Raw genomic sequence first — 47,232 nt, forward strand, 5'->3', positions numbered from 1 at the left:
CGCCCAGCCCGCCCGCGCGCCAGGGCGTAAGTTGCCAGCTCTGCCCGCCTTCCCCGACGATGATGCTGCGTGCAGCTTTGCCATCCTCCGAAGCCGCCAGCGCGACGTTCACCGGCGTCCCGTCCAGCAGGAACCAGCCATCCCGGCGCGGCGACGCATTCAGACGGAAACCAGCCATCGGCCCCGGCGCTGCGACCTTTGACGCCGCGGCCTCAAGCACGGCATCGGAAGGCAAGGCAGGCGGCAACAGCGCCTCACCCTCCCGCCCGATCAACCCCGTATCCAGCCGGGCCTGCACGAAATCGGGGTGGCGCAAAGCCTTCACCAGAAAACCAGCGTTGGTCTTGAGCGGCCAGATCACGGTCTGGTCCAGCGTCTCCGCCAGACCCAGCCGCGCCGTGTCGCGATCCGGCCCCCAGGCGATCAGCTTGGCGATCATCGGGTCGTAGAAGGGCGATATCTCAGCCCCCTCTTCCACGCCCGTATCCGTCCGATAGGATGGCCCGACATCAAAACGGTCGAGCCTGCCGATCGACGGCAGAAAACCCTTAGCAGGGTCCTCGGCATACAGCCGCGCTTCCATCGCCCAACCACTGATCGACAGTTCATCCTGCGCCTTGGGCAAAGGCTCGCCCGACGCCACCCGCAACTGCCATTCAACCAGATCCTGCCCGGTGATTTCCTCCGTCACCGGATGCTCGACCTGCAGGCGCGTGTTCATTTCCATGAACCAGATGCGATCGGCCCGCAGTCCTTCGGACCCATCGGCGATGAACTCGATCGTCCCTGCGCCGATATAATCGACCGCCTTGGCCGCGCGCACGGCCGCCTGGCAAATCGCCTCCCGCGTCTGATCGTCCATGCCCGGCGCGGGCGCTTCCTCGATCACTTTCTGATGCCGCCGCTGAAGCGAGCAGTCGCGTTCGAACAGGTGGACGACATTCCCGTACCTGTCGCCGAACACTTGCACCTCAATATGGCGCGGGTTCGTGACCCATTTTTCCAGCAGCACCTGATCATTGCCGAACGAAGACGCCGCCTCGCGCTGGCAGGACAGTAGCGCGTCGGCGAACTCCGCCGCGCTATCGACCTTGCGCATTCCCTTGCCGCCACCGCCAGCGACCGCCTTGATCAGCACGGGATAGCCAATCGCGGCCGCCTCGGCTTTCAGTCTGTCGGGACTCTGATCCTCCCCCAGATAGCCGGGCGTCGTCGGCACGCCCGCCTCGCTCATCAACTTCTTTGCTGCATCCTTGAGGCCCATGGCCGTGATGCTGGCGGGATTGGGTCCGACCCAGATCAATCCGGCGTCTATCACCGCCTGCGCGAACTCGGCATTTTCCGACAGGAAGCCATAGCCCGGATGAACCGCCTCTGCACCCGTCTTCCGTGCCGCTTCGATAATGCGGTCGCCCAGCAGATAGCTTTCGCGCACTGACGACGGCCCAATATGCACGGCCTCGTCAGCAAAGCGGACATGCAGCGCATGGGCGTCCGCATCCGAATAGACCGCAATGGTGCGGATACCCAAGCGCCGCGCAGTGCGGATGATACGGCACGCGATTTCGCCGCGATTGGCGATGAGGAGGGACTGGATCATGGTCACATCCGAAACAGGCCGAAAGACGGGCGCTTGTCGACGGGGGCGTTCAACGTCGCTGCAAAGGCAAGGCCCAGCACATCGCGGGTCTGCGCGGGATCGATCACACCATCATCCCACAGGCGTGCGGTCGCATGATAGGGATTGCCCTCATCCTCATATTTCTGGCGGATCGGCGCCTTGAAGGCTTCCGCCTCCTCCGCCGTCCATTTCCCCGCATCCCGATGCACCGTCGCCAGCACGCTCGCCGCCTGCTCGCCGCCCATCACCGATATTCGACTATTGGGCCAACTGAACAGGAAGCGCGGACCATAAGCTCTGCCGCACATGCCATAATTGCCCGCGCCAAAGCTGCCGCCGATCAGCACGGTGATCTTGGGAACGCTGGCCGTCGCGACCGCTGTCACCAGCTTTGCTCCATTCTTTGCAATACCTTCTGCCTCATATTTACCACCGACCATGAAGCCGGAGATATTCTGCAGGAACAGCAGCGGTGTGCGCCGCTGGCAGGCCAGTTCAATGAAGTGTGCGCCTTTGACCGCGCTCTCGCTGAACAGCACCCCATTATTGGCAAGGATCGCCACCGGCATCCCCCAGATATGTGCGAAGCCGCACACCAGCGTCGTCCCATACAGCGCCTTGAACTCATGAAACTCACTACCATCGACGATCCGGGCGATCACTTCGCGCACATCATAGGGCGCGCGGACATCCTGCGGCACGATGCCATAAAGTTCCTGCGGATCATATTTGGGCGGCACAGGCTCGCGCATATTGATCTCGATCGCCGGTGCTGGCTGAAGCGTCGACACAATGTCCCGCACGATGCTCAGCGCATGCTCGTCATTCTCCGCGACATGATCCACCACGCCGGACTTGCGCCCGTGCAGGTCACCGCCGCCCAGATCCTCGGCGCTGATGACCTCACCCGTCGCCGCCTGCACCAGCGGCGGCCCGGCCAGGAAGATCGTCCCCTGGTTGCGCACGATCACCGTCTCGTCCGACATGGCGGGCACATAAGCCCCGCCAGCGGTGCAACTGCCCATGACACAGGCGATCTGCGGAATGCCGCGCGCGGACATTTGCGCCTGATTGTAGAAGATGCGCCCGAAATGCTCGCGGTCGGGGAATACTTCCGCCTGGTTGGGCAGGTTCGCACCGCCGCTATCGACCAGATAGATGCAGGGAAGCCGGTTTTCGAGCGCGATCTCCTGCGCCCGCAGATGCTTTTTGACGGTAAGGGGGTAATAGGTGCCCCCCTTCACCGTGGCGTCGTTGCAGACGATCATCACCTGCCGCCCTTCGACACGGCCGATGCCCGCTATGATGCCCGCGCCCGGCACCTCGCCATGATACATGCCATTGGCGGTGAGCTGGCCGATCTCCAGAAACGGACTGCCCGCATCCAGCAGCCGCTCGACCCGTTCGCGGGGCAGCAGCTTGCCGCGCCCGACATGCTTCTCCCGCGCCTTGACGGGTCCACCCGCCGCCGCCGTGGCGACCTTCGCCTGCAACTCTTCCACCAACGCACGGTTATGCGCGGCATTGGTGAGAAAAGCGTCCGTCCCCGGCGACAGCTTCGTGTCGAGCGCTGGCCCGCTCATGCGCCGATCAGCTCCCGGCCGATCAGCATGCGGCGAATCTCATTGGTTCCAGCGCCGATGTCCAGCAGCTTGGCGTCCCGCATATAGCGTTCCACCGGCCAGTCCTTGGTATAGCCCGCACCGCCCAACGCCTGCACCGCCTCCAGCGACACCCGCACCGCATTCTCGCTCGCCAGCAATATCGCGCCCGCCGCATCGAACCGCGTCGTTCTGCCCGCATCACACGCCCGCGCCACCGCATAGACATAGGCACGCGCGGAATTGAGCGCGACATACATGTCCGCCACCTTCGCCTGCATCAACTGGAACGCGCCGATCGGCTTGCCGAACTGACGGCGCTCTTGGACATAGGGCAGCACCGTGTCGAGGCACGCCTGCATGATGCCCAGCTGAATGCCCGCCAGCACCGTGCGCTCATAATCCAGACCCGACATCAGTACGCCCGCCCCGCCATTCAGCGGACCCATGACATTCTCTTCCGGGACCTCGCAATCCTCAAACACCAGTTCCGCAGTTGGTGAACCACGCATGCCGACCTTGTCGATCTTCTGCCCGATAGAGAAACCCTTGAAGCCCTTCTCGATCAGGAAGGTCGTTATCCCCTTCGACCCTTCACCGGTCCTGGCATAGACAACCAGCGTATCAGCATAGGGTGCGTTGGTGATCCAGAATTTGGTGCCGTTCAATATGTAGCGGCCGCCTTTCTTCTCCGCCTTCAGCTTCATCGAAATGACATCGGATCCCGCGCCTGCTTCCGACATGGCCAGGCTGCCGACATGCTCGCCAGAAATCAGGTTGGGCAGATAGCGCGCCTTCTGCTCCGCATTGGCCCAGCGGCGAATCTGGTTGACGCACAGGTTCGAATGCGCACCATAGCTCAGCCCGATCGATCCAGAAGCCCGCGCCACTTCCTCCTGCGCGACCACATGCTCCAGATAGCCAAGCCCCAGGCCGCCATCCTCTTGGCCCACCGTAATGCCGTGCAGGCCCAGCGCGCCCATGGCGGGCCACAGTTCCTCGCGCGGAAACCAGTCCTCCGCATCGATCCGCGCGGCAAGCGGCGCGATCTGCTCCATGGCAAAGCGGCGGGTCGTTGCCTGGATCATCTGGGCATTGTCGCCCAGCGCGAAATCGAAGTCGGGCGTCATGGCCTCTCCTGAATATATTTCCGCCCTTCTAACATGTGGCCCGGTCCTCGGAAAATTGACCGCACGCTAATCATATCATAGATACCATCTATGATTGAACGCTACCTCATCCACTATTTTCTGGCAGTGGTAGATCACGGCAACTTCTCTCGCGCGGCGCAGCAATGCGGCGTGTCACAGCCCACCTTGTCCGTTGGCGTAGCCAAGCTGGAAGCGCAGATCGGGCATGTACTTTTCCATCGCACCAATCGCCGGGTGGAACTGACCCCAGCAGGCTCTCGCTTCGCTACCCATGCCCGACGCATAGAGGGGGAATTCGCCCGCGCTCAGCAAGCGATGACGGAAAGCGACAGCAGCAAGCTGATCCGCCTTGGCGTCGTTTCGACATTGCCATCCAGCTGGATCGAACATGCCACGCGCGAAGCCTGCCGCGCGGAGGGTGAAAAGCTGGAAATCGTCGAAGGGCGCATGCGCGAATTGCTACCCCGCCTGGAACGCGGTCGGATTGACGTGATCATCGGCGTTCTGGACCACGATTCGCGCGGACAAGAAGCCTTGTTCGAGGAAGGCTACGCCCTTGCCATGTCCGCCGCCCACCCCCTTGCCCATCGCAAAAGGCTGGAAGCGGAAGAGGTCGCCGGGATGGACATGATCGTCCGCCGTAATTGCGAGGCGCTTCCCGCGGTCAGCCGTTTCTTCACCCAACGCGGCGTCCGCCCATTCTTTGCCGCTCGCACCGTCAACGACGACCGCGCCATTGCCTTCATTCGCGCTGGCCTCGGCATCACCGTCATGCCCCGCTGCTTCGCACAGGCCGGGGTCGCCATGCCCGCGCTATCCGGTTTTGAACAGCGCCGCAAAATCGGCAAGCTGGTCCACCCCGCAACCGCAGCACGCGTAGACGGCAGCGAATCCCTCCACCGCTTTTGCGCCGCCATTCGCGCCATGGCGGCGACATCATGACTCCACGTTTCACCCGATATGCGGCAATCGACTGGTCAGGCGCCAAAGGATCGCGACACAGGGGCATAGCGGTTGCGCTGTGCGAGAACGGCGATGGCGTGCCGCACCTTATCCATCCGCCCGGTGGACGCATCTGGTCACGCACCGGAATCCTCCAATGGATGTTAAAGACCGCCGCCGAAGCGCCCACGCTGTTCGGCTTCGATTTCAGCTTCGCACCCCCGTTCCTGACGCGCGGGTCCTACATGCCCGGCGACGACGTGCCCATGAACGCACCTCCGTTCTGGGCCTATGTCGATAGCATTTGCGACGACGCAGACCTGGGGGCCGCAAGCCTGCTGGAACAAACCCACCGGCGTCACTTCTACTTCGGCAAGGCGGACGGCGTGAAGGCCGACTTCATGCACAATCGTGCCTGTGAAGCGCTTTACAAGGCGGGCGGCGGCGGAAAACCCTCCACCGTCTATGACGCCATCGGCGCTGCTCAAGTCGCAAAGGCCAGCTTTGCGGGCATGCGAATGCTGCATCATGTCCGGCCCCACATCCCCGTCTGGCCCTTCGATCCTCCTGCGCAATCGGAATCGCTGATTGTCGAAATCTACACCAGCATCGCGGCAAGGGCAGCGGGCAGGCCCAAGGGGCGAACGAAAATGCGCGACCTTGCCGCATTGAACGACGCCCTCCTGGCGCTTGGTTCATCCCCGCATGAAGGATCATCGCCGGACGATCATGGCGCGGACGCCTTGGTCACCGCCGCCTGGCTGCGCAACGCTGCTCATAATCCCCTCCTTTGGACACCCCCCGCCCTGACCCATCAGATTGCTGCAACGGAGGGCTGGACGTTCGGCGTCTTCTGATAGTAAAGGCGCTCGCGTCCGTTATGGACATGCCGGCTTAGCACAGTGGTAGTGCAGCGGTTTTGTAAACCGAAGGTCGGGGGTTCAAATCCCTCAGCCGGCACCAGCCTTCTCCAGCCGATTGAAAAGGCTGGAAACCATTGGAAAACAGCCACATTTTACAGGCGACTGTTACAAATGTAACAGGAGGCGCAAGCCATGTGTACGTACTTAGATCAGGTCGGCAGCACCTATTATTTCCGCAGGGTCGTCCCCGTGGAATTGCGCCCGTTCATCCGTACAGCGAGCGGTAAGCCCCGCTCAGAATGGAAAATCTCACTGGGGACGAAGGACCGGGCGGAAGCCAAGCGGCTCATCCCGGATCATGCGAAGGCAACTGAGGCGCTGCTAGACGATGCTCGTAAGGCATTTGCAGAAAGCCAGCCGGAAAACCCGATACAGATTGCCCAGCGACGCAGTGATGCGGCCCGGAAGCGGCGGCTTGAGGAACATGACGAGACCCAGCGGGAAGCACGACAGGCCGAGGATGCCGAGACGGCACGGGCGGATGATGCTCGATTAGAGCGGATCGACGCGCAACAGGCTCATGCTGACCATCTGGCCTATGTTGTGCGAACGGGGAACACTGCCCGGATGGAACCAGAGAAGGCCGTAGCTGTCCGTGCCGTGCGGGAAGCCCAAGAGGATGCCGCGCTTTATGAGGAACGCTGGCGCATCGCGGAATCAAGATTGCGCGCTCTGGGAGCCGCTGGGGACTTACAGGACGCGAAAGCGGCCCTCCCCCTACCCGACATGCCAAAATCCCCTGCCGACTCTCAGCGGACTCCGCAAGCCGCTTCTGCGGCGGTCACTGTGACGGGCCTGTATAAGGAATACGCCACCACCAGACTTTCCCCGGCTGTCGCCAAGGAAGGTACGACGAAAGTTGACCTGTTCGTTGCCTTTCTAGGCCACGACGACGCGGCACGGGTGACGACCGACGATATACACCGCTGGAAAAATCATGTGCGGGATGAGGTTCTACCGGGCGGCAAGCGGCGGTCGGCCCAAACGGTGAACTCCGGGTATCTCTCCCCACTCCGCTCCGCGTTCAAGCATGGCTTAGACGAGCGATTGATCGCTCAAAACCCAACCCGCGATGTGGCCAGAGTTTCGCAGGTGAAGGCCCCTAAGCTGAGGGACAAGGATTTCACACGGGACGAACAGCGGACCATTCTCACCACAGCCAGCAAAATAGATACAAGCGGCGACGGTGGACGGCAGGCTCTAGTCCGCCGCTGGGTACCATGGATTTGCGCCTATACGGGTGCCCGCGTGAACGAAATAACCCAGCTACGCGCTGAGGATGTCCAGCAGATAGATGGGCACTGGGTTATTAAGATCACCCCGGAGGCGGGGCGGGTGAAGACGAACGAGGTTCGCTACGTCCCCGTCCATGAGCATCTGTTGGAGCAAGGATTTCTCACCATCGTGAAGACGCAAAAGGCAGGTCCGATCTTCTACGACCCTGAGCGCGGTAATCCCGAGAGCGAACGCGGCCAGTATAAGAAAGCGGGAGAGCGGCTAGCCCAGTGGGTCCGAAGCCTTGGTGTCACCGATCCCAGCATCAAGCCCAATCATGCTTGGCGGCATACGTTCAAGACCATTGCCAATGAAGTGGGCGTGAGTGAGCGGGCGGCGGATTACATGCAGGGCCATGCCTCCAAGGGCGTTGGTCGCAGCTATGGACGCGCAACCATCAAGGCCCTTGTGGATCAAATGTCGCTAATACCGCGCTTTGAGGCGACCTAGGCGGCTGAGTCCGCCTCGTCTTCCCAAGGTGGGTCAAATAGGTCGTCTTCCTCAGTTGGTAAGGGAACCTCACGCCGGTATCTCACGCGATCGGTCCCTTGCCCGTGAATCGTCTCCAGGTGCAGCGCAGGAACTCGGGCGCTGATTCGGCCCAACTCATCCTCGTCACCAAAGAAGCCAACGATTCTGTAGCTTTCGTTCCATTCGACCGCGAATGACCATAACAATTCAGATGGATGCTTCTTGATCGCCAGCCTAAAGTAACCATCAGCGGTCACGGCGTGAACACGACCATCCCAATTTCCTGTCTCGGTCATGAAGAAACGGAGTTGAGCGTTGCCCCAGTCTGCCCGCCTAACTGGCGGAAGCGGCATAAAGCTCCCCCTCCAAAAGCGCCCGTTAATCTCTCCATCTTGGATGGTAATCCAATAGAAAAAGGCCATGACCTGCATGCGAGCAAGTTCTATGATTCTAGCCTCATCAACCTGAGGAGACGAAGTAAGGTTGAATTTAAGCTCAACCCCAGCAAAGGGCCGCATTGTAATCGTAAGGTTTTCTTGACTGTTAGCGACCGGCTTACCGCTCCGACGGCTGATGCTATTGAGTGCCTTACGCGCCGCCTCGGTATGTAGCCGAACGTCATCCCGCGCATGAGCGCCGCTAACATCGGGGTGCATTGAGATAGCGGAAATGTCGTCCTCTAACGCCGCCTTCCGGCTGTTGCACGGTTCGCAGGCCCATACGATCAAATTCCAATGCTGGTGCAGCGAACCTCGCGGAACGAACCGCCGTCCGATCACATGCTCCTTGGTCCGATTTTGGCGCGTGAGTTGCGTCCCGCAGTAAGGGCAGGTTTCGTTCTGGAGCACGATGGCCCTGTTTGGCGGCGGTCGCATCATCTGGCTGCACATGCATCAGTCCTACCGAACAAGGCCCCCACCATCTATCCCTCAATTCAATGTCTAACGCCCGGACTGCGTACATCCACGCAAAGCCCTCCCTACAGCGTGAGGCCATAGGGGCGGCAGGCGATTAGCCCGTAAACTGTGCGCCCGCCTTTTCCAGCGTGGGGCCGTGGCCGGGTGCGACGGATTGATGGGCAATCGGCTGGAACGAGGTGGACCGCCCAGCCCGTCCCGCCCATTGATCCGATTTCGCGCCGTGCCGAGCGGATGAGTAGCTGATGCCGGTTTGGTCGCGGGCAATCCCCGCAGTAGCAGCCGGGGCCGCAGGGGCCGCAATCCGGCGCGATGAATAGCTGATACCCTGCTGATCCCGGACAATACCGTTCTGCCCGCTGGGGACCGGCTGAGGAGCTTCGGGAGCCGCAGGCGGGCGGAACTGCTGCGGAGCCTCCTGCGGTGCTGGCGTGACCCCCGGCGCGGGAGACTGGAGCGCAGCAATCTGCTCAGGCATCGGATCATAGCCGAGTGCGGCGGCAATCCCCGTTCCGTTGTCGATTTCCGCCTGGGTGATCTCGCCGTCCTTCAAAGCAAGGGCAACACCATCACGCGCCATCGTCGGGTACAGCGCCTCAATGGCGGTTTCGTCCCCAGTCTCGTTATAGTTGGTCATCGCGGCATCATACTGAGCAAGGGTTGCTTCGTCGCTGTTGCTCACGAGTCGTGCGATCTTGCCAATCGTGCCCTGCAAGTCGGCGGGCAAGGTCGAGACATAGTTGTTGAGAGCGCGGGAATATGCCGTGAGGGGCGGCACACCTGCTGCGATGTCGGCTTCCGCAGCAGCGTGGGCTACATCAGGATCGTAGCCCGCCGCACTGATGCAGGTGAGCACCGCGTCAAAGGTAGTGAGTTGTTTGCCGGTGGCGTTCATTGATTTTCCCGTTTGTTTGAGGTGTCGGTCCCGGTCTGAGGGCCGCTATATTTATTGATGAAGGCTGGGGTGGAGGTGAGGCGGAGATACGCCTGTTTGGCGTCCATCCACGGGCAACCCACCCTCTCCCAGTCCGCAAGCGTCTCCGCTGCCACTAGTTTGGCTTCGCGTTGGCAATCTGGTGACAGGCCGTCGAGTACGGGAGTTGCACGGCTGGCTTCTTCGCCTTTCCAGCAAGGCCAACCGAGGTGATAACGGTCATGCTCCTGCGCCATGTGAACGGCAGCCAGAGTAACGCGCCGGGGATTGCTCAAGCCAGCGGAAGGTTCGCCCTTCATCAGCCATATGGTGATGGCGCTCCATCGGGCCTCAGCAACGGCGGCATCGCCAAAGTCCCGGCCAAATTCCCGTAGCTCAGCTAGGGTGCGCGGGAATATAGTTGGGGCGGTATTGCGACCGTCCCCGTTGATCGCTGCCATCAGGCTTTGAGGTAGCCGCGACGGAGGCCAGCGAAGTAGCTGCCAAGGGCGGCATCAACATTGCTGGGGGCAAGCGCCATGATGCTGGCCGGGATTTTGTCCGGGTGGCGCTGCGCAATCCAAGCCAACACATTAGGCTCTAGCGCGGTGAACCCCGGACGGGAGACGGGCTGCGGGACCGTTGCGTGTACGTCCATGTCGTAGGCATCGCGGGTGTAGCTGATATGAAACTGGCTGCTGAGAACGCTGGAGGATTTGCTGCCGGGGGTTTCCGTGATGCGTAGATCGCGCAGGCCAGCAAAGCGGGCCTCCTCAGCGGCCTTGGCCTTCTCAGCATCTGCCTTGTCGTGGGCAGCCTTGGCCTTGTCGTGTTCGGCGGTCAGGCGGGTAACGCGGTCTGCCGCGCCCGAGAGACGTTGAAAGAGGGCAAGGTCCGCCTGCGCGTCCGCAAGCTGGATTTCGAGTTCGGCAAGTGAGGTGGTGTCAGTCATTGGATTTCCTTGATTGGATTGGAGGCAGCCATGATTGCGGCTGGGTTTGATAGGTGAGGTTGGCCGGGTGCGCCCGCTCATGGCGGCTGCGGTAGGCGGCAACGAAGTCCCGGTTGGCGGCCCCGGCTTGCGCGTTCTCCTGCGCCCATGAGGGGAGCGGGATGCCAAGGGCATTGAGGGCGCCCCGCAGAACGCCCCGGCGATAAGCCTTGCGGACGATATAGTAGCGGGCGCGGTCCCCTACGCTGCCGTCATCGTCTAGGGTGTCGCAGATGATCTTAAGGACCCGGACGCGGGCGCGATCAGCGCGGAGATAGCGCGCAAGCATGGTGTCCGCCCCGAGTGCATCGGGGTTGAATGGCAGGTCTATCATGTTTCCTTGGAGGTAATGGGAGCCGTAGCCCGTGGTAGGCGGCAACCTCTCGGGAACGCGAACAGCATTGCTGGCTGTCGCGTCCCTTGTTCGTTAATGTTTGTTTCGTCGGGCGGCGCGCTTTCTGGCGCTCGCGTTCACGCGGTTGGAAATTCCCGTTGCCACGTGAGTTACGCCATCCACTACGGCACCGCCCACGGCGGCAGCGGCGGCGACCCCCTCTTCGAGGATGTCAACACGAGGACCGGGCCTAGCATCCCGTGCAGCCACACGCGCCTTGTTATCGGCTATCACCTTGCGGAGAGTTGCGCTGGTTATAGGTGCTTTGGCGGGAACCTTGGCTATCTTCCCAGCGATGTGTTTCTGAGTGGCATCCCACAATTCTTGCCAAGATATGAAGGCCGATGACGGCTGAGCCGCGTCGTCAACCGTGCTCTGGACAAACAGCATGGGCTTCCCGCTGTCGTCCAGCATCCGCTCAACCTGTACTTCATCGCCATACGCGCCGGGACCGTTGACGCCTGCGTACCCGCTCCCGCCATCGTGTATGACCGCCGCCCTGAGCTTCTTGTCCACCAGCCCCATTACCACAGCGTCTGCATCCTCTGTCTTCAAGTGCAGAAGTTCCCGCAGTGGCTTTGTGTTGGGCTTGTTCTGGATCACAAGTGCGCCGTACCGCTCAAGCCGCCCGTTCTTTTCAGCCTGCTCTACCGCCTGTGCCGTAAGGATTTTCCCGGACAAATTGGTATTCTGCGAAGCAATCGCTACTTGGCTACTGAGGACGGCGGCATAGACGCGCTTGGAATGAGCATTAAGCCCGTACCGTTTGGCGAAGATCGGGGTGTTGGTGAAGGCCCACTTCCAAGGCTCCTCGCTGCTGATCGCGGAGTTGATGGAAGCTTCCGCTTCCTTACGCTGAGCCGGGGCAATCGCAGCTTCCGTAAACCGGGCCGGGTTTTTGAAGGCCCGCTGGTATGCGAGGTTCGGCCCAAGGCTGGTTTGCAGGTTGTCGAAGGCCAAGAGCATCGGGTGAGTTGGCCCATAGAAGGCAGCAGCAGCAGCGGGGTTGCCTTTATACATCTGCTTCCATTCTTCGTATGCCATCTTGGTAGCATCGGTATACTGGTCGCCTAAGCTCTGGCGCAGCTTGTGCTGCATGGCGTCGGATACCAGCTTGGGGACGTAGCCACCCACGCGGTAGTTGCGGATGAGCGGGACGAAGTTGCCCGCGTTGTAATCCTTCTGCGACAGTAACTCGTAATCCGCAGACGTACCGATCTTGGACGCGATGGCGACCTTGATGTCTCCGGTGCCGTACATGGCCCCGATCTGCGCCGTGGTCTTGGCTTCCTCAGCTTCCCGCTCAGCGGTCTGGTGCGCTTGCGCGTCCTCCCGGTCTTCGACCTGCCAGCGGCGGCTTTCAGCCCGATCAAAGGCAGCCTTGGTGGCAGCGAGGGTGGATTTGACTGTGCCATCCACTTCTTTCCAGTCGAACATATCAAGGTCGAAACCCGTCTTGCGGCGCACGGTCTGGTTGATCGCTTCCATGGCTTCCGACATTTCCACGGCGGTAGCCCGCCTGAAAGTGCCGCTGGCATCCTTGAAGCCGATGGACTCCATCACCCTGAGTTTCTGCATGGCGGCGACTAGCTCAGGTTCCTGCATGGCTGCCCCGGCTGCCCGGTTCCCGTATTTCGCAATCTGATCTTCGAGCTTTTGCCGGTCATCCTCGTCCAGTACATCGCCGAAACCCCGGCTCATCATCATCTGGACGGCATAGCCATTGCCCTTCTGAGCGGCACCCCTGACGAAATCATAGATCGCGCCCTTGTACGTGGCCTCGTCCATGTCCGCAGGTTTGACGCCTGCTGCGCCGAAATTGTCGGCAAGCTGGGACAAGGCCGAACTCTCCCCATCGGACGGGTCCGTCAGGGACGCAAGGTTCACGGCCCCCGCCTGCAACAGGTCGGATTGGCTGCCGAGGTTCCCCAGCCAGCGCGATTTGGTTTCGGTCTGCTGCCAGACATAGCGGCGCTTGGTATGCGTCTCCACCAGCGGGCCAAGGTTCTCGAACACAGCAGCCTGCGTCGCCTGATCGGTGAAGCGGTCCCCTGTGGTGAGTGCCTCCATTTTGTCAGCCAGGACTTTCGAAAAGTCATCAGGCTTCATCTGCTGGAAGGTGTCCATGTCGGCCATAATCTCGTTGCCGAAATCGGCCACCGCCTTGTTGGCACCGTAGAAGATCGCGCCTGCCTCATAGGAGGTAGGGCCGAAAATCTTGGAGAAGCCGCCGTTGCTGGCCCGGATTTCCTCTCCGGCCTTAGCCCCCATTTGGGCAATTGCGCCCTTGAGATAGCCCTCCTGCTGGCGGCGCTGGATGTGCGGCTCCATGATCGCTCCGAAGAACTCCCCAAGCTCGTCCCCGATAGGGCCGGGGGTGGTGATGTCCCCACCAACCACCCCGCCTTGAGACTCCCCGCCGACAACCCGCGCCCCTGCCGACGCACCAGAGAAGCTGGCACGGGATTGGACAGGGGCAGCGGTAGCAGACGCAAAGGTCTGCCGCCCGCCTTGGCGGGTTTCGTAACCGGCCATCAGTGCTGAGCCTCGCTGTATGTCTTGCAGGTAGCGGCCAGCGCCATCATGATGGAGGTAACAGCGGCCCCGCTCAGGCGGGCAATTTCGTTTACCTGTTGCTCGTTAGGTTTCCCCGATTGGGCCTCATAGGCGAGCGAGAGAGCGCCGAGCGCAGTACGTAGGGATGCAATGTCAGGCCCGCCCATAGTTTGGGGCAGGCGGTTCGAAGTCTTCAATTATTTTCCTTTGATGTTGTGAATATGCGCGGTGCTGCTGGCAGCCGTGCCGTTCCTTATGCTGTTCTTCACGTAGCGTTCTATGCTGCGGATCATGGGCACAGTCAGGCATGGGCAGCCCGCCCCCTTCCATGCCGCCAGCGTTTCCGAAGCTATAGCCGTGGCTTCGCGTTGGACTTCCGGTTTCAGGCCGTGAATTGCGGGCTGCGTAAACGGTATGCCGTCCGCGTTGGGGAAGCCCAGCCGTACCCTGTCCACCTCCCGGATGAACTCCACCACGGAAATGGACAAGCTGGCCGGATTGGGAAGGTCGGTATCCTGCGGCAAGTCCGCAAGCCAGTTTGCGATGGCGCTCCACTGGGCCTCTGCCTTGGCGGCAGCAGCATAGCGTCCGCATGAGGCATCCAAGGTTTCCAGCGAGACGGGCTTGGAGGGTTTGCGGACATACAAAGGGCCGGGTTGCTTCACCGGCTGGAACATGGCCCTTCCACGGTCCCGCGATGGAGCGATGCCCCGCAGCCTACGCAAGGATGCGCCGCCATATAAATCGGTCTTAAAGCTCATGGGAAATCCAACTGTAAGGTTATCGTGGCGTCACCACGTAAGCGCGCCCGCCGCTTGGCGGAGGTGGTCCGGGTGGTATCGGGCGTATATGCTGGTGGTCGTGTGGACGTTGCTATGCCCAAGGAAGCTGGCAATCTCAGCCATCGGTACGCGGGCCTCAGCCATCCACACCGCAGCGGAGTGCCGGAACATGTGGGGATGCACCTTTATGCCGGTACGATCAGCGGCGGCAGCGATGCCCTTCTTGATGTCACGAAGGCGGTCCCCACGGAACTCGACCACGTACTCAGTCGTCGCCCCTGCCTTGGCTTCCCGTAATGCCTCCATGGCGCGGTCGTTGAGTGCGACCAGCGCCCGCTTCTTATGGGATTGGACGCGCCCTGCCGCATTGAGGTTCAACTGGCAGCGGTCGAAGTCCACTTGATCCCACTTGGCTTCCAGAAGGGCGCTCTTGCGGGCACCCGTGGTCACGCCAAGGATTGAGAACAGCTTTACGTGCGGCGATGCGCAGCCAGCTAGGAAATCCCGGAACTCTGCTTTTGTCAGGTGGCCGACATCAGACGGCGGAATACCCGGTACGATGACCTTAGGCGCATTGTCCTTCCCGCACATCCAGTGAAGGGCTGTGCGTATCAGGCTCAATTCGTTGCGCATGGTGTTGATGCTTTTGGCCCGCCATTGCTGATAGGATGCGCTTAGCCCCTCATCGACAACGGCAACGGGGATAGCGGCCCAAAATCCTTGGGCTGCCTTCCACGCTTCTCGTTTCCGCTTCTCGTCCCCCTGCCCGCCAAGGCTATCAAGGTACAGGCCGACGCAGACGCCAACGGTATCAGCAGCGGCCTTGTCCTTGTCCCGGTCGGCATACACCTGTCGGGCCTTGGCCTCTGCTGTTGGCTGATCCTGAGTATCAAGGCTGTACCGCCTGCGGCCCTGCGGTTCCCACCATGTCACACAGTAGGACCATTGCGAGGAGCCATCTGCCCGCTTGCGGGTCAGCCTGCCTAATTTGAAGGGTCGCGACATTCGTATGCCTCCACATCAGCAGCCTTGATGCGCCAAAGTTTCCCGCCCAGCTTGAAGCCCGGCAACTCCCCGCGTTCCAGCAAGCTGTAAACGAAGGTGGTGCTGGTTCCCCAGCGGGCTGCAAGGTCCGCAACCGTGTAGATCGGCGCGCTCATGCTTGGGCTGCCGTGATGCCGAGCTTGCTGCTCAGCATGTCGCAAACATAGTCCAGCACGGCGTCAACGGTGGAGTGTCCCGGCTGCTTACCGTGGCGAAGATCAGCCACCAGTGCCCCATCGTTGCTGACAGCATTCCCGAACACGACAGGACATGTGCCAGTGAGGCGCAGATAGTCCTCAATGACAGTGAGGAAACTTGAATGGTTTAGATCGGTCATGATTGCCCCGCTTGTTAAGTAGGGCTTCCGAGTGCGAGCACTGACGCTTGATGTAAACTGACAAAGTTTCGTTTAAGTACAGATTTGATGTACCTGCGCTGTTTTTGCCACCGATTTCACCGTTATCTATAAGTAACCTACACATTCAACTAGGCTTATACCTTTGTAAGACCATTTACGTACCTTACAAATAAGCCACAAATCTATTGAACTGTTGCCATAAACGCACCCTATACGACTGGCTAAAGCGTAAGGGGGTCCGTGTCGGGATCATGCGTGTAGGTCGTGGATTGCGGCTGGGCTGCCACTAAGGCGGCGACCCGCTCTTTGAATGATGGCTCTGCCTGGGCGTCCACTACCTTGTCGGATTGTGGAGAAACGCTACCGACCTCCAATTCTGACGACTGGAGAATACCCGCGCTCGGTAACAAACCTCCAATTTCGACCGCAGCGAGCGGGTCAAAATCGGGACTATCGGCCTCCGGTAACAAACCTCCTATATCTACGATAGAAGATATATCCGAGAAGTTCCCCTCCCCTGTACAGCCACCCGCAACCAAACCGGCCCGTCTGACAAATTCCTCTAGGGCGTCCAGCCTCAGCCAGACGCGGGAACCGTCCACGGGCACAATTATGCTGTCATGGGCATGATGCTTCATGATGGCGAAGGCTGCGCGCCCGCTGAGAAGCTGATTATCAGTCCGGGTGCCGATGCCGCCGAATGATCGGGAACCCGCCTGAGCCACAGCCTGAGCCGCCTTGGCAGCCCGCCTGACATCCGACATGCTGTTGATCCCTGCCATATCCAGCGGGATGCCACGGGCGGTAAACGCCTCATGGATTTTGGCCTTCGTTCTCTTGCTGATCGGCTTGGAGAAATGATTGGCGGGATTGAACCGTGAAGTGCCAAACCGCTCATTGAGTGCCTGGACATCATCGCCGTTGGTGGAGGCTACCGCTTTCTCATCTGCCAGCCAGCGGACAGCCAAGGTTGCAAGGTAGTCATCGTATCCGGCTGGTTTGGCTTGATATGCCACAGTGGAGGACTTCACCTGAATAGCCTTAGCCTCAGGGTATCTCTCTTTGTAGCGGGTAACGCCGATGCTACCGGATGCTTGGCTGACACCCCATAGTTTCTTGGTATGGTGCCGTACCCTGTCCGCTAAGTGCGGCATGTTCGCTAGTAGCTGGTCGTCGCTAGTCTGATCATCGGTACTGACAGCATGGGAGGGTAAGCCGTCTATATCAGGGAGCATTGACCGGGATACGTGCGGCGGCTTCCTGACTTTTCCTTACGGTCATCTGATGCAGGGTTTCGGGATTGTCCTTACGGAAGTCGTCCATCACCCGCTTGCCGAATGGTCGGCCTGCTGGCCTCCGTTCAAGGTAATCGGGAAAAGGTATGTCGAGTGCTTCAAGCACGAACCTAGCCCCGGCTATTATCCGTCGGTCCGAGTTGGTCAGGTAGTTGGCAATAGCAGGATGTTGAAGCCTGTCAGTATCGATAAGGTTCATGATTGGTATCCGGTTGGTATCAATGTGTGAATAGTCCCGTGGTGAACATATTGAGCAGTGCAACAAATAGATGGGCCTCCCGCTTACGCATATGCGAGCGCACCTCACCTCGGAATGACCCAGCACGGCCACCACTGGCCCGCAGGCAAGCAGCATGGACAAATCGCGGCATGACACGCGGGCTGGCTGGATCAATCGGAAGTGAGACGCACGGGCTGGCCGCTCCAATCAACCTGCCGGGACCGATGGAACCAACATGAGAAAACCGGAGGGACTGGCGCGGCCAAGGTAGTCGGCAGGGATGCAAATCTACCCCTTGTGCGTGATGGTACTAAATAGGGACAGGACCTGCCGCAGCAGCGTCCTCTAACCGGCCCATCACCCGATGAAGGCTGGTGAGGTGCCATTTGCCGCCCGTGGGCGACGGCACACCGCGCTCGTTCATTGTCTCCACGATCTTCCGCATGGACATGCCAGAGGCCCGCATTTCCAAAAGCTCAGGAGCGACCGTGGAGGCCCGCTGGAGGGCATCAGCCTTGTTCTGCCCCGCCAGCACCTTCCCGTGTTTCCCAAGCTCTGTACCGCGCTCCTTTGACGCCTTTAGAGCCGCCTTGGTCCGCTGTGAGATAAGCCCAGCCTCCAACTCTGCAACAGCAGCCATCTGTGTCAGGATGAATTTGCCCATCGGCCCAGCGACCTGCGGCATATCAGCGAAGGCTACGTCCGCGCCGCTTTCGATCAGCGTAAGCAGGAACTTGGTATTGCGCGCCAAGCGGTCCAGCTTCGCCACCACCACAGTTGCCCGCTCCTTCTTCGCTGCGACCAGCGCGGCGGCAAGCTGAGGGCGCTTAGCCAGGGCGTTTGCCCCCTTCCCCGTTTCCACCTCCAGATACTCATGGATGACGGCCATACCGTTTGAGGCGGCGAAGCGACCAACCGCCTCTCGCTGAGCTTCGAGGCCCAAGCCGCTGCGGCCCTGCTTGTCGGTCGATACACGTAGGTAGGCGATGGCCTTGGCATTATTTCGGTCGTTCAAACCCGCCTCCTGTTCACAGTCATACGAACGTATATGTGTGAACAGGTAGCGTTGGCAAGCCAACTTTTAGCGGATTTCTGCGGGTTACAGCCTACCCCCACGGGGGGAAACTCGCTCACACTTGGTCGGAGTTGCCGCCTCGTATAAGCTCATCAAAATTAGGCCGTAAGGGGTGCTGAATTGAAAAGGATACATGTTGCCGGGTGGCTTTTGATCGGAGCATCGGCATTAGGAAGCTGCGCGAGCGCCCCTGACAACGTCTATACGCTGTACCGCAATTCGCCGTTCGACCGGACAATGCGGGTTCATTGGGGCACGTTCGATGCGGCTGAGAGCGGCGGATATAACCTGAACAACTGCCTAATGGCGGCACGAGTTCTAAACGCAAATGTTGATGCCAACGCAGCCAAGGAGCAAAAGGAGCGTGATGCTGCGGCAGGCTTCTGGTGTGAGCCAGGCAGGTACAACGAGAAGGGCAGCGTCCCCTATAGTTTCCCTGCGGCATTTCCCACCGATGTTTAAGATGGGTGATGATAGGGCAAGACCATGCGTAACATTTTAATCTTGGGACTGCTGGGGTGCCTCATATGGGTCGCAACAGCGATTATCAGGCTGGAGCGATTTCATTACGCCTCGCAGGTGGGGAACTGCGGCTGGACCGCGAAGGACGTAAATGAATACGGTCGATTGCAAAGCTGCTTGGAGGCCGAGGGGAGCAACCGCACTTCGCCGCTTTGGGATTTGGCATACGGGCTGGACCTGATCTAGGCCCCTTCCCGTAACCACACCATTTCAGGTCGTAGGGCAGTGCGACACCATCAGGTTAAGCGGCCCAGCCGTTCGTCCCTGTCCCTATTACTGTTGCAGATGGGATGAACCCATCGGGCGTTGGCAAGGCTTGCAGAACCGCCATCTGCCTTTTTCTTGATGTGATCGAGCGTCTTGCCGTTTCGGTGCAACAGCCCGCCACACAAACCACAGCGAGGCACCTGCGGCAGATCAGCAAGGGTTGCCGCACTTTTCACTGAGGCCGGGAAAGCGCCGAGCGCGTCAGCTATGTCGGAACCATCTTCGTCCTCTTGCCCCAAGTAGCTATGCTTCCCCTTTAGCGCGCCCCAAGTTTCTTCTGCGGATGCGCCGCCTGAAAGGGCCTCTAATGTATCGTTTAGAACCAGCAGCATTTTTGTGCGTGTTCTCCCACCACTCCCGAGCCGATGAGTGGCAGGCTTTATCACGGCTGGATGAGCCAACAGTAGCTCTTCAAATTGCCCCCGAACGGCCCTGAACGCATCAATCTTCTGCCTTCGTTCAAGATCGAGCACCCAAGCCATCACATTCAAGAACGCAGCCGACTGAAATGTACCATTAGAAGTATAGAACCAAAGCGCGGGATGCAAACCGAGCGAGCTAGGGTCATTTGAAAGGATAAGCCTCACCGCCTTCAAGGTCCTATTGAGGTAGTTTAGCGTGGATATACCCTCGTTATCTGGAGGAGTAGGTTCGCCACTGACCTTTGCTCTAGTTGAATCTGGCACGGTAAGTCCGTTTGCCAAAGCGACCAAGTCGAAGGCTAAACGAATAGTTTGAACGCCATAACCTTGGCCCGCTAATGGCACCTCAGTGGTCTTAATCGGCATCTCCAGAACCGGCTCATAGAGCAATTTGTATATTTCAGCACCTAACTTGGGCACCTTCTCCTGAGCGGAGGTATCTGTGAAGTGCTGCCAATAGGGGTGGCCGCTTCCACCGCGAGCAAGAACCCGAGTAGCTACCGAAAGAGCAGAACGGGCAGCATTCAATATCCGCACTTCTAGCGGATCGATCACGGTGCCCCCCTGATTAATCCGTATGAACGCCTTCGCAGCCTGCGGCGCAGTTCGCCCATGTATCCACTGAATTTGTAAGGATTTCATTCCAAGGACCGCATGGCTTTTCTTGTAGTCCTCCCAAGGTCCTACAGATTTGCTTACAAGATCAACCGTTCTTTCATGCATAGCCCGTTGATGGGCTGAAATGTTGGAACCGAACATTTCCTGCGAGCGCAGACCCGCTCCAAAGTCGTTTCGGACCCAGCCGACGAGGGCGCTAAGCCGGTGTGAACCATCAACTACGAATATACTGCTCCCATTTTGCCATAATATAATGGCGGGGATGATGTCGGCAGCGCAAAATGTCTCAATCAAATCTACGACCTGATTAGGCGACCAGTTTGCAGTTTCACGTTGAAAATCAGGCTTACGCAGAAGGCTGTATATCAGCCCCGGCTCAAGATCAGTAATCCTAATCTCCATGCTATCTGCTTGTACCCCTGTTGGGTACTCGAACAGATCACCCCGCGGGATCAACGCATCCAGATTTACGACCGTTGTACTTTTTGCCACGTGCTAGCCCCTGCTTCGCGCCGATAGTTGCAGGTTCAATGTGAACCTGCTCAGGCCGCTGCCGATGCTTTCAGCATGTTCTACGTTGGCAGGCAACTCGGGCTGGCAGTCTACCCAAACAGGCGCGGCAGCATTCGCATATTGCCAACTTTCGGTGGGTTCGTCTCCGGCAGAAGCAGTGATGGATTGCACCAACCTCGATCAACGGCGAAAGAGAGGCGCGAAAGGGGAAATATCGTGCCCGCTTGGTTAACAAACGTTCTCGCTGTTCTTGGCACGCTGGGCCTGAGTGTAGCCGCGGTCGTTACCGCCGCCTACGGCTTGTTCCGGCTGTTTAGCGACAAGTGGCTTTCGGCGAAATTCAGCGAACGGCTGGAGGGCTTCAAACATGCGCAGCAACGGCAAATGGAACACCTGCGTCTAGAGATAAACGCTGCCCTGGATCGAACCACGAAGCTGCACCAGTACGAGTTCGAGGCCCTCCCCGAGCTTTGGGCGAAGCTAAACAAAGCGTTTGGTGCAGTAGCGTCATTCTTATCTCCACTACAGCATCATCCAGACCTCAGCAGAATGTCCGCTCCACAGTTAGAGACATTCCTAAAGAACGCTGATCTTGAGGAGTGGCATAAGGATGAACTCAGATCGTCTAGGGACAAGACACGAAATTACATCAAGATTTCTTTCTGGTACACGTTGAACAAGGTGTACACCGATTACAATGACTTCAATAATTATTTCGTCGTCAAGGGTATATTCTTAGAGGACGGCCTAAAACAGCAGATTAGCAAATTGCGTGATATGATGTTCGGCGCTTTAATCGAACGTCAACATGAGGAGGAACACCCCGATCCCCGACCGGGCCGCTTCGCCGAGGGAGAGAAACTCCGCAAGGAGGGCCGTCAGGCGCTAGATGAAATCGGACAGTCCGTGAGGGCAAGGTTATGGGACGCCCGATTGTTGGTCACGACACCAAGCTAGTAGTTGCACCCGTTGTTACATTCGCCTATTACAGCGCAAGACAGTCACTTGTGTAAGTACATGTTTTCCAACGCTTTTGGTGCCGACGAGCTAAATCCCTCAGCCGGCACCATTTCCGATACGAAATCCCCGTACCGTTGGTTTTTCGGCCAAATAGTGACAGACGTGTCGACAGGCAGCGACGAAAACACATTCGCCAGCCGGGAAAGGGCGTTTTCTTGACCGACGAATGTTTGGAGCGGACTGCGCCTGCTCACCTTGCCTCGCCACCGATCAACCGGCGGTGGCTCGCTTCACCCGCTGCCCTGTTCTGCTTGCTCAACGCACTTGCGATGTACCTATATTGGCGCGCTGCCTTCGGCGGCGATGCCAAATGGACCATTACCAATGACGCCCGGCAATTTTTAAGCTGGACCGCGCGCATCGCCGATCCGACCGCGATGCAGGGCAATGTCCTTGCCGACTATTGGCAGCAGACCGCCCCCCTGTTCTACCGGGCATTGCTCTATTTGTCGCATGGGGCGGGGATCGAACCCGTCGCCATGATGAAATCACTCGGCCTCATCGTCCTGCCCGCCAGCGCCTTTTTCGCATGGCGGCTGGCCAGTGCTTTTACCGCCGATCCCTATGGCCGGTTTCTGGGTGCGGCATCCATCATCGCCGCGACCTTGCATATCGACGCGATTTTTTCAGGGACACCACGCGCGATCGGGGTGCCGCTGATCCTGATGACATTGTGGGGCATGGCGTCGGGACGCCGCAGCTTGGCCGTGTCGGGCCTGTTGCTTCAGGCCGTGATCTACCCCGCCCCGGCTATCACCTGCCTTGGCATCTACGCACTCGACAGCTTGCGATGGAGGCCGCCCTTCTCTCTGCAATGGGATTTGCGGCGACTTGCCGGACTGGCGCTGGCGGCGCTCGCCGTCATTGCCGCGGGGCTGATCTTCAAGGAAGGGCTGTCAGGCTGGGGGCCGACGCTGCGCCTCGACGACGCGATGCGCATATACAGCATGATCGACTTCGATGGCCGCAGCACAATCGTGGGCGCAGATGGCAACGTGGCGTGGCTATGCTCCCGCCGCATCGGTTTCCTGCCCGCGATCGTGAATTGCAGGGGAAATGACGATCCCAGATTGCTGCTGAACTTCGCCTTGACCATCGCCCCCATGATGGCTCTCGCCTTCATTCATTGGCGGCGCACGCGGCAGGGCCAATCCGTCCCCGGCGAAGGCGCTGGGCGGTTCTTCCTCTATGCCCTGACAGCCGCTGCGATCTGCTACCTTTTGGCGGCATCCGTCGCCTTCGCCGTTCACCTGCCCTCCCGCTACAGCCAGCCGGTTCTCGCGATCATGGGCAGCCTGGCCTTCGCCTTGTGCCTGACAAAGCTGCTCAGACGCGCTCTTGCAGGATCTCGCCGCCTGCCGGGAGCCATTCTCGGCATCGGCTTGCTCACCGGACTGACCGCCGCGTTCGCCACCCCAAAAACCACCCTGGTATCGCCCCAGCATGATGACCTGATCGAACTGGTGTCAGCGACCCCGCGCGACACGCATGTCGCAGGCGTGGAAGATGATCTGGACTTCGTGCCCGCGTTGACCGGTCGCGCTCTGCTGGCTAGCCCGGAACATGACATTCCCTATCATCGCCGCTATCACCAATTGAACCAGGCCGGTCTGCGCGCATCGATGCAGATGGCCGCGCTGGATCGCAGTCCGGCCTTCCTGCTCGAACTCCGGCGTCACGACATCGACCTGCTGCTATTCGACAGCGCCTTTCTCAGCACGGGCATCCTGCCGCACAAATATCAGCACAGCATGCCGCCTCCACACCGGATCAAACCATCGATCGCCAGGATCGCAGCGATCCGCGCCAGCGGTTGCCGGGTGGTGGAAACCAGCCATTGGGTGGCCATATTCACTGACTGCCTGCGGCAAGGCACCCGCTGACCATTCCTGCCCACGACAACTCTTATCCCCAAAACGCAAAATGGGGGCCGACATTTCTGTCGGTCCCCACTTCCGTCGTGTCTATCGATCCGCTTCCCTTTCAGGATGCGATCATCTGACCCGGCGTGCGATGTTTCGACCTTAAAGGCCTCCACATGCTTGTGGCCTGGCACGTCCGATCCATTGGATCATATTGCCTCAGCCTGTCCTCTTCATCCGATGCCCGACGTTCACTTTCGCGCGTACCCGGCATTTTCTGGTAAAGGACCACCCGGCTCATGTCAGACCTTTGACAACCCAACATTTTCCAGATGATCGGGACGTTTCTTCGATCGCTGATTTCTCTTTGATCTGCAGAACCGGATTTCTCCGTTTCATCGTTCGTTCCGATAAGCCGATGGTCTCACCAAAACCGAGTCGGTCCAAGCGGAATCTGACATATTGGGCGCAGCGCCGCGGTAAATCTGTGGATAGATGTGGATAATTTTTTGCGCCGACTTCCCCCGCCGGTCACATTCAACGGCACATATGCATGAAGTCGCGATCATAGCTGCGCAAATGCGCACCGCCATCCACGTACAGCGTCTGCCCCGTCACATTCCTTGCCTGCGCCAGATAAAGAACAGCGTCTGTAATCTGTTCCGCCGTGGGCAGTCGATGAAGCGGCATCATCGACTCCAGACGTTCTACCTGCCCATCGTCATAATCAGGCGTCGCGATCGTAAGGCCGGGCGCAACACCGTTCACCCGGATTTGCGGCGCCAGCGTCGATGCCGCGAGCCGTGTCAGTCCTGACAAGGCCATCTTCGACAATGTGTAGGACAACTGGTCGCCATGGGGATGGTCGATCCGCTGATCCAACACATTGACGATGCACCGGTCGCCTGCTCCTGCCGGGACGGTCGCAAAGGCCTTCGTCAACAAAGTGGGCGCAGCGCAGTTGACGGCATAGTGACGCATCAGGTCATCAGCGGTCACATCCTCCAACCGATCCTGCCCGAATAACGCTGCGCTGTTCACCAATATGTCGGGCGGGCGACCGAAACGCTCTGACACCCTGACGACCAGTTCCTCGGCGCTTTCCAGATCGGCGAAGTCCGCCGTAAATCCGTCCCATTCCGTGCTATTTTCGTCCAGCGCGATCGCCAGAGCGGAATCCAGACGCGTGTCATGGCTCCCATGAATGGCCAGCGAATAGCCCGCGCGCGCAAAGCCTTCAGCGATGACGCCGCCCAGCCGCCGATGGCCACCCGTGATCAGCGCCAGCCGCTTGTTGGCCAGTGGCAATGATCCCGACGTCACCGGGCGGTCGCGGCCGCCGCTCAGGGGCCGGTAAGGGGGTGTTTCTTCGCTGGTCACGCGCCGATGAGCTTCAACACTTCCTCGCGGCTTTTTTCATCCTCGCGAAACACGCCCAGCATTCGGCTGGTTTTCATGATCACATTAGGGGTGCGCACGCCCCGCCCCGTCATGCAGCCATGGGTCGCCTCAATGACGACAGCCACGCCCTGGGGCTTCAGATGTTCCCATATGCAGTTGGCGACTTCCGACGTCAGCCGCTCCTGCACCTGCAGCCTGTTGGCGAATGCGTGCAGGACACGGGCCAGCTTGGATATGCCGACCACATATTCCCCCGGCAGATAAGCGATGTGCGCGCGCCCGATGATCGGCGCCATATGATGTTCGCAGTGCGACTGGAAAGGAATGTCCTTCAACAGCACGACATCGTCATAACCGCCCACTTCATGGAATATGCGCGAAAGATGATAGGCCGGGTCGTCGCTATAGCCCCGGCAATATTCCCGCCAGGCGCGGGCAACGCGGTCGGGCGTCTCCAGCAACCCTTCACGATCGGGCTGATCGCCAGACCAGCGGATCAATGTCCGAACGGCCTCCGCCACATGGGCCGGAACTGGTTCCTTGATCGCTTCGCCCACGGTTTCCGCGTCGGGATCATATTCCATCAAAGCTGCCACTCCTGTTCTTCGCGCCTGCATATGGCAACTGCATGCTGCGATGGCCACCCCTTTCCAGCGCTGGACACTCTATCAGCCGGATGGCACATCAGCCCCGATCAAGGAAGGCCACGCTTTGCACAAGACAGTCCCTCCATCGCCCTTCCCGGCGGCCAACTAGATGCGCACGGAACAGATCGCCGCCATATTGCTCGCCGCTGGCGCATCTTCCCGCTTCGGGGAGGATGACAAGCTGATGGCCGACCTTCGCGGCAAGCCGGTGATCGCTCATACGCTTGGCACCATTGCCTCGCTTGCATTCGGCCATCTGATCGCCGTCGCTCGCCCGCAGGACCAGGCGCCCGTCGTCCATCGCAAACTTGAACGGCGCGGTTACACGGTCCTTGTCAACGACCGGCCCGAAGACGGCTTGTCGGCCAGCATCATTCTGGCGGTCCAGCATGTCCAGACGCTGCGCAACTGCCGGGGCATATTGATCTGCCTTGCGGACATGCCCCTGGTCCCGCAATCGCACTACAACCGCATATGCCTTGCTGCGAAGGACGCCAGGTCCGTCATCGCCAGCACGGACGGCTTTTCCCCCTCGCCCCCCGCCTTCATCGGGCGCAGCCATTTCCCCGAACTGTTAAGCCTGCGGGGCGATCAGGGCGCGCGGGCACTGCTCAGCCGGGCGGACCAGATCGAAACGCGCGGCCATTACCTCCGCGACATCGACACAGCCGAAGACTTGGCCAGCGTCCCGGTCGGGCGCTAGGCCTTGCTGAATTGCCGCTTGCACTTTACGTAAACGTAAATACATCTGTGCCCCTGCCCAGGTCGGCGGAGAGGAATGGAAGCGATGGAAGCCTTTATCTACGATGCCGTCCGCACACCCCGTGGAAGGGGGAAGCCTGACGGGTCACTGCATGAAATCACCCCCATCCAGCTGGCGACTCAAGTGCTACAAGCCGTGCGCGACCGGACGGAAATAGACACCGGCGACGTCGATGATGTGATCCTGGGCTGTGTCAGCCCCGTTGGCGAACAAGGCGCGGACATCGCACGACTGGCGGCCCTCAACGCCGACTATGCCCAGACCGTCCCCGGCGTCCAGATCAACCGCTTCTGCGCTTCGGGACTAGAGGCGGTGAACATGGCGGCCGCCAAAATCTATTCGGGGGAAGCAGGCCTCGCCATCGGCGGCGGCGTGGAATCCATGAGCCGGGTTCCGATGGCGTCGGACGGCGGTGCATGGGCGATGGACCCCGCCGTCGCGTACAAAACCTACTTCGCTCCGCAAGGGATTGGCGCGGACGTCATCGCCACCAAGTTCGGCATCAGCAGGGATGATGCAGACGCCTATGCGGTGGAAAGCCAGCGGCGCGCCAAGGCGGCATGGGACGAAGGACGTTTCGCCCGCTCGATCATCCCGGTTCGCGATGTCATCGGCCAGGTGGTGCTGGACCATGACGAACATATGCGCCCCGACGCCACCATGCAGTCGCTTGGGGCGCTAAAGCCCAGCTTCACGGCCCTTGGCGAAGACATGCCGGGCTTCGACGCGGTTGCCCTGCTCCGCTATCCTGAGCTTGAGCGGGTGAACCACATCCACCACGCAGGCAACAGTTCCGGCATTGTCGACGGCGCGGCGGCGGTCCTTGTCGGCAACAAGGATATGGGCGAGAAATACGACCTGAAGCCGCGGGCGCGCATCCGGGCGATGGCGTCCATCGGGTCGGAGCCGCTGATCATGCTCACCGGCCCCGAATTTGTGGCGGGCAAGCTGCTGTCCCGCGCTGGCATGAGCAAGAACGACATCGACCTTTGGGAGCTGAACGAAGCCTTCGCCAGCGTGGTGCTGCGCTACATGCAGGCGCTCGACCTCGACCATGACCGGATCAACGTGAACGGGGGCGCGATCGCAATGGGGCACCCGCTGGGTGCGACCGGGGCGATGGTTCTGGGCACCGCGCTGGATGAGCTTGAGCGGTCCGGCAAGGGCACGGCGCTCGTGAACCTGTGCGTCGGCGCGGGCATGGGCACCGGGATCATCATCGAACGTATTTGAATAAAGCCTCCCCTCGCCCGGTCGATGCCGGACGAACGGAAAGGTTGGGAGAGAGTTCATGCAGACCATCGCATTCGACATCGACGCCGACGGCATCGCCACCCTGACCATCGATGTGCCGGGCCAATCGATGAACGTCATCGGCCCCGATTTCCTGACCGACCTCGACGCGTCGATAACGCGCATCGCGGCAGACGAAGCGGTCAAGGGCGCGGTCATCGCCTCTGGCAAGGATAGCGGCTTCATGGCGGGCATGGACCTGAAATATTTCGGATCGATGCTGGCGAGCGAGAGCGGCAAGCGCCCCGCCCCGGCCCAGATTTTCGACAAGGTCTTCGTCCTCAACCAGCTGTTCCGACGCCTGGAAACCTGCGGCAAGCCGGTCGCCTGCGCTATCGAAGGAACCTGCGTCGGGGGCGGGTTCGAACTGGCGCTGGCCTGTCATCACCGGGTGGTCGGCGACAGTCCCAAAACCCAGCTTGGCCTCCCTGAAATCCTCATCGGCCTGTTCCCCGGCGGCGGCGGATCGCAACGCCTGCCGCGCATCGTCGGGGTTCAGGCCGCCCTGCTCTACATGTTGCAGGGAAAGCTGCTCCGCCCCGCGGAAGCGGCGATGATGAAAATCGTGGATGAGGTTGTCCCGCAGGGAAGCGCCCTAGCCGCGGCGAAGCAATGGCTAAAGGCCAACCCGTCCGCCAACGTTCAGCCATGGGACCAGAAAGGCTTCAAAATCCCCGGCGGCGCGGGCGGGTTCAACCCCGCTTTCGTGCAGACCATGGCGGGAGCGCTGCCCATGACCCTGAAACAGACTCAGCGGAACATGAACGCACCCATCGCCCTGCTGTCAGCGGTCTATGAAGGCGCTATCCTGCCCTTCGACCGCGCAATCCAGGTAGAAAGCAAATATTTCGCCAAGGTCGCCGCCGACCCGCAGGCAGCCAACATGATCCGCAGCCTGTTCGTGAACAAGCAAGCGGCGGAGCGCGGCGCCCGCCGCCCCAAGGATCAGCCCAAGGCGCCAACCCAAAAGCTCGCCATGCTGGGCGCGGGCATGATGGGTGCGGGCATCGCGACCGTTGCCGCGCAGGCCGGAATGGAAGTGATGCTGTTCGACCGCGACCTCGGCTACGCGCAAAAGGGCAAGGCGCATGTCGAGGATCAGCTGAAAAAGCGGCTGGGCAAGGGCATGACTCCTGAAAAAATGGAGCAAACCCTCGCCCGCGTGACGCCGACGACCGACTATGCCGCACTCGCCGGGGCCGATTTCGTCATCGAAGCCGTGTTCGAAGATGCCGCGATCAAGGCGGCTGTCACGAAAGAGGTCGAACAGGTGCTTGGCGCGGACGTGATCTTCGGATCGAACACGTCCACTTTGCCGATCACGAAACTGGCCAAGGCGTGGAGCAAACCGGCCAATTTCATCGGCATTCACTTCTTCTCGCCGGTGGAAAAAATGCCGCTGGTCGAAATCATCCTGGGTCAGGAAACGGGGCCAGCCGCCATTGCCAAGGCGCTGGACTTTGTCGCGCAAATCAAAAAAACGCCCATCGTCGTCAATGACTCGCGCGGCTTCTACACCTCGCGCTGTTTCAGCACCTATGTGCAGGAAGGCGTCGAAATGGTGGCCGAAGGCATCAATCCAGCCCTTATCGAAAATGCCGGACGGCAACTGGGCATGCCCGTGGGTCCGTTGGCGGTCGGCGATGAAGTGTCGATCGAACTTGGTCACAAGATCATGGTCGCCGCGCAAAAGGAACTGGGCGACGCCTATGTCGCGCAACCTTCCGACGCAGTGATGGCGCGGATGGTGGAATTGGGTCGATTGGGCCGTAAAAATGGCAAGGGCTGGTACGACTATCCCGAAGGCGGAAAGAAGCATCTGTGGACGGGGCTGGATGACATGTTCCCGCGCGCACCCATCCAGCCCGATGTGGAGGAAGTGAAGGAGCGGCTGCTTTACCGCCAGTTGGTTGAATGCGCCCGTTGCTATCAGGAAGGCGTGCTGGAAACGCCGGAAGATGGGGACATAGGGGCAATCTTCGGCTGGGGCTTTGCACCTTGGACCGGCGGGCCGTTCAGTCATATGGACACCGTCGGCATCGGCCATGTCGTGGCGGTTCTGGATCGGTTGCAGGATCGGCATGGCGACCGTTTCGCGCCCACCGAACAGTTGCAGGACATGGCGGCCAGCGGCATGTCCTTTTACAATCCAGATTCATCCCGCGCTGCGGCATGAATGGGCTGTCAATCATGGCGCTCGTCGGTTAGTCGGTCCGTCCAACATTTCATGGGGACGGCTTTGACGCGCTTTCTCATGGGGACATATGCCCCTGCCATCGCAGCAGCATAGGGGCTAAGACAGGGCGAGACATTTATGAACGGAAAACCGACGGTTCTTGTCACTGGCGGCGCCGGTTACATCGGCAGCCACGCGGTTCTGGCATTGCGCGACGCGGGCTATGGCGTGGTGGTGGTCGACAATCTGGTAACGGGCTTTCGCTGGGCCGTTCCCGACGACGTTGCCTTTGTCGAAGGGGACATTGCCGACCAGCCGTTGATGCAGCGCACCCTGCGTGACCATGGGGTCCAGGCCGTCATGCACTTCGCTGGATCGGTCGTCGTACCGGAATCCGTGGAAAACCCGCTCAAATATTATCACAACAACAGCGCCAAGACGCGCGACCTTATCGAAAGCGTCGTGGCGGTGGGCGTTCCCCATTTCATCTTTTCCTCCACCGCCGCGACCTACGGCATCCCGGAAGAAAGCCCGGTCAAGGAAACGACGCCGCAACGGCCGATCAATCCCTACGGCATGTCGAAACTGATGACCGAATATATGCTGCGGGACGTGGCGGCGGCGCATTCGATGAATTTTTGCGCGCTTCGCTATTTCAACGTCGCAGGGGCTGATCCCGATAGCCGATCCGGGCAATCGACTGCGGGCGCGACCCATCTGATCAAGGTCGCTGTCGAAGCGGCCTTGGGCAAGCGTGAAGCCGTTTCGGTTTTCGGCACGGATTTCGACACACCCGACGGCACCGGCGTGCGGGACTATATCCATGTCACCGATCTGGCGGCAGCGCATGTGCTGGCGCTTGACGCGCTGATGGCCGCACCGGACAAAAATTACCTGCTGAACTGCGGATATGGCCGGGGGTTTTCCGTCCTTGAAGTGCTGGACGCCGTCGACCGGGTGACGAACCTGAAGATCGATCGGCGGATGGAAGGGCGGCGCGCAGGCGACCCGGATGCCCTGATTTCGGACAATCGCGCCATCATGGCCGAATTCCCTTGGCAACCGCGCTACGCCGATCTCGACCAGATCGTGACCCACGCACTGGCATGGGAACGCAAGCTGAGCGAAATTCGCAGCGAATGAGCGAGGAGTCGGTCCGCGCCTTCTTCTCCGCTAACGCCCCCGATGTGGTGATCATCGACCAGGGCGCCAGCACCGCCACCGTCGCGGAAGCCGCCGATGCGCTTGGCGTCGTTCCTGGACGCATTGCCAAGACCTTGTCGCTGCGCATCGGCGATCAGGTCGCCTTGGTCGTCGCGCGGGGTGACGCCCGGCTGAACAATAGCAAGGCAAAGGCCGCCTTGGGCGCAAGGCCGCGCATGCTGGGGCGGGGAGAGGTGGAGGCGCTGACCGGCCATCCCGTTGGCGGCGTCTGCCCGTTTGGCCTCGTCACGCCCCTCCCCATCTATTGCGATGTTTCCCTTCGCGATTTCGACACTGTATTTCCTGCCGCCGGATCGCGAACCGCATCTGTCGAGTTGATGCCTGAACGACTGGCCGATCTGACCCGCGCCCGCTGGATCGACATCTGCACCCTTCCAGAAGAGAATTAGCCCATGCCTACCGAACATCTTTTCATCGACGCCGCGCTCGCGGCATCCGACATGGCCCGCCGGATTTCCATGGTCTTGGGCGACGCCATCGAAACGCGCGGCGTGGCGACCATCGCTTTGTCGGGCGGTCGATCCCCCCGCCCGGTGCTGGAGGCGCTATCGCAGGCCGAACTTGATTGGGAAAAGGTCATCGTGACCTTGGTGGACGAACGTTGGGTCGCGCCGGATCATGCCGACAGCAATGAACGGTTGATCCGCGAAACGCTGCTCCAGGGCAATGCGGCCAAGGCGCGTTTCGTCGGCATGAAAAATGACGCCGCCGACGCCTATGCTGGGCAGGCAGAATGCGAAGCCGCATTTAACGGCCTGCCCTGGCCGCTCGACATCGTGCTGCTGGGCATGGGGGAAGACGGGCACACCGCTTCGCTATTCCCGCAGGGGGCCGAATTGGCCGACGGCCTTTCCACCGGCGCCCTGACGCTGGCGGCGACGCCCCCCGCCGCGCCGCACCAGCGCATGTCGATGACGGCGAAGGCAATCCTGTCCAGTCGGCACATATTCCTGCAAATTGGCGGTCCAGCGAAAAAAGCCGTTTATGAGCGCGCGTTGGCGGGCGGGCCAACTGAAGAATTGCCGATCAGGCTGGCGCTGAATCAACATGCCGTATCGGTCGAAGTCTGGATCAGCGAGTAACGCCCGACATGGTTGCGGGCCAGTTGCTCGCTCGAAATCTTTGCTGCCGCATCGCTTTTCGCGGAAAACCGGTTCCCACTTTTCCGCGCGATGCACTAGTCAGGCGGCATGGTCTCCCAGATTGATCCCTTCCACGCCATCGCCATCAGCCGGGAAGCCCATCGGCTGGAGGCAGAGGGACGATCGATCCTGCATATGGAATTCGGCCAACCTTCCACCGGCGCACCCGCAGCAGCCATCGCGCAGGCGCATCGGGTGCTGGACAGCGATCCGATGGGCTATTGGGAAAGCCCCGCGCTAAAAGAACGCATCGCCCTTCACTATCGTGATCGTCACGGCGTGGCGATCGATGCCGAACAGGTCCTGCTCACCTGTGGCGCCTCCCCCGGCCTCGTCCTCGCGCTGACCAGCCTGTTCATGCCGGGCGACCGGGTCGTGATCGCTCGCCCCGGCTATGTCGCTTATCGCAACACGCTCAAGACCCTCTATCTGGAACCGCAGGAAGTCGCCTGCGGACCAGCGGAACGCTACCAGATCAGCGCCGCAGCGATCGAGGCTATCAACCCGCCGCCGCACGGGCTGATCCTGGCCAGCCCGGCCAACCCCACCGGAACCATCATCCCGCCCGAAGAACTGGCGCGCATCGCGACCGTTTGCGCGGCGCGCGGGATCAGGATCATTTCGGACGAAATCTATCACGGCCTGTCCTACGGCACTCCCGCGCACAGCATGCTGGAATATGCGCCGGACGCCGTCGTGGTAAACAGCTTTTCGAAATATTTCTCCATGGCGGGATGGCGGCTCGGCTGGGTCGTGTTCCCCCGCGACCTGATCGAAGCCGCACGGGCGCGGATGGGCAACCTGTTCCTCATGCCGCCCTCCCTCGCCCAGCACGCCGGACTGACCGCTTTCGACTGCCGCGAAGAACTGGACGGCCATGTCGCCACTTACCGGCGCAACCGGGAATTGCTGCTGGCCGCGCTACCAGCGCTCGGCCTCCAGGAAATCGCGCCGCCCGATGGAGCCTTCTACATCTACGCCGATGTGGGACATCTTACCGATGACAGCCTGTCCTTCTGCCAGCGGCTGCTGCGCGATACAGGCGTGGCGACGGCGCCGGGCATTGATTTCGACCCACAGGACGGGCGGCGGCATATCCGTTTCAGCTTCGCCGTGGCCACCACTCAAATAGAAGACGCGATCGCCCGGATGATCCCCTGGTTCAAAGCACAGAAACCCGCAGCAGCCGATTAACGCCGTTATGGCGACAGAAAGATCCATAATGGATGAATGCCATCCTTTTCCATAGATCGATCATGATTTTCCTTTACGAAGCACAACGCGACCCGATGCTTTTACTTAGTAAAAGCGCACCTGACCCGGTGGCTTGTGCCATCGGGTCATTTTTTTCATGAAGGCTATCCGAAAACAACAGATCGCATCTGTCCTCTACGGAAAAGATGGTGCGGGCGGTCGGAATCGAACCGACACTCCTTTCGGAACCGGATTTTGAGTCCGGCGCGTCTACCAGTTTCACCACGCCCGCATGCGTGTTGCTCGCGCCAAATGGCAAAATCAGGCGGCAGCGTCCAGCCAAAAATCCGATCCCGCGCAGGATCATTCCATCTTCGGTCGTTGCGCGACTGTAAGATGGCTTCTAGCCTTCTTGCGTCATGAAACTTCACCGGTATATGGGCGGTTTCGTGCAGACCTGACAACTCCAACGGAAAAGGGCTTCCTTTGACCGATCCGTCTGCCACGTTCCTGCTGTTCGGCGCCACGGGCGATCTGGCGCACCGCATGATCTTCCCGTCGCTTTATAATCTGCTGGCGGACGGACTCCTTCCCGACGACTTTCTGATCGTCGCATCGGGCCGGACAGAGATGGACGACGCCGCATTCCGTCGGGACATCGACAAGGCGCTTCAAAAATTCGTAGGCCCTGACCGCTATGACGCGGACGTAGCGGCCCAGTTGTGTGCGATCATCGTCTACCAGCCCGTAGAAGCAGGCAACGCCGCCCAGTTCGCAAAACTCGCCAAGCGCTTGGACGGGCGTGCCGAGGGCGGGCTGACGGTCTATCTGTCCACCCCGCCGTCGCTGTTCGCGCCGACTGCGCAGGGGCTGGCCGACGCGGGCCTGATCACCCCCACCACCCGCGTCGCGATGGAAAAGCCCATCGGCAAGGACCTGGCGTCTTCCAAACTGGTCAATGACGGCATCGGCGCGCTGGTGGATGAATGCCAGATTTTCCGCGTCGACCATTATCTGGGCAAGGAAACGGTACAGAACCTGCTGGCCCTGCGCTTTGGCAACGTCATGTTCGAACCCTTGTGGAACGCCACCGCCATCGACCATGTGCAGATCACCGTCGGCGAAACGGTGGGCCTGGAAGGCCGCGTATCCTATTATGACGGCGTGGGCGCACTGCGCGACATGGTGCAGAACCATGTGCTGCAAATCCTGTCGATCATCGCCATGGAGCCTCCTGCCCGCATGGATTCGACCGCCGTGCGTGACGAAAAGGTAAAAGTGCTTCGTTCGCTCCGCCCGATGAACGGCGAAACGGCGAAAACCCACAGCGTGCGCGGCCAATATGCGCCTGGCGCCGTTGGGGGAGAGATCGTCACGGGCTATGTCGACGAACTGGGCAGCCCGTCGGATACGGAAACCTTCGTCGCGCTAAAGGCTCATATCGACAACTGGCGCTGGCAGGGCGTCCCCTTTTACCTGCGCACGGGCAAGCGGATGCCCGCGCGCCAATCCGAAATCCAGATTCAGTTCAAGCCGGTCCGCCATTCGATCTTCGGCCGCGACGGGCAAGGGTCCGGCCTTGAACCGAACACGCTCATCATCCGCCTGCAGCCGGAGGAGTTCATCCGCCTGCTCATCATGAGCAAGCGGCCCGGCCTCGAACGCGACGTGCATCTGGAGGAAGTAACGCTGGACGTATCGCTGACCGCCGCCTTCGCCGGACAACGCCGCCGCATCGCCTATGAACGACTGATCCTGGACCTGCTCGCCGGGGACCAGACGCTGTTCGTCCGCCGCGACGAAGTGGAAGCGCAATGGACGTGGATTGATTCGATCATCGACGGCTGGAAGGAAGCGGGAATCAAGCCTTCGCCCTATGCGGCGGGGAACTGGGGGCCATCTTCGGCCATTGCCCTTATTGAACGAGACGGAGCCAGCTGGCATGACTGATCTTCACCCTGTGATCGCCAGGGTCACCGACCGCATTGTCGAACGCAGCGCCCGGCAGCGCCTGAAATATCTGGACCTGATCGAACGTGGGCGCGACGCAGGCACCAACCGGACGCAATTGTCCTGCGGCAACCTTGCCCATGGGTTTGCCGCCAGTGGGGAGGACAAACCTGCGATCCGCGCGGGATCGGCCATGAACATAGGCATCGTGACCGCCTATAACGACATGCTGTCAGCGCATCAGCCCTATGGCCGCTACCCTGAAGCGATCAAGATCGCCGCGCGCGAAATCGGGGTGACGGCGCAGGTCGCGGGCGGCGTGCCCGCCATGTGCGACGGCGTGACCCAGGGGCAGGCAGGCATGGACCTCTCGCTCTTTTCCCGCGACACGATTGCACTGGCGACGGCGGTATCGCTGTCCCATGCCATGTTCGAAGGCGCGCTGCTGCTGGGCATCTGTGACAAGATCGTTCCCGGCCTGCTGATCGGCGCACTGCGTTTCGGCCATCTGCCGACCATCCTCGTCCCTGCCGGCCCCATGCCTTCAGGCCTCGCCAACAAGGAAAAGGTACGGATTCGCCAGCTTTATGCTGAAGGGAAGGTCGGCAAGGAAGAACTGCTGGAATCCGAAAGCGCCAGCTATCATGGCGCGGGCACCTGCACCTTCTTTGGGACCGCCAACAGCAATCAGATGATGATGGAAGTGATGGGGCTGCACATGCCCTGCGCATCTTTCGTCAATCCCGGCACCAAATTGCGCAGCGAACTGACGCGGGCGGCCGTCCACCGGCTGGCGGCCATCGGATGGGACGGCGACGATTATCGTCCGCTGGGCCACTGCATTGATGAAAAGGCCATCGTCAACGCCATTGTCGGGCTGATGGCCACCGGCGGGTCGACCAACCATGCCATCCATCTCCCCGCCATCGCCCGCGCTGCTGGGATAACGATTGACTGGACCGACTTTGCGGACATTTCCGACGTGGTGCCGCTGCTGGCGCGGGTCTATCCGAACGGCGCGGGGGACGTGAACAATTTCCACGCCGCAGGCGGCATGTCCGTCGTCATTCGCGAACTGCTGGATAATGGACTGCTGCATCGCGACATCCTGACCGTCGCGCGTGATGGCCTGACCGATTATGGCAAGGAGCCGGTGATGGAGGACGAAGCGCTGCAATGGCGCGACGTGCCCGTTTCGCGCGACCTGTCGATTGTGCGCCCCGTGTCCGATCCGTTCAGCCCCGACGGCGGCATGCGCCTGCTGGCGGGCAATCTTGGCCGCTGCGTCATGAAGGTCAGCGCTGTCGACCAGGAACGCTGGACCATCGAAGCGCCAGCCGCGATCTTCCACGATCAGGATGATGTGCTGCGCGCTTTCAAGGCGGGCGAACTGGAACGGGACGTCGTGGTCGTCATGCGTTTTCAGGGGCCGCGCGCCAACGGCATGCCCGAATTGCACAAGCTGACGCCCGCGCTGGGCGTACTGCAGGACCGTGGGTTCCGCGTCGCTCTGGTGACGGACGGGCGCATGTCCGGCGCTTCAGGCAAAGTGCCCGCCGCCATCCACCTGTCGCCCGAAGCATTGGGCGGGGGTCCCATCGCCCGGCTGAAGGACGGGGACATTGTCCGCGTCTGTGCGCAAAGCGGCGTGATCCAGGCACTGGTGGACGCCGATGAATGGAACGCACGGGACATGCCCGCGCCCCCACCCCCGCCTTACGACACCGGACGGGAACTGTTCGCGCTTTTCCGGCAGCATAGCGACCTTGCGGAACAAGGCGCGTCGGCAATGCTGGCGGCGATGGAAACGGAAATGTGAAAGCGCTGGCCCCGGCCAAAGCCGGGGTCTAGCGGAGCGGGCCGTGCTTAGTTTCAAAGACCCGGCCCTGCTGAAGTTAAGAAAATAGATGGAATGCCCATAATGACAGACATTATCGCCGCCGACATTGGCGGAACAAACGCCCGCTTCGCCCGCGCCCGGCTGGATGATCGCAACGTGCCGACACTGGGCAAGGTGCGCAAATATAAGGTGGAGGATTTTTCCAGCCTGCAGGCCTGTTGGGCGGCTTTCGCGAAGGAGGAAGGCGACGACCTGCCCAAGGCCGCATCCATCGCTTTTGCCACCGCAATCGGGCGCGATGTCATTAAACTGACCAACAGCAGCTGGACGATCCGTCCCGACACGCTGGACGAAGAACTGGGCCTGAAACAGCTAAGGCTGGTCAACGATTTCGAAGCCGTCGCCCACGCCGTCGCGCGTCTGCCACAGGACAATCTGCCCCTGCTGTTTGGCAAGGATAACCCCTTCCCGCGCGATGGCGGCGTCACGGTGGTTGGTCCCGGCACCGGCCTTGGCGTTGCGATGATCGCCTTTGACGATGGCATCCCCCATATCGTCGCGACCGAAGGCGGGCATCAGGACTTCGCCCCCGTAGACTCGCTCGACGACAAGATACTGGAATATCTGCGGGACAAATTCCTGCGGGTCTCCACTGAACGGATGGTTTCCGGCCCCGGCCTTAACAATATTTACAAGGCGTTGGCGACCATCGGTCACGATCGCGTCATCCTGATGGAAGACCCCGAATTGTGGGAGGCCGCCCTTGATGGCACCGATGAATTTGCGCGGGCAGCGTTCGAACGCTTCTGCCTCTGCTATGGCTCGGTGGTTGGCGACCTGGCGCTGGCGCACGGACCGCACACGGTCGTTCTGGCGGGCGGCCTGACCCAACGAATGCGGGAATTCCTGCCACAAAGCGGCTTCCACCGGCGCTTTATCGCGAAGGGGCGGTTCGAAAGCCTGATGGCGTCGGTTCCGATCCGTCTCGCCGTGCATGACGAAATTGGACTTTATGGCGCAGCCGCCGCCTTTCGGGAGCCGAAGTGATGAATTTTACCGTTGCCCAGATAATGGAACTGGCCCCCGTCATCCCCGTGTTGGTCGTGGATCGGGTCGAAGACGCGCTGCCGATCGCACAGGCGCTGGTCAGGGGCGGCCTCCCCGCGCTGGAGGTCACGCTGCGCACGCCCGCCGCGCTGGATGTGATCCGCGAAATGGCAAAGGTGGAAGGTGCCGTAGTTGGCGCTGGCACCGTGCTGAATCCCGCGCAACTGGACGCCGCAATGGAAGCGGGCGCACGCTTCATCGTCAGCCCTGGGCTGACCGAACCGCTCGGCAAGGCAGCAATCGCGGCGGGTATTCCCTTCCTGCCCGGCACCGCGACCGCGGGCGACATCATGCGCGGCATGGACATGGGCCTGTCCCATTTCAAATTTTTCCCGGCGGAAACCTCTGGCGGGATACCCGCGCTCAAGGCGCTCGCCGCGCCGCTCCATGAAGCACGCTTCTGCCCCACAGGCGGAATCACCGCTGACAGCGCGCCCAAATGGCTTGCGGAGCCCTTCATCAAATGCGTAGGCGGCAGCTGGGTCGTGCCCAAGGGGCCGGTTGATCCTGAACAGATCGAAACGCTGGCGCGGGCGGCGGCGGCATTGGCGCGTTGATGCCATTGCGCACGGCACCCGCCTTCCCTAGATGATTGCCCCATGATGCTGCGTCGGCTGTTACCCTCCCTTGCCCTTTTCCTGTCCGGCTGCACGGGCACCCTGACCGGCTACCCTTCGCTCGCCAAGCGATCGATCGAAAATGCACCGATCGGGGAATCGGCCCCCGCGCCCATCGTGGCGCAGGCGGATCCAGCTTTGCAGGCGGAGGTTGATCGGCTCGCTGGCCAAGCGCAGGCGGGGGCCACCGCGTTTGACCAAGCCTATGCAACTGCCGACAGACTGGTGCGGGCCGCCGCCGGATCCGCCGTTTCCAGCGAACCGTGGGTGGCGGCGCAAACATCGCTCAGCACGCTGGAATCAGCGCGCAACGGCAGTGTATCGGCGCTCGCCAGCCTTGATGTTCTCTATGTCGAACGCAGCAACGCTATCGCCGACGGCAAAGCGACCGGCGGAATCGAACAAATCGACGCCGCACGTCGAACGGCCCTGACGATGGTCGATTCACAAAATGATCGCATCGACGCCCTGAAAAGCAAACTGGCCCAGCCCTAAGCGCCTGCCCGAAACACCCCGTGCTCCTGCGAAGGCAGGAACCCAGTCCAAACGTCCGCGTCGAAGAGCGGGCGTCCCTCGCCCGACACAAACCACAAGGTGTTCCTGCGAAGGCAGGAACCCAGTCCCGCCCTGGGACCAGCTAACAACCCGGTCAAATCACCTCAAAAAACCCACCGCGAAAGCGCCCGGCCTTCACCCGTCCGCCTTCACCGCGCCCTTGTGCGCCTTCCCATTATGGACATAATGGTCGACGCTCTCACGCATGGCGATCAACGCCTCGTCGGTCAGATCTCGTGCATATTTGGCGGGGCGACCGGTCCATAGCTGCCGATGGGGCACCGTTTTTCCGGGCGCCAGCAACGCCCCCGCCGCCAGCATCGCATCGCTTTCGACGGTGCATCCGCTCATGATGATGCTGCCCAGCCCGACGAACGCCCGATCCTTCAATATGCAACCGTGCACCATTGCCATATGGCCGATCAGCACGTCTTCGCCGATGATCGTGGGCCATCCATCGGGCGGGCCGCCGGGCGTCGCGCTGTCGCAATGCAGGACCGTGCCGTCCTGGATGTTGGTCCGCGCGCCTATGCGGATGATGTTCACATCGGCGCGGATCACGCAATTATACCACACGCTGACATCCGCGCCGATCTCCACATCGCCGATGATGCGGCACCCCGGCGCGATGAAGGCGCTGGGGTCGATGACCGGCGTCTTGCCATTGAACGGCAGGATGGTAACGCCCGGATGATCGGCGGACAGATGATCGGTCATGGCCTCAGCCTCCCAACAGCCGCGCGGAGTGGAGCGCGTGATAGGTCAGGATGCCCGAACAGCCGGCGCGCTTGAACGCCAGCAATGTTTCCAGCACCAACGCATCACGGTCCCCCACCCCAGCGGCGACAGCGGCTTCGATCATCGCATATTCACCGGACACCTGATAGGCAAAGACAGGCACGGAAAACGCATCCTTCACCCGCGCGATAATGTCCAGATAGGGAAGCCCCGGCTTCACCATCACGCTGTCCGCGCCCTCGGCCAGGTCCAGCGCAACTTCGCGAAGGGCTTCCTCGGCATTGGCCGGGTCCATCTGATAGCTTTTCTTGTCGCCTTTCAGCAGTCCGCCCGTACCCACCGCGTCACGGAACGGGCCATAAAATGCGCTCGCATATTTGGCGGCGTAGGCCATGATCTGCACATTGGCATGGCCTTCCTCCTCCAATGCCTCTCGGATCGCGCCGACGCGGCCATCCATCATGTCGCTAGGCGCGATGATATCGGCGCCAGCCGCCGCCTGGTTCAGCGACTGGCCGATCAGCACATCGATCGTCGCATCGTTGACGACATAACCCGCTTCATCCAGCAACCCATCCTGCCCATGCGCCGTATAGGGGTCCAACGCCACGTCGGTCAGTATGCCAATGTCCGGCACCGCGTCCTTGATCGCGCGGATGGCCCGACACATCAGGTTGTCGGGGTTCAGCGCTTCCGCCCCATCATCGCTGCGCCGGTCCGCCTGCGTATTGGGAAACAGCGCGAGGCAGGGAATCCCAGCATCCCGCGCTTCCCTCGCGCGGGCGACAATTGCATCCACCGACCAGCGCGACACGCCGGGCAGCGACAGGATCGGCTCTTCCACCCCCTGCCCTTCCGTCACGAACAGCGGCCAGATCAGGTCGCTGGGGTGCAGGCGATTTTCGGCAAATATGGCGCGGCTCCAGGCGGCAGCACGCGTACGGCGCAGGCGAAGCGCGGGATAGGGGGCATAGCTCATCCGCGGGGGTTTAGGCCGCTGATGGAGCGCGATCAAGGCTGCGGTAGCGACCAACCCACTTGCGACGCCCCGCCGGGACGCTATCACTCTGGGCCAAGGCGCTGATCTGGCGGAGCAAAGGGCGATGATGAAGGCAAGGCGACTGGCGGGCTGGCTCGCATTCGGCATGGCGCTGCTCACACCCCCCGCGACGGCAGCGACGCGCGGCTACACCATCACCAGCTTCAGCGCGATCCGGGTCGACGCGCCGCTGGACGTCGTCGTCACCACCGGAGCGGGCGCATCGGCAAGGATCGATGGCGACCAGAGCCTGATCGAGCGCCTGCGCATCGACGTGTCGGGCCGCTTGCTCACGGTATCGCTGGAACGAAGCCCGTCGGGCGACAAGGGCGGCGGCGGGCGCGCGACCCTGCGCCTGTCCACCGGGGACCTCAGCCGGATCGTGCTGACAGGCGGCGGATCGATTTCGGTCAGCCGGGTCAAGGGCCAGCGCGCCGACATCATCCTGGGCGGCAATGGCGACATCACCGTCGCGGCGATTGATGTCGATCAACTGAACTTGGGCCTTGCCGGGGCTGGGCGAGCGACGCTGGCCGGACGCGCGGGCACGGCGGTCGTGCGGGTCAACGGACCGGGCGCCGTCTCTGCCGAAGACCTGCACGTGCGCCAGGCGACGGTCGGCAATGACGGACCGGGCAATATCGCCCTGACCGCCGACGTCACGGCAAAGGTAACGGCATCGGGATCGGGCGACATCACGGTGATCGGCAAGGCCGCCTGCCAGGTCAGCAATCGCGGCACCGGACGCATTTCCTGCGGGGGGAAGGCTTATTAGAGCAAACAAGCGATCTCCACCGCATCCGCTTTGCTTATCAAAGTCTTTACCCACCGGCGGCTATTCATGCAGGTCAATTGATCGCCGGATACACGATGTTCGCTCGCCTGCTGCTGCTCTTCCTGTTCGTCGCCGCTCCTCAACCTGCCGGTGCGCAAGTCGCTGCGGCGGCTGACAGCGGCGATACGGGGTGGATGATGATATGCGCCGTCATGGTCCTGCTGGCCGCCCTCCCCGGCCTGATGCTGCGCCATCTGGCCTTGGTCAATGTGCGCAACGGCCTGGCCATCGCGGCCCCGACCGCCGCTGTCGCCGCAGGCGTATCGCTGGCGTGGGGGATAGCGGGCTACAGCTTGGCCTATGCTCCCGGCAGCGATTGGCTGGGCGGCGGGGCCAACCTCCTGCTGGCACAGCTCGGAACCCTGCGCGAAGGACTGACCGTTCCTGAATCCGCATTCGTCCTGTTCCAGATGAGCCTCGCCATCTTCGCCGCCTGCCTGTTGCCAGGTGCATTGGCGGAACGTGCGCGCCTTGGCTGGATAACGGCGCTTGCGCCCCTGTGGCTGATCCTCGTCTATGCGCCTGTCGTGCATTGGGTCTGGGGCGGCGGGTGGCTCGCTGGCCTTGGCGTCATGGACTTTGCCGGCGCGCTGGTCGTTCATGTCACCGCAGGCTTTTCCGCACTCGCCCTTACCCTCATCATCGGCCGGCGGCGCTCTTCGCCAAATGGCGGCCATGCGCCGCTGCTCGGCATGGCTGGCGGCGCGCTGATCTGGGTCGGTTGGGCTGCCATCGTCGGCGGATGGGCGCTGGGCGCAACCGACGACGCAGCCACCGCCATCCTCAATTCCCATTTCGGCGCCTGCGCAGCCGCCCTGACATGGATGGCAGTCGATCGCCTCACTGGAGGCCGATCGTCAGCGACCGGCGTGATGTCCGGGGCATTGGCCGGACTGGTGGCGGTATCGGCATCCGCAGCCCTGATCGGCATGGGCGGCGCGATCCTCACAGGGATAGCGGCGGTGCTGATCTGCCGGGCTGGCAAGGCCCTGATCGCCAAGGGGATGGACGACGCGGCGGACATCTTCGTTATCCACGGCCTGGGCGGGCTGACCGGCATGCTGCTCATGCCCGTGATGGTGCTGCCCGCGCTCGGCGGCGTGGGCTTTGAACCCGCCATCACCCTTGGCGGGGCGCTGACATCGCAGGCCGTCGGCATCGTCGTCGTCGCTCTATGGTCGATGGTCGGATCGGCGGTTGCGGCGTTGATCCTCTCCGTCATCCTACCCATGCGCGGGACCGCACAGAAAGAATCGGACGGACTCGACAGCGTGCAACACGGCCAACAGGGCTGGGATTTCCGCTGACATCATGCGCATCGCCGTCGGCATTTTCGCGCATCAAGAAGAACGGCGGATCGCCGCCTGCCTCGCATCCTTACCCCTCGATCGCGCCGACATCATCTATCATGTGCTGGTGAACGGATCGACCGACGCAACCGCCACACGGGCGCGGACAGCGGCGGCAGGGCGCGCCCATGTGATCGTGCATGACCTCGCCACGGGTGGGAAGGCGCGGACATGGAACCATTTCATGCACGACTTGCTCGACGGCCACGAAGACGCCGTCCTCTGCATGGATGGCGACGCACGGATCGCCGGGGGGTCGATCGACGCCCTGTTCTCTGCCCTCACCGATAATCCATCAGCCAATGCCGCAGCGGCCATGCCCATGAACGGGCGGCTGGCCGACCATTATCGCGGGTTGCTCAGCGAAGAAGGCGGGCTTTTCGGCGACCTTTATGCACTGTCGGGACGCTTCGTTCAGCGCATTCGCACGCGCGGCCTTCGCTTGCCCGATGATCTGATCGGCGACGACGGCCTGGTCGCGGCCTGGGCGCACACCGATCTGCAATCCGATGCCGCGTGGCGGCGTGATCGGGTGGTCGCCTGCCACGAAGCGGGCTTCTTCTGTGACCCCGTCCAACTGTCCAATCCATCGAGTTGGCGGATGCAGCACCGGCGGATGGTCAACTATTCGGTGCGCTTCTTCCAGAACCGGATTGTTTCGGACATCATGGGACGCGAAGGGCCAGACAGCCTGCCAGCGCGGCTGTCCGACCTCTATCCGCTATGGCTGGAACGGTTCAGGCCCCGCATCGGCACCAACTGGTGGTTCGACCGGCTCGCCCTCAAACGGATGCAGTCGCAAAGCATTTCCTGCGCCAGCCCGGTTCAGCCGACTCAGGAACAAGCTCTCGACTAACGGTCCTTGCCCGCCAGCTCCTTGTTGATGAACAGGGCCAGGCCGGTAACAATCGCGCCCGACAGCAGATAGCCGCCGGATGCGGCCAGCCCGAATTTGCTCGACAGCAGCAGCGCGACCAGCGGCGCAAATCCCGCCCCGACCAGCCAGGCCAGATCCGAGGTCAACGCAGAGGCCGTATAACGGGTCGCGCTGGAAAAATTGGATGCGACGATGCCCGACGACTGGCCAAAGCTCAGACCCAGCAAAATGAACCCCAGTATCATGAAGGCGATTTCAGCCAGTTCGCCACCGTTCAACAGCAAGGGCGCAACGATGCTGAAAATGCCGATGCCCAATGCCGACCAAGCCAGCAATGCGCGGCGCCCGACCATGTCCGCGACAAATCCCGACACGATGATGGCCAGAATGCCGACGCATGCGCCGATCGCCTCGATCACCAGGAATCGCTCCAGCGGCTGCTCGGTATAAAGCGCAATCCAGCTGAGCGGGAACACAGTCACCATGTGGAACAGGGCAAAACTGGCTAGCGGAGCGAAGGCGCCGATGACGATGTTGCGCCCTTCCTTCTGCACCGTTTCGATCACCGGGGACGGCTGCAACTCGCGCGTTTCGAACAGCCGTTCGAACTCATGGGTGACGACGATGCGCAACCGGGCGAACAGTGCGACGACATTTATCGCAAACGCGACGAAGAAGGGATAGCGCCAGCCCCAGCCCAGGAAATCGGCCGACGACAGGTTCGACAGGAAAAACGCGAACAGGCCGCTCGCCACCACCAGCGCGATTGGCGCGCCCAGCTGCGGCATCATCGCATACCAGCCACGCTTGTTCGACGGTGCATTGAGCGACAGGAGCGACGCCAGGCCATCCCAGGTGCCGCCCAGCGCGATCCCCTGCCCCGCCCGGAACGCAGCCAGCAGGACCGCCGACCAGATGCCGATTGTCTCATAACCGGGAAGAAAGGCGATGAAGGCGGTCGATCCACCCAGCAAGAACAGGGCGATGGTCAGTTTCACGCCACGGCCATAGGCCCGGTCGATGGCCATGAAGAGAAAGGAGCCGATCGGTCGCGTCACGAACGCCACAGCAAAGATTGCAAAGGACCAGAGTGTCCCTGACAACGGACTCAAATGCGGAAAAACATGCGCCGGAAACACGATGCACGACGCGATCGCATAGACGAAAAAGTCGAAAAATTCCGACGTCCGCCCGATGATCACGCCGATGGCGATTTCACCCGGCGCCACGCGCTTGTCACGCGCGGTGACATTTCGCGCGTCGCGCTCCATCGACGTGGAGGATGGCGTGGTCGTCGCTGAACTCATGTGCTGTCACTGGCCTTCATGGTGCGGGGCGATCTATGCCTGATGTCCTAGCATAGCGAATCATCCCGGTGATCGAAATGCTAATGCCCGATTTTGCATCCGCGAGGGGATAGGACAAAAGGTCCAATGTCGAACGCTTCACCCCCTGCTTATGCGAACAGTATGACCGCTCGCCGACTCGCTTTGACACCCGCTGTTGCCCGTCGTTTCGCTCCCCTGCTGCTGTTGCCGCTGGGGGCCTGCAACTGGGTCGTCATGTCCCCCGCTGGCGATGTTGCGGTGCAACAGCGCGACCTCATCCTTGTGTCCACGGTGCTGATGCTGCTCATCATCCTGCCGGTGATGGCCATGACCGTGTGGTTCGCCTGGCGTTACCGGGAAAAGGCGAAGGCAAAGGATTACGACCCCGACTGGGATCATTCGACCAGTCTTGAACTGCTGATCTGGTCGGCACCGCTGCTGATCATCATCGCGCTGGGCGCGATCACCTGGACCAGCACGCATCTTCTCGACCCCTATCGCCCCATCGAGCGGCTGGATCATGAGCGCAGGGTCGATCCTGCGGCAAAGCGGCTGCAGGTCGAAGTGGTCGCGCTCGACTGGAAATGGCTGTTCATCTACCCGGAACTGGGCATCGCCACCGTGAACGAACTGGCTGCCCCCGTGGACCAGCCGATAGAATTCAAGATCACGTCGTCGACGCTGATGAACAGCTTTTTCATTCCCGCCATCGCGGGCCAGATCTACGCGATGCCGGGGATGCAGACGGTCCTCCACGCCGTGGCGAACAAGCCGGGTAATTATGATGGCTTCTCCGCCAACTATTCGGGCGCGGGCTTTTCAAACATGCGGTTCCGCTTTCACGCCATGGACCAGCGCGGCTTCGACCAATGGGTGGCAAAGGTGAAGGCAAGCGGCACGCCGCTCGACCGCGCCACCTATGTAAAGCTCGAACAGCCGAGCGAAAAAGTGCCGCCCACCTATTTCAGCAGCGTCGAACCCCGGATGTTCCATGCCGCGCTCAACATGTGCGCCCAACCGGGCAAACGCTGCATGGATGACGTCATGATGACCGACATGCACGGCGGTGGGGGCAAGGAATCGGCCCACGACACGCAAGGGCTTCGGCATGACGGCACGATCGACGTCGGCGGCTTCCATCCGGTCGAACCGGGCAAAAAGGGTGAGATCGCCCAGCCTTCCGGCATGACGCCAGCGGCCGAGCGTACGCCTGCTGCGCAAGGCCATGAAGCGCCGGGGCAGAAGGATGCCGATGGGCATGCAGGTCATCATGGGCATTGATAGTCCGAACACTCGGCGTGCTCCTGCGAAGGCAGGAGCCCAGATCAGATGCCAGCACTGGACTCCTGCCTTCGCAGGAGCACGACCCGACCAATTTCCCCCCTCCCTCCCAAGGCCCTGATC

At 61.2% G+C, this 47,232-nt stretch carries 44 protein-coding genes and 2 tRNA genes; 23 read left to right on the forward strand and 23 right to left on the reverse strand.

Annotated elements, in window-relative coordinates; genetic code table 11:
- The 3 genes from ACI3KQ_RS14815 to ACI3KQ_RS14825 all read right to left on the reverse strand — a co-directional run.
- A partial coding sequence (locus ACI3KQ_RS14815) for an acetyl/propionyl/methylcrotonyl-CoA carboxylase subunit alpha (RefSeq protein WP_404958930.1) occupies positions 1–1,600 on the reverse strand: 1,600 nt, incomplete at its 3' end.
- A gap of 2 nt (positions 1,601–1,602) precedes the next feature.
- Positions 1,603–3,204: a carboxyl transferase domain-containing protein gene (locus tag ACI3KQ_RS14820; RefSeq protein WP_404958931.1), complete on the reverse strand. Its 1,602-nt coding sequence runs from the start codon at positions 3,202–3,204 to the stop codon at positions 1,603–1,605.
- Positions 3,201–4,352, reverse strand: a complete 1,152-nt coding sequence (locus tag ACI3KQ_RS14825) for an acyl-CoA dehydrogenase family protein (protein ID WP_404958933.1) — start codon at positions 4,350–4,352, stop codon at positions 3,201–3,203. The genes ACI3KQ_RS14820 and ACI3KQ_RS14825 overlap by 4 nt, the downstream gene beginning before the upstream one ends.
- A 90-nt stretch (positions 4,353–4,442) precedes the next feature.
- On the opposite strand from ACI3KQ_RS14825, the gene ACI3KQ_RS14830 reads away from it, so the two are divergent.
- The 4 genes from ACI3KQ_RS14830 (at position 4,443) to ACI3KQ_RS14845 (ending at position 7,963) form a co-directional block, all read left to right on the forward strand.
- Positions 4,443–5,315, forward strand: coding sequence for a LysR family transcriptional regulator (locus tag ACI3KQ_RS14830; RefSeq protein ID WP_404958935.1), 873 nt, complete (start codon positions 4,443–4,445; stop codon positions 5,313–5,315).
- Positions 5,312–6,172: a hypothetical protein gene (locus ACI3KQ_RS14835; RefSeq protein WP_404958937.1), complete on the forward strand. Its 861-nt coding sequence runs from the start codon at positions 5,312–5,314 to the stop codon at positions 6,170–6,172. Before ACI3KQ_RS14830 ends, ACI3KQ_RS14835 begins: the two co-directional genes overlap by 4 nt.
- 31 nt (positions 6,173–6,203) lie before the next feature.
- A tRNA-Thr gene (locus ACI3KQ_RS14840) sits at positions 6,204–6,278 on the forward strand.
- Between the two features lie 92 nt (positions 6,279–6,370).
- The gene (locus ACI3KQ_RS14845) at positions 6,371–7,963 is read left to right on the forward strand and encodes a DUF6538 domain-containing protein (RefSeq protein WP_404958939.1); all 1,593 of its coding nucleotides are present in this window, start codon (positions 6,371–6,373) and stop codon (positions 7,961–7,963) included.
- Here ACI3KQ_RS14845 and ACI3KQ_RS14850 read toward each other — a convergent pair.
- From ACI3KQ_RS14850 to ACI3KQ_RS14910, 13 genes are all read right to left on the reverse strand, one after another.
- Entirely contained in the window at positions 7,960–8,832 is an 873-nt protein-coding gene (locus tag ACI3KQ_RS14850; RefSeq protein WP_404958941.1) for an HNH endonuclease, read from the reverse strand. The two genes, ACI3KQ_RS14845 and ACI3KQ_RS14850, sit on opposite strands and share 4 nt — an antisense overlap.
- 163 nt (positions 8,833–8,995) lie before the next feature.
- Complete coding sequence (locus ACI3KQ_RS14855; protein ID WP_404958943.1) at positions 8,996–9,796, reverse strand: hypothetical protein; 801 nt, start codon at positions 9,794–9,796, stop codon at positions 8,996–8,998.
- Entirely contained in the window at positions 9,793–10,275 is a 483-nt protein-coding gene (locus ACI3KQ_RS14860; RefSeq protein ID WP_404958945.1) for a hypothetical protein, read from the reverse strand. The genes ACI3KQ_RS14855 and ACI3KQ_RS14860 overlap by 4 nt, the downstream gene beginning before the upstream one ends.
- Positions 10,275–10,766, reverse strand: a complete 492-nt coding sequence (locus tag ACI3KQ_RS14865; protein ID WP_404958947.1) for a hypothetical protein — start codon at positions 10,764–10,766, stop codon at positions 10,275–10,277. The genes ACI3KQ_RS14860 and ACI3KQ_RS14865 overlap by 1 nt, the downstream gene beginning before the upstream one ends.
- Positions 10,759–11,139, reverse strand: coding sequence for a hypothetical protein (locus tag ACI3KQ_RS14870; RefSeq protein WP_404958949.1), 381 nt, complete (start codon positions 11,137–11,139; stop codon positions 10,759–10,761). Before ACI3KQ_RS14870 ends, ACI3KQ_RS14865 begins: the two co-directional genes overlap by 8 nt.
- Before the next feature lie 93 nt (positions 11,140–11,232).
- Complete coding sequence (locus ACI3KQ_RS14875; RefSeq protein WP_404958951.1) at positions 11,233–13,734, reverse strand: hypothetical protein; 2,502 nt, start codon at positions 13,732–13,734, stop codon at positions 11,233–11,235.
- Positions 13,735–13,952: 218 nt separating this feature from the next.
- A complete protein-coding gene (locus ACI3KQ_RS14880) occupies positions 13,953–14,516 on the reverse strand; it encodes a hypothetical protein (RefSeq protein WP_404958953.1) in 564 nt (187 codons plus the stop codon).
- Between the two features lie 30 nt (positions 14,517–14,546).
- On the reverse strand, positions 14,547–15,542 hold the full coding sequence (locus ACI3KQ_RS14885) for a tyrosine-type recombinase/integrase (RefSeq protein ID WP_404958955.1): 996 nt from the start codon (positions 15,540–15,542) through the stop codon (positions 14,547–14,549).
- A complete protein-coding gene (locus tag ACI3KQ_RS14890; protein ID WP_404958957.1) occupies positions 15,521–15,697 on the reverse strand; it encodes a helix-turn-helix domain-containing protein in 177 nt (58 codons plus the stop codon). The genes ACI3KQ_RS14885 and ACI3KQ_RS14890 overlap by 22 nt, the downstream gene beginning before the upstream one ends.
- The gene (locus ACI3KQ_RS14895) at positions 15,694–15,918 is read right to left on the reverse strand and encodes a hypothetical protein (protein ID WP_404958959.1); all 225 of its coding nucleotides are present in this window, start codon (positions 15,916–15,918) and stop codon (positions 15,694–15,696) included. The genes ACI3KQ_RS14890 and ACI3KQ_RS14895 overlap by 4 nt, the downstream gene beginning before the upstream one ends.
- Positions 15,919–16,160: 242 nt before the next feature.
- Entirely contained in the window at positions 16,161–16,970 is an 810-nt protein-coding gene (locus ACI3KQ_RS14900) for a hypothetical protein (RefSeq protein ID WP_404958961.1), read from the reverse strand.
- Between the two features lie 193 nt (positions 16,971–17,163).
- Positions 17,164–17,433, reverse strand: a complete 270-nt coding sequence (locus ACI3KQ_RS14905) for a hypothetical protein (protein WP_404958963.1) — start codon at positions 17,431–17,433, stop codon at positions 17,164–17,166.
- Positions 17,434–17,764: 331 nt separating this feature from the next.
- Entirely contained in the window at positions 17,765–18,469 is a 705-nt protein-coding gene (locus ACI3KQ_RS14910) for a recombinase family protein (RefSeq protein ID WP_404958965.1), read from the reverse strand.
- A 180-nt stretch (positions 18,470–18,649) separates the two neighbouring features.
- Here ACI3KQ_RS14910 and ACI3KQ_RS14915 point away from each other — a divergent pair, with 180 nt between their 5' ends.
- Positions 18,650–18,991, forward strand: coding sequence for a hypothetical protein (locus ACI3KQ_RS14915; protein ID WP_404958967.1), 342 nt, complete (start codon positions 18,650–18,652; stop codon positions 18,989–18,991).
- 296 nt (positions 18,992–19,287) lie between these two features.
- Here ACI3KQ_RS14915 and ACI3KQ_RS14920 read toward each other — a convergent pair whose 3' ends face one another.
- Positions 19,288–20,850, reverse strand: coding sequence for a DUF262 domain-containing protein (locus ACI3KQ_RS14920; protein ID WP_404958969.1), 1,563 nt, complete (start codon positions 20,848–20,850; stop codon positions 19,288–19,290).
- Between the two features lie 237 nt (positions 20,851–21,087).
- Between ACI3KQ_RS14920 and ACI3KQ_RS14925 the strand changes: the two genes are divergently transcribed.
- Together ACI3KQ_RS14925 and ACI3KQ_RS14930 are read left to right on the forward strand one after the other, a co-directional pair.
- Complete coding sequence (locus tag ACI3KQ_RS14925) at positions 21,088–21,828, forward strand: hypothetical protein (protein ID WP_404958971.1); 741 nt, start codon at positions 21,088–21,090, stop codon at positions 21,826–21,828.
- Between the two features lie 218 nt (positions 21,829–22,046).
- Positions 22,047–23,774 carry a hypothetical protein gene (locus ACI3KQ_RS14930; RefSeq protein WP_404958973.1) on the forward strand — a complete coding sequence of 576 codons (1,728 nt, stop codon included), beginning with the start codon at positions 22,047–22,049 and terminating at the stop codon, positions 23,772–23,774.
- Between the two features lie 516 nt (positions 23,775–24,290).
- Here the strand turns inward: ACI3KQ_RS14930 and ACI3KQ_RS14935 are convergent.
- On the reverse strand, positions 24,291–25,133 hold the full coding sequence (locus ACI3KQ_RS14935) for an SDR family oxidoreductase (protein ID WP_404958975.1): 843 nt from the start codon (positions 25,131–25,133) through the stop codon (positions 24,291–24,293).
- A complete protein-coding gene (folE, locus tag ACI3KQ_RS14940) occupies positions 25,130–25,738 on the reverse strand; it encodes a GTP cyclohydrolase I FolE (protein ID WP_404958977.1) in 609 nt (202 codons plus the stop codon). Before folE ends, ACI3KQ_RS14935 begins: the two co-directional genes overlap by 4 nt.
- 172 nt (positions 25,739–25,910) lie before the next feature.
- On the opposite strand from folE, the gene ACI3KQ_RS14945 reads away from it, so the two are divergent.
- The 7 genes from ACI3KQ_RS14945 to ACI3KQ_RS14975 all read left to right on the forward strand — a co-directional run bounded on the left by ACI3KQ_RS14945 (position 25,911) and on the right by ACI3KQ_RS14975 (position 33,593).
- Positions 25,911–26,504 (forward strand): nucleotidyltransferase family protein, encoded by a 594-nt coding sequence (locus ACI3KQ_RS14945; protein ID WP_404958979.1) that lies wholly within the window; start codon positions 25,911–25,913, stop codon positions 26,502–26,504.
- An 84-nt stretch (positions 26,505–26,588) separates the two neighbouring features.
- Entirely contained in the window at positions 26,589–27,797 is a 1,209-nt protein-coding gene (locus tag ACI3KQ_RS14950; protein ID WP_404958981.1) for an acetyl-CoA C-acetyltransferase, read from the forward strand.
- Between the two features lie 58 nt (positions 27,798–27,855).
- The gene (locus ACI3KQ_RS14955) at positions 27,856–30,033 is read left to right on the forward strand and encodes a 3-hydroxyacyl-CoA dehydrogenase NAD-binding domain-containing protein (RefSeq protein WP_404958984.1); all 2,178 of its coding nucleotides are present in this window, start codon (positions 27,856–27,858) and stop codon (positions 30,031–30,033) included.
- A 138-nt stretch (positions 30,034–30,171) separates the two neighbouring features.
- Positions 30,172–31,176 (forward strand): UDP-glucose 4-epimerase GalE, encoded by a 1,005-nt coding sequence (galE, locus tag ACI3KQ_RS14960; protein WP_404958986.1) that lies wholly within the window; start codon positions 30,172–30,174, stop codon positions 31,174–31,176.
- On the forward strand, positions 31,173–31,646 hold the full coding sequence (locus tag ACI3KQ_RS14965) for a YbaK/EbsC family protein (protein ID WP_404958988.1): 474 nt from the start codon (positions 31,173–31,175) through the stop codon (positions 31,644–31,646). The genes galE and ACI3KQ_RS14965 overlap by 4 nt, the downstream gene beginning before the upstream one ends.
- Positions 31,647–31,649: 3 nt before the next feature.
- The gene (gene pgl, locus ACI3KQ_RS14970) at positions 31,650–32,339 is read left to right on the forward strand and encodes a 6-phosphogluconolactonase (protein ID WP_404958990.1); all 690 of its coding nucleotides are present in this window, start codon (positions 31,650–31,652) and stop codon (positions 32,337–32,339) included.
- Positions 32,340–32,447: 108 nt separating this feature from the next.
- Positions 32,448–33,593, forward strand: coding sequence for an aminotransferase class I/II-fold pyridoxal phosphate-dependent enzyme (locus tag ACI3KQ_RS14975; protein ID WP_404958992.1), 1,146 nt, complete (start codon positions 32,448–32,450; stop codon positions 33,591–33,593).
- 207 nt (positions 33,594–33,800) lie between these two features.
- Here the strand turns inward: ACI3KQ_RS14975 and ACI3KQ_RS14980 are convergent.
- Positions 33,801–33,885, reverse strand: a tRNA-Leu gene (locus ACI3KQ_RS14980).
- 194 nt (positions 33,886–34,079) lie between these two features.
- Between ACI3KQ_RS14980 and zwf the strand changes: the two genes are divergently transcribed.
- The 5 genes from zwf to ACI3KQ_RS15005 all read left to right on the forward strand — a co-directional run bounded on the left by zwf (position 34,080) and on the right by ACI3KQ_RS15005 (position 39,602).
- Complete coding sequence (gene zwf / locus ACI3KQ_RS14985; RefSeq protein WP_404958994.1) at positions 34,080–35,543, forward strand: glucose-6-phosphate dehydrogenase; 1,464 nt, start codon at positions 34,080–34,082, stop codon at positions 35,541–35,543.
- Positions 35,536–37,362 carry a phosphogluconate dehydratase gene (gene edd, locus ACI3KQ_RS14990; RefSeq protein ID WP_404958996.1) on the forward strand — a complete coding sequence of 609 codons (1,827 nt, stop codon included), beginning with the start codon at positions 35,536–35,538 and terminating at the stop codon, positions 37,360–37,362. Before zwf ends, edd begins: the two co-directional genes overlap by 8 nt.
- A 93-nt stretch (positions 37,363–37,455) precedes the next feature.
- Positions 37,456–38,430, forward strand: coding sequence for a glucokinase (gene glk / locus ACI3KQ_RS14995; RefSeq protein WP_404958998.1), 975 nt, complete (start codon positions 37,456–37,458; stop codon positions 38,428–38,430).
- Positions 38,430–39,047: a bifunctional 4-hydroxy-2-oxoglutarate aldolase/2-dehydro-3-deoxy-phosphogluconate aldolase gene (eda, locus tag ACI3KQ_RS15000; protein WP_404959000.1), complete on the forward strand. Its 618-nt coding sequence runs from the start codon at positions 38,430–38,432 to the stop codon at positions 39,045–39,047. The genes glk and eda overlap by 1 nt, the downstream gene beginning before the upstream one ends.
- Before the next feature lie 42 nt (positions 39,048–39,089).
- Entirely contained in the window at positions 39,090–39,602 is a 513-nt protein-coding gene (locus ACI3KQ_RS15005) for a hypothetical protein (protein WP_404959002.1), read from the forward strand.
- Between the two features lie 195 nt (positions 39,603–39,797).
- Here the strand turns inward: ACI3KQ_RS15005 and ACI3KQ_RS15010 are convergent, their stop codons facing one another.
- Positions 39,798–40,379 (reverse strand): gamma carbonic anhydrase family protein, encoded by a 582-nt coding sequence (locus ACI3KQ_RS15010; protein WP_404959004.1) that lies wholly within the window; start codon positions 40,377–40,379, stop codon positions 39,798–39,800.
- Between the two features lie 4 nt (positions 40,380–40,383).
- Entirely contained in the window at positions 40,384–41,379 is a 996-nt protein-coding gene (gene hemB, locus ACI3KQ_RS15015; protein ID WP_404959006.1) for a porphobilinogen synthase, read from the reverse strand.
- A 124-nt stretch (positions 41,380–41,503) separates the two neighbouring features.
- Here hemB and ACI3KQ_RS15020 point away from each other — a divergent pair, with 124 nt between their 5' ends.
- The 3 genes from ACI3KQ_RS15020 (at position 41,504) to ACI3KQ_RS15030 (ending at position 44,479) form a co-directional block, all read left to right on the forward strand.
- A complete protein-coding gene (locus ACI3KQ_RS15020) occupies positions 41,504–42,214 on the forward strand; it encodes a head GIN domain-containing protein (protein WP_404959008.1) in 711 nt (236 codons plus the stop codon).
- 95 nt (positions 42,215–42,309) lie between these two features.
- The gene (locus ACI3KQ_RS15025; RefSeq protein WP_404959010.1) at positions 42,310–43,581 is read left to right on the forward strand and encodes an ammonium transporter; all 1,272 of its coding nucleotides are present in this window, start codon (positions 42,310–42,312) and stop codon (positions 43,579–43,581) included.
- 4 nt (positions 43,582–43,585) lie between these two features.
- Positions 43,586–44,479, forward strand: a complete 894-nt coding sequence (locus ACI3KQ_RS15030) for a glycosyltransferase (protein WP_404959012.1) — start codon at positions 43,586–43,588, stop codon at positions 44,477–44,479.
- On the opposite strand, the gene ACI3KQ_RS15035 is transcribed toward ACI3KQ_RS15030, so the two are convergent.
- The gene (locus ACI3KQ_RS15035) at positions 44,476–45,807 is read right to left on the reverse strand and encodes an MFS transporter (RefSeq protein WP_404959014.1); all 1,332 of its coding nucleotides are present in this window, start codon (positions 45,805–45,807) and stop codon (positions 44,476–44,478) included. The genes ACI3KQ_RS15030 and ACI3KQ_RS15035 overlap by 4 nt on opposite strands.
- A gap of 162 nt (positions 45,808–45,969) precedes the next feature.
- Between ACI3KQ_RS15035 and cyoA the strand changes: the two genes are divergently transcribed.
- Positions 45,970–47,109, forward strand: a complete 1,140-nt coding sequence (cyoA, locus tag ACI3KQ_RS15040; protein ID WP_404959016.1) for a ubiquinol oxidase subunit II — start codon at positions 45,970–45,972, stop codon at positions 47,107–47,109.
- Positions 47,110–47,232 lie beyond the last annotated feature (123 nt).

The sequence above is a fragment of the Sphingobium sp. ZW T5_29 genome (genome assembly GCF_044987515.1).
Lineage (GTDB): Bacteria > Pseudomonadota > Alphaproteobacteria > Sphingomonadales > Sphingomonadaceae > Sphingobium.

Bases quoted from the DNA above. Each gene is read 5' to 3' on its own strand.
- ACI3KQ_RS14820 (WP_404958931.1), bottom strand. From the start codon at position 3,204: ATGAGCGGGCCAGCGCTCGACACGAAGCTGTCGCCGGGGACGGACGCT.
- ACI3KQ_RS14825 (WP_404958933.1), bottom strand. From the start codon at position 4,352: ATGACGCCCGACTTCGATTTCGCGCTGGGCGACAATGCCCAGATGATC.
- ACI3KQ_RS14830 (WP_404958935.1), top strand. From the start codon at position 4,443: ATGATTGAACGCTACCTCATCCACTATTTTCTGGCAGTGGTAGATCAC.
- ACI3KQ_RS14835 (WP_404958937.1), top strand. From the start codon at position 5,312: ATGACTCCACGTTTCACCCGATATGCGGCAATCGACTGGTCAGGCGCC.
- ACI3KQ_RS14845 (WP_404958939.1), top strand. From the start codon at position 6,371: ATGTGTACGTACTTAGATCAGGTCGGCAGCACCTATTATTTCCGCAGG.
- ACI3KQ_RS14855 (WP_404958943.1), bottom strand. From the start codon at position 9,796: ATGAACGCCACCGGCAAACAACTCACTACCTTTGACGCGGTGCTCACC.
- ACI3KQ_RS14860 (WP_404958945.1), bottom strand. From the start codon at position 10,275: ATGGCAGCGATCAACGGGGACGGTCGCAATACCGCCCCAACTATATTC.
- ACI3KQ_RS14865 (WP_404958947.1), bottom strand. From the start codon at position 10,766: ATGACTGACACCACCTCACTTGCCGAACTCGAAATCCAGCTTGCGGAC.
- ACI3KQ_RS14870 (WP_404958949.1), bottom strand. From the start codon at position 11,139: ATGATAGACCTGCCATTCAACCCCGATGCACTCGGGGCGGACACCATG.
- ACI3KQ_RS14875 (WP_404958951.1), bottom strand. From the start codon at position 13,734: ATGGCCGGTTACGAAACCCGCCAAGGCGGGCGGCAGACCTTTGCGTCT.
- ACI3KQ_RS14880 (WP_404958953.1), bottom strand. From the start codon at position 14,516: ATGAGCTTTAAGACCGATTTATATGGCGGCGCATCCTTGCGTAGGCTG.
- ACI3KQ_RS14885 (WP_404958955.1), bottom strand. From the start codon at position 15,542: ATGTCGCGACCCTTCAAATTAGGCAGGCTGACCCGCAAGCGGGCAGAT.
- ACI3KQ_RS14890 (WP_404958957.1), bottom strand. From the start codon at position 15,697: ATGAGCGCGCCGATCTACACGGTTGCGGACCTTGCAGCCCGCTGGGGA.
- ACI3KQ_RS14895 (WP_404958959.1), bottom strand. From the start codon at position 15,918: ATGACCGATCTAAACCATTCAAGTTTCCTCACTGTCATTGAGGACTAT.
- ACI3KQ_RS14905 (WP_404958963.1), bottom strand. From the start codon at position 17,433: ATGAACCTTATCGATACTGACAGGCTTCAACATCCTGCTATTGCCAAC.
- folE (WP_404958977.1), bottom strand. From the start codon at position 25,738: ATGGAATATGATCCCGACGCGGAAACCGTGGGCGAAGCGATCAAGGAA.
- ACI3KQ_RS14945 (WP_404958979.1), top strand. From the start codon at position 25,911: ATGCGCACGGAACAGATCGCCGCCATATTGCTCGCCGCTGGCGCATCT.
- ACI3KQ_RS14950 (WP_404958981.1), top strand. From the start codon at position 26,589: ATGGAAGCCTTTATCTACGATGCCGTCCGCACACCCCGTGGAAGGGGG.
- ACI3KQ_RS14955 (WP_404958984.1), top strand. From the start codon at position 27,856: ATGCAGACCATCGCATTCGACATCGACGCCGACGGCATCGCCACCCTG.
- galE (WP_404958986.1), top strand. From the start codon at position 30,172: ATGAACGGAAAACCGACGGTTCTTGTCACTGGCGGCGCCGGTTACATC.
- ACI3KQ_RS14965 (WP_404958988.1), top strand. From the start codon at position 31,173: ATGAGCGAGGAGTCGGTCCGCGCCTTCTTCTCCGCTAACGCCCCCGAT.
- pgl (WP_404958990.1), top strand. From the start codon at position 31,650: ATGCCTACCGAACATCTTTTCATCGACGCCGCGCTCGCGGCATCCGAC.
- ACI3KQ_RS14975 (WP_404958992.1), top strand. From the start codon at position 32,448: ATGGTCTCCCAGATTGATCCCTTCCACGCCATCGCCATCAGCCGGGAA.
- edd (WP_404958996.1), top strand. From the start codon at position 35,536: ATGACTGATCTTCACCCTGTGATCGCCAGGGTCACCGACCGCATTGTC.
- glk (WP_404958998.1), top strand. From the start codon at position 37,456: ATGCCCATAATGACAGACATTATCGCCGCCGACATTGGCGGAACAAAC.
- eda (WP_404959000.1), top strand. From the start codon at position 38,430: ATGAATTTTACCGTTGCCCAGATAATGGAACTGGCCCCCGTCATCCCC.
- ACI3KQ_RS15005 (WP_404959002.1), top strand. From the start codon at position 39,090: ATGATGCTGCGTCGGCTGTTACCCTCCCTTGCCCTTTTCCTGTCCGGC.
- ACI3KQ_RS15010 (WP_404959004.1), bottom strand. From the start codon at position 40,379: ATGACCGATCATCTGTCCGCCGATCATCCGGGCGTTACCATCCTGCCG.
- hemB (WP_404959006.1), bottom strand. From the start codon at position 41,379: ATGAGCTATGCCCCCTATCCCGCGCTTCGCCTGCGCCGTACGCGTGCT.
- ACI3KQ_RS15020 (WP_404959008.1), top strand. From the start codon at position 41,504: ATGATGAAGGCAAGGCGACTGGCGGGCTGGCTCGCATTCGGCATGGCG.
- ACI3KQ_RS15025 (WP_404959010.1), top strand. From the start codon at position 42,310: ATGTTCGCTCGCCTGCTGCTGCTCTTCCTGTTCGTCGCCGCTCCTCAA.
- ACI3KQ_RS15030 (WP_404959012.1), top strand. From the start codon at position 43,586: ATGCGCATCGCCGTCGGCATTTTCGCGCATCAAGAAGAACGGCGGATC.
- ACI3KQ_RS15035 (WP_404959014.1), bottom strand. From the start codon at position 45,807: ATGAGTTCAGCGACGACCACGCCATCCTCCACGTCGATGGAGCGCGAC.
- cyoA (WP_404959016.1), top strand. From the start codon at position 45,970: ATGACCGCTCGCCGACTCGCTTTGACACCCGCTGTTGCCCGTCGTTTC.